The 56,250-nt window shown below is 57.2% G+C and carries 56 protein-coding genes and 3 tRNA genes (2 of these 59 running past the window's edge); 33 read left to right on the forward strand and 26 right to left on the reverse strand.

Translation table 11 applies throughout. The features are described 5' to 3' along the window. Both ACZ5WQ_RS04030 and ada read right to left on the reverse strand, forming a co-directional pair. Positions 1–498, reverse strand: the 5' portion of a protein-coding gene (locus ACZ5WQ_RS04030) for a DNA-3-methyladenine glycosylase 2 (protein ID WP_464383181.1). It extends 414 nt beyond the left edge of the window; the window shows 498 of its 912 coding nt (coding positions 1–498); the start codon lies at positions 496–498; its stop codon lies off the left edge, out of view. Further along, a complete protein-coding gene (ada, locus tag ACZ5WQ_RS04035; RefSeq protein ID WP_464383182.1) occupies positions 491–1,558 on the reverse strand; it encodes a bifunctional DNA-binding transcriptional regulator/O6-methylguanine-DNA methyltransferase Ada in 1,068 nt (355 codons plus the stop codon). The genes ACZ5WQ_RS04030 and ada overlap by 8 nt, the downstream gene beginning before the upstream one ends. A gap of 132 nt (positions 1,559–1,690) precedes the next feature. Between ada and ACZ5WQ_RS04040 the strand changes: the two genes are divergently transcribed. Beyond that, a complete protein-coding gene (locus ACZ5WQ_RS04040; protein ID WP_464383183.1) occupies positions 1,691–2,815 on the forward strand; it encodes a GNAT family N-acetyltransferase in 1,125 nt (374 codons plus the stop codon). A gap of 5 nt (positions 2,816–2,820) precedes the next feature. Here ACZ5WQ_RS04040 and ACZ5WQ_RS04045 read toward each other — a convergent pair whose 3' ends face one another. From ACZ5WQ_RS04045 to ACZ5WQ_RS04055, 3 genes are all read right to left on the reverse strand, one after another. Next, positions 2,821–3,387, reverse strand: coding sequence for a peptidylprolyl isomerase (locus ACZ5WQ_RS04045; protein ID WP_228246492.1), 567 nt, complete (start codon positions 3,385–3,387; stop codon positions 2,821–2,823). A gap of 15 nt (positions 3,388–3,402) precedes the next feature. Next, the gene (locus tag ACZ5WQ_RS04050; protein ID WP_233049533.1) at positions 3,403–4,242 is read right to left on the reverse strand and encodes an alpha/beta fold hydrolase; all 840 of its coding nucleotides are present in this window, start codon (positions 4,240–4,242) and stop codon (positions 3,403–3,405) included. 67 nt (positions 4,243–4,309) lie between these two features. After that, positions 4,310–5,200, reverse strand: coding sequence for a LysR family transcriptional regulator (locus tag ACZ5WQ_RS04055; RefSeq protein WP_088275083.1), 891 nt, complete (start codon positions 5,198–5,200; stop codon positions 4,310–4,312). A 99-nt stretch (positions 5,201–5,299) separates the two neighbouring features. Between ACZ5WQ_RS04055 and ACZ5WQ_RS04060 the strand changes: the two genes are divergently transcribed. Then, on the forward strand, positions 5,300–5,620 hold the full coding sequence (locus ACZ5WQ_RS04060; RefSeq protein ID WP_233049534.1) for a 3-phosphoglycerate kinase: 321 nt from the start codon (positions 5,300–5,302) through the stop codon (positions 5,618–5,620). A gap of 103 nt (positions 5,621–5,723) precedes the next feature. Continuing rightward, a complete protein-coding gene (locus tag ACZ5WQ_RS04065; protein WP_233049535.1) occupies positions 5,724–6,323 on the forward strand; it encodes an FMN-dependent NADH-azoreductase in 600 nt (199 codons plus the stop codon). A 48-nt stretch (positions 6,324–6,371) separates the two neighbouring features. On the opposite strand, the gene ACZ5WQ_RS04070 is transcribed toward ACZ5WQ_RS04065, so the two are convergent. Continuing rightward, positions 6,372–6,447, reverse strand: a tRNA-Asn gene (locus ACZ5WQ_RS04070). A 76-nt stretch (positions 6,448–6,523) separates the two neighbouring features. Next, on the reverse strand, positions 6,524–7,726 hold the full coding sequence (locus ACZ5WQ_RS04075; RefSeq protein ID WP_269687540.1) for an amino acid aminotransferase: 1,203 nt from the start codon (positions 7,724–7,726) through the stop codon (positions 6,524–6,526). A gap of 286 nt (positions 7,727–8,012) precedes the next feature. Between ACZ5WQ_RS04075 and uvrB the strand changes: the two genes are divergently transcribed. The 14 genes from uvrB (at position 8,013) to ACZ5WQ_RS04145 (ending at position 22,187) form a co-directional block, all read left to right on the forward strand. Next, on the forward strand, positions 8,013–10,058 hold the full coding sequence (uvrB, locus tag ACZ5WQ_RS04080; protein WP_233049866.1) for an excinuclease ABC subunit UvrB: 2,046 nt from the start codon (positions 8,013–8,015) through the stop codon (positions 10,056–10,058). Positions 10,059–10,223: 165 nt separating this feature from the next. Beyond that, positions 10,224–10,300: transfer RNA gene (locus tag ACZ5WQ_RS04085), tRNA-Val, on the forward strand. Positions 10,301–10,479: 179 nt separating this feature from the next. Next, positions 10,480–12,405 (forward strand): threonine--tRNA ligase, encoded by a 1,926-nt coding sequence (gene thrS, locus ACZ5WQ_RS04090; RefSeq protein ID WP_338213571.1) that lies wholly within the window; start codon positions 10,480–10,482, stop codon positions 12,403–12,405. Beyond that, positions 12,402–12,953, forward strand: a complete 552-nt coding sequence (gene infC / locus ACZ5WQ_RS04095; RefSeq protein ID WP_233049867.1) for a translation initiation factor IF-3 — start codon at positions 12,402–12,404, stop codon at positions 12,951–12,953. The genes thrS and infC overlap by 4 nt, the downstream gene beginning before the upstream one ends. 61 nt (positions 12,954–13,014) lie before the next feature. Further along, positions 13,015–13,209, forward strand: a complete 195-nt coding sequence (gene rpmI, locus ACZ5WQ_RS04100; protein WP_083727856.1) for a 50S ribosomal protein L35 — start codon at positions 13,015–13,017, stop codon at positions 13,207–13,209. Positions 13,210–13,241: 32 nt separating this feature from the next. Further along, entirely contained in the window at positions 13,242–13,598 is a 357-nt protein-coding gene (rplT, locus tag ACZ5WQ_RS04105) for a 50S ribosomal protein L20 (RefSeq protein ID WP_083727855.1), read from the forward strand. Positions 13,599–13,705: 107 nt separating this feature from the next. Beyond that, positions 13,706–14,710, forward strand: a complete 1,005-nt coding sequence (gene pheS / locus ACZ5WQ_RS04110) for a phenylalanine--tRNA ligase subunit alpha (protein ID WP_228246485.1) — start codon at positions 13,706–13,708, stop codon at positions 14,708–14,710. A gap of 39 nt (positions 14,711–14,749) precedes the next feature. Beyond that, entirely contained in the window at positions 14,750–17,128 is a 2,379-nt protein-coding gene (pheT, locus tag ACZ5WQ_RS04115; protein WP_464383184.1) for a phenylalanine--tRNA ligase subunit beta, read from the forward strand. A gap of 5 nt (positions 17,129–17,133) precedes the next feature. Further along, positions 17,134–17,436 carry an integration host factor subunit alpha gene (gene ihfA / locus ACZ5WQ_RS04120; protein WP_088275071.1) on the forward strand — a complete coding sequence of 101 codons (303 nt, stop codon included), beginning with the start codon at positions 17,134–17,136 and terminating at the stop codon, positions 17,434–17,436. Continuing rightward, complete coding sequence (locus tag ACZ5WQ_RS04125) at positions 17,417–17,776, forward strand: MerR family transcriptional regulator (protein ID WP_083727851.1); 360 nt, start codon at positions 17,417–17,419, stop codon at positions 17,774–17,776. Before ihfA ends, ACZ5WQ_RS04125 begins: the two co-directional genes overlap by 20 nt. Positions 17,777–17,853: 77 nt before the next feature. Beyond that, positions 17,854–17,930: transfer RNA gene (locus tag ACZ5WQ_RS04130), tRNA-Pro, on the forward strand. A 1,289-nt stretch (positions 17,931–19,219) separates the two neighbouring features. Further along, positions 19,220–20,431, forward strand: a complete 1,212-nt coding sequence (locus ACZ5WQ_RS04135) for a hypothetical protein (RefSeq protein ID WP_464383185.1) — start codon at positions 19,220–19,222, stop codon at positions 20,429–20,431. Between the two features lie 73 nt (positions 20,432–20,504). Further along, the gene (locus ACZ5WQ_RS04140; protein WP_464383186.1) at positions 20,505–20,756 is read left to right on the forward strand and encodes an AlpA family phage regulatory protein; all 252 of its coding nucleotides are present in this window, start codon (positions 20,505–20,507) and stop codon (positions 20,754–20,756) included. 468 nt (positions 20,757–21,224) lie between these two features. Beyond that, the gene (locus ACZ5WQ_RS04145; RefSeq protein ID WP_464383187.1) at positions 21,225–22,187 is read left to right on the forward strand and encodes a YagK/YfjJ domain-containing protein; all 963 of its coding nucleotides are present in this window, start codon (positions 21,225–21,227) and stop codon (positions 22,185–22,187) included. On the opposite strand, the gene umuC is transcribed toward ACZ5WQ_RS04145, so the two are convergent. The 9 genes from umuC to ACZ5WQ_RS04190 all read right to left on the reverse strand — a co-directional run bounded on the left by umuC (position 22,184) and on the right by ACZ5WQ_RS04190 (position 29,686). After that, positions 22,184–23,458, reverse strand: coding sequence for a translesion error-prone DNA polymerase V subunit UmuC (gene umuC / locus ACZ5WQ_RS04150; protein ID WP_464383188.1), 1,275 nt, complete (start codon positions 23,456–23,458; stop codon positions 22,184–22,186). The two genes, ACZ5WQ_RS04145 and umuC, sit on opposite strands and share 4 nt — an antisense overlap. Beyond that, the gene (locus ACZ5WQ_RS04155; protein WP_464383189.1) at positions 23,455–23,898 is read right to left on the reverse strand and encodes a LexA family protein; all 444 of its coding nucleotides are present in this window, start codon (positions 23,896–23,898) and stop codon (positions 23,455–23,457) included. The genes umuC and ACZ5WQ_RS04155 overlap by 4 nt, the downstream gene beginning before the upstream one ends. Positions 23,899–24,260: 362 nt before the next feature. After that, positions 24,261–26,165, reverse strand: coding sequence for a DUF389 domain-containing protein (locus tag ACZ5WQ_RS04160; RefSeq protein WP_335599948.1), 1,905 nt, complete (start codon positions 26,163–26,165; stop codon positions 24,261–24,263). A 163-nt stretch (positions 26,166–26,328) separates the two neighbouring features. Continuing rightward, positions 26,329–27,378, reverse strand: coding sequence for a sensor domain-containing diguanylate cyclase (locus tag ACZ5WQ_RS04165; protein WP_285677208.1), 1,050 nt, complete (start codon positions 27,376–27,378; stop codon positions 26,329–26,331). 189 nt (positions 27,379–27,567) lie between these two features. Further along, the gene (locus ACZ5WQ_RS04170; RefSeq protein ID WP_285677207.1) at positions 27,568–27,696 is read right to left on the reverse strand and encodes a hypothetical protein; all 129 of its coding nucleotides are present in this window, start codon (positions 27,694–27,696) and stop codon (positions 27,568–27,570) included. Between the two features lie 79 nt (positions 27,697–27,775). Next, complete coding sequence (locus ACZ5WQ_RS04175) at positions 27,776–28,180, reverse strand: ISL3 family transposase (protein WP_464383190.1); 405 nt, start codon at positions 28,178–28,180, stop codon at positions 27,776–27,778. A gap of 348 nt (positions 28,181–28,528) precedes the next feature. After that, positions 28,529–28,792: a hypothetical protein gene (locus ACZ5WQ_RS04180; RefSeq protein ID WP_285677205.1), complete on the reverse strand. Its 264-nt coding sequence runs from the start codon at positions 28,790–28,792 to the stop codon at positions 28,529–28,531. A gap of 11 nt (positions 28,793–28,803) precedes the next feature. Then, positions 28,804–29,196, reverse strand: a complete 393-nt coding sequence (locus ACZ5WQ_RS04185) for a hypothetical protein (protein ID WP_285677204.1) — start codon at positions 29,194–29,196, stop codon at positions 28,804–28,806. Between the two features lie 43 nt (positions 29,197–29,239). Next, a complete protein-coding gene (locus ACZ5WQ_RS04190; protein ID WP_285677203.1) occupies positions 29,240–29,686 on the reverse strand; it encodes a hypothetical protein in 447 nt (148 codons plus the stop codon). Between the two features lie 140 nt (positions 29,687–29,826). Here ACZ5WQ_RS04190 and ACZ5WQ_RS04195 point away from each other — a divergent pair, with 140 nt between their 5' ends. Beyond that, on the forward strand, positions 29,827–30,171 hold the full coding sequence (locus ACZ5WQ_RS04195; RefSeq protein ID WP_335601000.1) for a helix-turn-helix domain-containing protein: 345 nt from the start codon (positions 29,827–29,829) through the stop codon (positions 30,169–30,171). A gap of 7 nt (positions 30,172–30,178) precedes the next feature. On the opposite strand, the gene ACZ5WQ_RS04200 is transcribed toward ACZ5WQ_RS04195, so the two are convergent. From ACZ5WQ_RS04200 to ACZ5WQ_RS04225, 6 genes are all read right to left on the reverse strand, one after another. After that, positions 30,179–30,511 carry a hypothetical protein gene (locus ACZ5WQ_RS04200; RefSeq protein ID WP_464383191.1) on the reverse strand — a complete coding sequence of 111 codons (333 nt, stop codon included), beginning with the start codon at positions 30,509–30,511 and terminating at the stop codon, positions 30,179–30,181. Between the two features lie 25 nt (positions 30,512–30,536). Beyond that, complete coding sequence (gene radC / locus ACZ5WQ_RS04205; protein WP_464383192.1) at positions 30,537–31,025, reverse strand: RadC family protein; 489 nt, start codon at positions 31,023–31,025, stop codon at positions 30,537–30,539. Positions 31,026–31,056: 31 nt separating this feature from the next. After that, positions 31,057–32,010, reverse strand: a complete 954-nt coding sequence (locus ACZ5WQ_RS04210) for a recombination directionality factor (RefSeq protein WP_464383193.1) — start codon at positions 32,008–32,010, stop codon at positions 31,057–31,059. An 81-nt stretch (positions 32,011–32,091) separates the two neighbouring features. Then, positions 32,092–33,099 carry a YqaJ viral recombinase family nuclease gene (locus tag ACZ5WQ_RS04215; protein ID WP_464383194.1) on the reverse strand — a complete coding sequence of 336 codons (1,008 nt, stop codon included), beginning with the start codon at positions 33,097–33,099 and terminating at the stop codon, positions 32,092–32,094. A 108-nt stretch (positions 33,100–33,207) separates the two neighbouring features. Beyond that, entirely contained in the window at positions 33,208–34,176 is a 969-nt protein-coding gene (locus ACZ5WQ_RS04220) for a DUF932 domain-containing protein (RefSeq protein ID WP_464383195.1), read from the reverse strand. A 114-nt stretch (positions 34,177–34,290) separates the two neighbouring features. Then, positions 34,291–34,611 carry a hypothetical protein gene (locus ACZ5WQ_RS04225; RefSeq protein ID WP_335600994.1) on the reverse strand — a complete coding sequence of 107 codons (321 nt, stop codon included), beginning with the start codon at positions 34,609–34,611 and terminating at the stop codon, positions 34,291–34,293. 320 nt (positions 34,612–34,931) lie between these two features. Between ACZ5WQ_RS04225 and ACZ5WQ_RS04230 the strand changes: the two genes are divergently transcribed. Both ACZ5WQ_RS04230 and ACZ5WQ_RS04235 read left to right on the forward strand, forming a co-directional pair. Continuing rightward, positions 34,932–36,149, forward strand: a complete 1,218-nt coding sequence (locus tag ACZ5WQ_RS04230) for a hypothetical protein (RefSeq protein ID WP_464383196.1) — start codon at positions 34,932–34,934, stop codon at positions 36,147–36,149. After that, the gene (locus ACZ5WQ_RS04235) at positions 36,142–36,684 is read left to right on the forward strand and encodes a hypothetical protein (protein ID WP_464383197.1); all 543 of its coding nucleotides are present in this window, start codon (positions 36,142–36,144) and stop codon (positions 36,682–36,684) included. Before ACZ5WQ_RS04230 ends, ACZ5WQ_RS04235 begins: the two co-directional genes overlap by 8 nt. A 126-nt stretch (positions 36,685–36,810) precedes the next feature. Here the strand turns inward: ACZ5WQ_RS04235 and ACZ5WQ_RS04240 are convergent, their stop codons facing one another. Next, positions 36,811–37,461, reverse strand: a complete 651-nt coding sequence (locus tag ACZ5WQ_RS04240; protein WP_464383198.1) for a hypothetical protein — start codon at positions 37,459–37,461, stop codon at positions 36,811–36,813. Continuing rightward, positions 37,458–38,498 (reverse strand): helix-turn-helix transcriptional regulator, encoded by a 1,041-nt coding sequence (locus ACZ5WQ_RS04245; protein WP_464383199.1) that lies wholly within the window; start codon positions 38,496–38,498, stop codon positions 37,458–37,460. The genes ACZ5WQ_RS04240 and ACZ5WQ_RS04245 overlap by 4 nt, the downstream gene beginning before the upstream one ends. Before the next feature lie 87 nt (positions 38,499–38,585). Between ACZ5WQ_RS04245 and ACZ5WQ_RS04250 the strand changes: the two genes are divergently transcribed. The 6 genes from ACZ5WQ_RS04250 to ACZ5WQ_RS04275 all read left to right on the forward strand — a co-directional run bounded on the left by ACZ5WQ_RS04250 (position 38,586) and on the right by ACZ5WQ_RS04275 (position 42,135). Then, positions 38,586–39,821 (forward strand): ADP-ribosylglycohydrolase family protein, encoded by a 1,236-nt coding sequence (locus ACZ5WQ_RS04250; RefSeq protein WP_464383200.1) that lies wholly within the window; start codon positions 38,586–38,588, stop codon positions 39,819–39,821. Between the two features lie 65 nt (positions 39,822–39,886). Further along, positions 39,887–40,465: a hypothetical protein gene (locus ACZ5WQ_RS04255; protein ID WP_464383201.1), complete on the forward strand. Its 579-nt coding sequence runs from the start codon at positions 39,887–39,889 to the stop codon at positions 40,463–40,465. Positions 40,466–40,542: 77 nt separating this feature from the next. Continuing rightward, complete coding sequence (locus tag ACZ5WQ_RS04260) at positions 40,543–40,905, forward strand: hypothetical protein (RefSeq protein WP_464383202.1); 363 nt, start codon at positions 40,543–40,545, stop codon at positions 40,903–40,905. 4 nt (positions 40,906–40,909) lie between these two features. Then, positions 40,910–41,101 (forward strand): hypothetical protein, encoded by a 192-nt coding sequence (locus ACZ5WQ_RS04265; protein WP_464383203.1) that lies wholly within the window; start codon positions 40,910–40,912, stop codon positions 41,099–41,101. Continuing rightward, positions 41,101–41,442 carry an acylphosphatase gene (locus tag ACZ5WQ_RS04270; RefSeq protein ID WP_464383204.1) on the forward strand — a complete coding sequence of 114 codons (342 nt, stop codon included), beginning with the start codon at positions 41,101–41,103 and terminating at the stop codon, positions 41,440–41,442. The genes ACZ5WQ_RS04265 and ACZ5WQ_RS04270 overlap by 1 nt, the downstream gene beginning before the upstream one ends. Before the next feature lie 153 nt (positions 41,443–41,595). Then, positions 41,596–42,135: a hypothetical protein gene (locus tag ACZ5WQ_RS04275; protein WP_464383205.1), complete on the forward strand. Its 540-nt coding sequence runs from the start codon at positions 41,596–41,598 to the stop codon at positions 42,133–42,135. 16 nt (positions 42,136–42,151) lie between these two features. On the opposite strand, the gene ACZ5WQ_RS04280 is transcribed toward ACZ5WQ_RS04275, so the two are convergent. Both ACZ5WQ_RS04280 and ACZ5WQ_RS04285 read right to left on the reverse strand, forming a co-directional pair. After that, positions 42,152–42,733, reverse strand: a complete 582-nt coding sequence (locus ACZ5WQ_RS04280; RefSeq protein WP_464383206.1) for a plasmid pRiA4b ORF-3 family protein — start codon at positions 42,731–42,733, stop codon at positions 42,152–42,154. A gap of 14 nt (positions 42,734–42,747) precedes the next feature. Then, positions 42,748–43,623: a helix-turn-helix transcriptional regulator gene (locus tag ACZ5WQ_RS04285; RefSeq protein WP_464383207.1), complete on the reverse strand. Its 876-nt coding sequence runs from the start codon at positions 43,621–43,623 to the stop codon at positions 42,748–42,750. Positions 43,624–44,065: 442 nt separating this feature from the next. Here ACZ5WQ_RS04285 and ACZ5WQ_RS04290 point away from each other — a divergent pair, with 442 nt between their 5' ends. The 7 genes from ACZ5WQ_RS04290 to ACZ5WQ_RS04320 all read left to right on the forward strand — a co-directional run. After that, positions 44,066–44,368, forward strand: coding sequence for a hypothetical protein (locus ACZ5WQ_RS04290; RefSeq protein ID WP_464383208.1), 303 nt, complete (start codon positions 44,066–44,068; stop codon positions 44,366–44,368). 115 nt (positions 44,369–44,483) lie between these two features. Then, positions 44,484–48,038, forward strand: coding sequence for a helicase-related protein (locus tag ACZ5WQ_RS04295; RefSeq protein ID WP_464383209.1), 3,555 nt, complete (start codon positions 44,484–44,486; stop codon positions 48,036–48,038). Between the two features lie 11 nt (positions 48,039–48,049). Further along, positions 48,050–49,417 (forward strand): AAA family ATPase, encoded by a 1,368-nt coding sequence (locus ACZ5WQ_RS04300; protein ID WP_464383210.1) that lies wholly within the window; start codon positions 48,050–48,052, stop codon positions 49,415–49,417. 77 nt (positions 49,418–49,494) lie between these two features. Continuing rightward, positions 49,495–50,217, forward strand: coding sequence for a retron system putative HNH endonuclease (locus ACZ5WQ_RS04305; protein ID WP_464383211.1), 723 nt, complete (start codon positions 49,495–49,497; stop codon positions 50,215–50,217). 2 nt (positions 50,218–50,219) lie between these two features. Then, positions 50,220–53,117, forward strand: coding sequence for a DUF1156 domain-containing protein (locus tag ACZ5WQ_RS04310; RefSeq protein WP_464383212.1), 2,898 nt, complete (start codon positions 50,220–50,222; stop codon positions 53,115–53,117). A gap of 9 nt (positions 53,118–53,126) precedes the next feature. Beyond that, the gene (locus ACZ5WQ_RS04315; protein ID WP_464383213.1) at positions 53,127–55,370 is read left to right on the forward strand and encodes a GmrSD restriction endonuclease domain-containing protein; all 2,244 of its coding nucleotides are present in this window, start codon (positions 53,127–53,129) and stop codon (positions 55,368–55,370) included. Next, positions 55,367–56,250, forward strand: the start of a protein-coding gene (locus ACZ5WQ_RS04320) for an ATP-binding protein (RefSeq protein ID WP_464383214.1). 1,930 nt of this gene lie beyond the right edge of the window; the window shows 884 of its 2,814 coding nt (coding positions 1–884); its start codon is at positions 55,367–55,369; the stop codon falls past the right edge of the window. The genes ACZ5WQ_RS04315 and ACZ5WQ_RS04320 overlap by 4 nt, the downstream gene beginning before the upstream one ends.

The following is a 56,250-nucleotide window of genomic DNA, read 5'->3' on the forward strand; positions in this document are numbered from 1 at the left end:
GGGTTGGGGGTGGCAATGCATGCCGTTGGCCAGTGGCGTACCCAGTGCGCGAATAACGCGGCGGCGTACGGAGATGGCGGCATCGACGCTGATCATCTGGCCGATGACCGCCCAGCAGGCGGCTTCAAACGGGCTGGCGCTCTGCGGCATGCGCAGGCCGGGTGTTTGCCTGAGCAGTCGGGCGATCTCGGGGTGCGCGCCGTGGGCAATGCGCAGGCCGTCGATATCCTGATTCAGGCCGAGCAGGTTGCGCAGGTAATGCAGGAGCGCAGTGGTGTCGGGTTCTGCAATCGACAGCTGGGCCAGCACGCTGCCGGGTTCGCTGAAATCCAGTTGCAGCAGGGTGGGGTGGCCTTGCCAGTGCAGGGCCTTTTCGATGCGCTGGCCTGTTGTGCGTTCCGAGACCTGCTCGCGGTCACGGGCGTAGAAGCGCTGCACATCGGCATGACGATAGCCGGCGGGCAGGGTGAGGCGCAGTGCGGTACCGGGTTCAGTCATCCTTTGGGCCCTGCGCCTCGCGTTGCAGGAGCGCACGTTTGCGTTCTACGCCCCAGCGATAACCAGACAGGCTGCCGTCGCTGCGGACAATACGGTGGCAGGGCACGACGATAGCCAGCGGGTTGGCAGCGCAGGCGCCGGCTACCGCCCTTGCGGCGCTGGGCGAGCCCATGGCCTCGGCCAGCTCGGAGTAGCTTCGGGTCTGGCCGGGCGGGATGGCTTGCAGCGCCTGCCAGACGCGACGTTGAAAGGCGGTGCCGCGAATGTCCAGCGGCAGCTGCTGCGCCTGGTGTGGTGACTCGATCAGCGCGACCACGGCGCCCAGCTGGTCGCCAAGGCCCTTATCGGGCGTGCACTGGGCTTTCGGAAAGCGTGCTCGCAGATCGGCTTCCAGCAGGGTGTCATCATCGCCCAGCAGGATCGAGCAGATGCCCTGTGCGCTGCGGGCGACCAGCACGCGGCCGAGCGGGCAGGGGCCGATGGCAAAACCGATCTGCTGCTTGCAGCCGCCCCGACGATAATCCGCCGCAGGCATACCGAGTTCACCGGGGGCTTCAGTGTAGAAGTGGCTGGTCGAGCCAAACCCCGCAGCGAAAGCGGCATCTGTCGCTGTTGGGGCGTCGGCAAGCCGTTGCAGCAGACGTTTTTGCCGCACGGCGCGGGCATACTCTTTGGGCGTCACGCCGGTTTCTCTGCGGAATTCACGTTGCAGGTGCCAGCGACTCAGCCCGGCTGCTTCGGCCAGGTGCTGCAAGGTTGGCGCCTGCTCGGCCTGCTCAATCAGGCGGCAGAGGCGGGTAATGCGCGCCTGCCGTTCGGCATGTGGGTCGTCATCCGGTTTGCAGCGCAGGCAGGGGCGAAAGCCTGCGGCACGGGCCTCGGTTGTGTTGTCGAAGAAACGCAGGTTTTCGGCGCGTGCGTGACGGGATGGACAGCTTGGGCGGCAATACACGCCCGTGGTGATCACAGCGTAGATAAAGCTGCCATCTGCGGCGGCATCTCGGGCCTGGATTTGCTGCAGGCGCTGCCGGGTCAGACTGTCTGGAGGTGTATGGATCATTGCCGTGTCTCGCCGAGGTGTCTGCTATCGATGTTGCCTGCGGCAGATCGGGGCTGCATCCGGTATCTTGCTACCGAATCGGCAGCCGGTCATCATCGGCTGCTGTGTCATTTGCCGGATGGGTTTTGCTCCATGGTGCCGAAACGCTTACGTTCGATCAATGATGTTGATGCTGCCAGCTGGGACGCTCTGCTCGCGGCGGACTACCCGTTTCTGTGCCACGGCTTTCTGCGCGCGCTGGAAGACAGCGGAGCGGTATGCGCGGCCTCTGGCTGGGAGCCTGCACACCGGGTGGTCGAGCAGGACGGTGAGCTGCTGGCACTGATGCCGCTGTATCGCAAAAGCCACTCCTGGGGTGAGTACGTGTTCGACTGGCAGTGGGCCGAAGCCTGGGAACGGGCGGGGCAGCGCTATTACCCGAAATACCTCAGTGCGGCGCCGTTTTCACCGGTGCAGGGGCCGCGTTTGATTGCGCGGGATCCGGCGGCGGCCGGTGCGCTGCTTGGCGGGCTGGATGCCGAGTTGCAGGCCGGTGAGGTGTCCAGCCTGCATCTGCTGTTCAATCTTGGCAGCGAGAACGATCTGTTGCAGGAGCATGGCTGGCTGCAGCGCCTGGGGTGCCAGTTTCACTGGTACAACCGCGACTACCAGTGCTTCGACGACTTTCTGGCTGCCTGCAACTCGCGCAAGCGCAAGAACTTTCGCAAGGAGCGGCAGGCGATTCGCGATCAGGGTATCGAGTTCCGCTGGCTGGCCGGCGAACAATTGGATGAGGCGGTCTGGCGGCAGTTCTACCCGTTTTACGCGGCGACCTATTACAAGCGCGGACAGGAGCCCTATCTGCCGGCTGAGTTTTTTATCTTGTTGAACCGTTACTGCCAGGCCAGCGTTCGCCTGCTGTTTGCCATGCAGGGTGAGCGGCCAGTCGCCGGCGCGTTGTTTCTCGTCGGTGGCGACACCCTGTATGGGCGTTACTGGGGCTGCCTTGAGGAGTTTGACCGCCTGCACTTTGAGACCTGTTTCTATCAGGGTATGGAGCGCTGTATTGCTGAAGGGCTAAAGCGGTTTGATGCCGGGGCGCAGGGTGAGCACAAGCTGGTGCGCGGCTTTGAGCCGGTGTTGACACAGTCATGGCACAAGCTGCAGCCGGGCCTGCATGGGGCGGTAGCGGATTTTTTGCTGCGCGAGCGCGCGGGAGTGAAAGCCTATCAGCAGGAGGCAATCAGCTACCTGCCATTCCGGCAGGCAGCTGAGTAGCGAGCTTACTCGGCGCCGTCTTCCAGGCGGGTGGCGCTGATGATGGTGACCGGGTTGACCGGGACGTTCTGGTGCCCGCTGCGGCTGGTGGTGGGTACCTTGCCGATGGTTTCAACAACCTGTTCACCGCTGACGACCTTGCCGAACACGGCATAGCCGAAGTCGCGTGAGCCGTGGTCGAGGAAATCGTTGTTATCCAGATTGATGAAGAACTGGCTGGTGGCGCTGTCGACTACGCCGGTGCGGGCCATGGCTAGGGTGTAGCGCAGATTGCGCAGGCCGTTGTCGGCTTCGTTCTTGATCGGGTTGCCGGTTTCACGCTGACGCATGTTGCTGTCGAAGCCGCCGGTCTGAATCATGAAGCCCGGGATCACTCGGTGGAAAATCACGCCGTCGTAGTGGCCTGCTTCGACATAACGCAGGAAGTTGGCGGCGCTGATGGGTGCCTGCTCCTCGTTCAGCTCGACAACGATGTCGCCGAGGTTGGTGGTCAGTTGCACACGCGGGTTTTCGGCCAGCGCGGTGCTGCTGAGCAGCAGCAGGGTAGTGGCACCAATCAGGTGTTTGAGCATGGTTTGACTCCGTGGTCAGAGGGTGGAAAGGCCTGCCTGGGCAGGCTCTGTCGTTGTTGTTACGCGGCTGCTGTCGACCTGGCTCAGGAAATTCAGCAACAGCGTGTTGAAAGCGTCGGGTTGGTCAACCGGGGTAGCGTGCCGTGAATCGGCAATCACCTCAAGCCTGGCGTCGCCCATGCGACTGACGTATTCGCGCTTGAGTTCAACCGGGGTGTAATCCTGATCGGCGCTGACGACCAGCACCGGGCAACTGATACGGTCCAGCTGGTTACTGACGCCCCAGCCGACAATCGCCCGCAGTGACGCCAGATAGCTGCGTCGATGGTTGGCGGTCCAGCGCTGGATGAATGTTTGCCGATGGTTCACCTGCTCAGGCTTGGGGAACAGCAGGCGAGAGAGCCCCTTGGCGATGGTCGACATCGGTAATACGTGGGCGAAAAACAGGCGCTTGCCGGCCATCCAGAGTTCCGCCGGGCGACGGGGGATGACCTCGGGTGCGCTATTGACGATGGTCAGACTGGCCGGCACCTCAGGAGCGTCCGTGGCGAGTTGAAAGGCGATCATGCCGCCCATCGACAGGCCGACGATGTGCGGCTTTTCCAGCCCCATTGCCTCGATGAAGGCCAGACAGTCCCGGGCGAACTGGGCTATCGAGTAGCCCTTGCCGGTTTTGTCGGTGCCGCCGTGGCCACGCATATCCAGGCATAGCACGCGGTAATGGGCGCTGAGCGCGGGTATCTGGTATTCCCAGTCCTGCTCGCTGGAACCAAGACCGTGCAGCAAGAGTACCGGCTGGCCCGAGCCCTGGTCGGTGTAATGGAATTCACAGTCGTTCAGTCGGATCTGTGGCATGGACGGCGTCCCTGACGAATAGAGATGGCATTCTATGCATGGACGTCCTGCCAATTGAAGTGCTGCATCAGTCTGTCATCGAATGTTCAATGATCAGGTCGGCAAGAATGCGCGTGGCCGGGCCGACCGGGCGGTCCTTGTTGGCGTACAGGAACAGTGGTACCGAGCGGTTGGCGCCTTTCTCCAGCGGCAAGGCTTTCAGTTTGCCGTCGTTGATCAGGTGGCGTATCTCGTGGCAGGGCAGCCAGGCAAAGCCCAGGCCGCTGGCGACCATACGGGCGGCGGTGCCCAGACTGGCTACCGTCCAGCGTTGCTCGGCGCCAAGCCAGCCGGAATCCCTGGGCTTGTGCTGCCCCGAGTCGCGGATAACGATCTGCAGGTGGCCTTGCAGATCGTCATGGGTCAGGCTGCGCTGCAATTGGTGCAGCGGATGCTCGGGGTGGGCAACCGCGACGAAGTCGACCGAGTTGAGCTGTTGCGGCAGGAAGCCGGCGATGCTGAGCCCGGAAATGGCCAGGTCGGCGGAGCCATCAAGCAGGCAATCTTCCACGCCGGAGAGCACCTCCTCGCGCAGTTGCACCCGGCAGCCACGGCTTTGGGGCATGAACGCGCGCAGGGCACTGGCCAGCCGCTCGGTAGGGTAGGCGGCATCGACTACCAGACGCACTTCCGGCTCCCAGCCCAGCTCCATCTCGGTGGCCAGCATTTCCAGCTGACTGGCCTGTGACAGCAACTGGCGGGAGCGCCTGAGCAGCACCGTGCCGGCCTCGGTCAGCACCGCCTTGCGGCCCTCAATGGTCAGCAGCGGCACGCCCAGTTGTTCCTGCATGCGCGCTACCGTGTAGCTGACCGAGGACTGTGAGCGGTGCAGCGCCTCTGCTGCCTGGGCAAAGCCGCCGTGGTCGATGACCGCCTGCAGGGTGCGCCATTGTTCGAGGGTTACACGTGGTGCTTTCATCTTGCCATCCTCTGCCGTATCGTATTCGAGCGTGTCCGTTTCGGGGCACGCCCGACGCTTGCACGCGTCGTGCATCTGTATTGCCGCAAGGAGTTTTCGATGCGTTCTCTCGTCTCCGCCAGCGCACTGACCTGCCTGTTACTGCCCGCAGCTGCCCAGGCCTTTCCAATCGATCTGGAAGCGCATCTCGATGGGGTAACCATCGAAACCCGGACCACGGACATCAGTAATATCGCAACAGTGACGCTGCGTAATGCCGGGGCTAACACGGCTCTGTGCGAGGCGACGTTCGTCAACGGCCCGGAACGGCCCGCGCCGCGCCGGGTGCGACTGGCCGCAGGGGAGAGCACGGTGGTCAGTCAGTCTTTCCAGCGGGCTATCACTCGCGTCAGGGTCGATGTGCGCTGCAGTGTAAACTGAATATATCAATTTAGCCGATTGGTATTAGCGCATTTTTGCGCTTTTTTATCTTTTTATTGGTTCTATCATGGCGCCATCCTTTACCGAAAGATGGAGTCGAGCCATGAAAAAGATCCTTGTAGTGCAATCCAGTGCCCGTCAGGAAGGGTCGCTGACCCGCGAATACACTGCGCAGCTGGTGCGCCAGATTGAAGCGGCCAACCCCGGTTCCTGGGTGGTGACCCGTGACTTGGGCGCTGAGCCGATCCCCCACCTTGACGGCACCCTGCTTGGCGGCTGGATGAAGCCAGCCGAGGAACAGACTGAGGAGGAGCGGGCGGCCGCTGCCCGGTCGGGACAGTTGATCGATGAGTTGCTTGCCAGCGATATCGTCGTGATTGGCTCTTCCATGTACAACTTCGGCATTACCTCTACCTTGAAAAGCTGGTTCGACCACGTTTTGCTGGCCGGGCGCACCTTCAAGTACACCGAAAATGGACCTGTAGGTCTGGCAGGTGATCGCAAGGTCTATGTGGTGACCGCCCGTGGTGGCCGCTATGCCGGTACGCCGATCGACTTCCAGGAGCCCTACATTCGTCAGTTGCTGGGCTTTATCGGCATTCAGGATGTGGAATTCGTCAACGTTGAAGGTCAGGCGTTGGGCGAGGAAGAGGCTGCCAAGGGCCGCGCTGAAGCGGATCAGGCTTTGGCTGCCATCGCCTGATAAAACGCAGGCAATAAAAAACCCGGCAATCAGCCGGGTTTTTTAATTTGGCTCCGCGACCTGGACTCGAACCAGGGACCCAATGATTAACAGTCATTTGCTCTACCGACTGAGCTATCGCGGAATGGACGCTGCGCACTTTACCAAAAAAATGATGGAAGTCAACGCCTTGAAGCCAATTGATCAATCAGGCGTGAAACTCACGCCTTCATGACCGCAGCCATTGCCTGGGCAACGGCGTCGATGTTGCTGTTATTCAGCGCCGCGACACAGATGCGGCCGCTGCCAACAGCGTAGATGCCGAACTCGTCTGCCAGGCGTGCCACCTGCTCCTTGCTCAGGCCGGAGAAGGAGAACATGCCACGCTGGCGCTGAATGAAGCTGACGTCCTGTTCGACGCCGGCTTCCTGCAGCTTCTGAACCAGGGCTGCGCGCATGTCGCGGATACGGTCACGCATCTCGGCCAGTTCTTCTTCCCACAGGGCATACAGCTCAGGGTTGGTGAGCACTGCTGCAACTACCTTGGCACCGTGGGTCGGCGGGTTGGAGTAGTTGGTGCGGATAACGCGCTTGAGCTGCGACAGCACCGGTGCAGTTTCTTCCTTGCTGGCGGTGACCATGGTCAGGGCGCCAACGCGCTCGCCATACAGCGAGAAGGATTTGGAGAAGGAGCTGGCAACCAGGAATGGCAGACCGGACTCGGCAAACAGGCGCACGGCAACCGCGTCGTCTTCGAGATTCTCGCCGAATCCCTGGTAGGCGATGTCGAGGAAGGGGACAAGTTGGCGGCGGCCAACAACGTCGATGACCTTGGCCCAGTCAGCCAGGCTCAGATCGACACCGGTCGGGTTGTGGCAGCAGGCGTGCAGAATAACCACGGTGCCTTCGGCCAGCGCTTCCAGATCCGCCAGCATGCCGCTCAGGTTCAGACCGTTGGTTGCCGGGTCGAAGTAGGTGTAGTCGACGACATCGTAACCAGCGGCTTCGAACAGCGCGCGATGGTTTTCCCAGCTCGGATTGCTGATGGCGACGGTTCGCTTGCCGGTCAGGCGATAAAGGAAGTCAGCACCCAGTTTCAGGGCGCCGGTGCCGCCGAGCGCCTGTGCAGTAATGATGCGGCCGGAGGAGAGCAGGGCGGAGTCAGCGCCGAACAGCAGCTTTTGCACCGCCTGATCGTAGGGTGCCAGGCCGTCAATCGGCAGGTAGGCGCGGGCGGCATGTTCGGCAACGCGGGCTTCTTCGGCGGCCTGTACTGCGCGCAGCAGCGGTACCTTGCCTGACTCGTCACTGTATACCCCAACACCCAGATTGACTTTGTTCGCACGGGTATCGGCGTTGAACGCTTCGTTCAAGCCAAGGATAGGATCACGCGGGGCCAGTTCTACCGGGGAAAACAAACTCATGATATGGGCAAACTCGATACAGGTGAATGTAGGGTGTCGGGCTATGCCAGGGGACTGCACTGAAGTTGCGGATTGACGAGGGTGGGTTGCTTTGCCCCGCCATCAGGGTTCTGTCAGTGCCATCTTAGCGGCCGTTCATTATAAGGAACTGATCAGATAACTCCAATCGGGTTCCCTTCGCGTTGCGCGTCTTTTTGCCGCGAATGCGCTCTCAAGGCAGACGACAGCTTTGCTGATAGCGTCACTGCGAGGCAGTGACGGACGCGTTGGGGTTGTGTCGGGTATGATGTGCGATTGTCGTAATAGTGGGAGATCGTCGACCGTGTCTGAGTTCAATCTGCAAACCCGCTTTCAGCCCGCCGGCGATCAGCCGACAGCGATCGCTCAGCTGGTCGAGGGCCTCGAGGCAGGGCTGTCGCACCAGACCCTGTTGGGTGTGACCGGCTCCGGCAAGACCTTTACCATTGCCAATGTCATTCAGCAGATGCAGCGGCCGGCTATCATCATGGCTCCGAACAAGACCCTCGCTGCGCAGTTGTATGGCGAGTTCAAGGAGTTCTTTCCGCACAACGCGGTCGAGTACTTCGTTTCCTATTACGATTACTACCAGCCTGAAGCCTATGTGCCGTCCTCCGATACCTATATCGAGAAGGATGCCTCGATCAATGATCACATAGAGCAGATGCGGCTGTCGGCGACCAAGGCGCTGATGGAGCGCCCGGATGCCATCATCGTGGCGACGGTGTCGGCTATTTACGGCCTGGGTGATCCCGAATCCTACCTGCGGATGGTGCTGCATGTTGATCGCGGCGATCAGGTGGATCAGCGGACCTTGCTGCGCAGGCTGGCCGAGCTGCAGTACACCCGCAACGACATGGAGCTGGCCCGGGCGACTTACCGTGTGCGCGGTGATGTGATCGACATCTTTCCGGCGGAATCTGACCTCGAGGCCATTCGTATCGAACTGTTCGATGATGAGGTCGAGACGATCAGTTTCTTCGACCCGCTAACAGGTGAGGTTTTGCGTAAGGTTCCGCGCGTAACTGTTTATCCTAAAAGCCATTATGTAACGCCTCGTGAGACATTGCTTGAGGCTGTGGAACATATCAAGGTGGAGCTGGATGCGCGTCTCGCGGTACTGAAGGAGCAGAACAAACTGGTTGAAATGCAGCGGCTGGAGCAGCGTACCCGCTTTGATCTGGAGATGATTCTGGAGCTGGGTTACTGCAATGGCATCGAGAACTACTCGCGCTACCTGTCCGGTCGCGAGCCGGGTGCGCCGCCGCCAACGCTGTTTGATTATCTGCCGCAGAACGCGCTGCTGATCATCGACGAATCCCATGTGTCGGTACCGCAGGTCGGTGCGATGTACAAGGGTGACCGTTCGCGCAAGGAGACCCTGGTCGAGTATGGCTTCCGTCTGCCGTCGGCATTGGATAACCGCCCGATGCGCTTTGATGAGTGGGAGGCGATATCGCCGCAAACGATCTTTGTTTCGGCTACACCCGGCCCCTATGAAGAGGCCCATGCCGGGCGGGTGGTCGAGCAGGTGGTGCGGCCAACCGGTCTGGTTGACCCGCTGATTGAAGTACGCTCGGCGACCACACAGGTCGACGATTTATTGTCCGAGATACGCTTGCGGGTGGATAAAGAGGAGCGGGTGCTGGTCACCACGCTGACCAAGCGCATGGCCGAGGATCTGACGGACTATCTGGGCGATCACGGTGTGCGGGTGCGCTATCTGCATTCGGACATTGATACGGTGGAGCGGGTCGAGATTATCCGTGACCTGCGTACCGGGGCCTTCGATGTGCTGGTGGGCATCAACCTGCTGCGTGAGGGGTTGGACATGCCGGAGGTGTCACTGGTTGCCATTCTGGATGCAGATAAAGAGGGCTTTCTGCGTTCCGAGCGATCGCTGATCCAGACCATCGGCCGCGCGGCGCGCAACCTGAACGGCAAGGCGATACTCTACGCCGACCGTATTACCGGGTCGATGGAGCGCGCAATCGGTGAAACTGAACGCCGCCGCGAGAAGCAGATCAACTTCAACAAGGAGCATGGCATCACCCCGCGGGGCGTTACCAAGAGCGTGGCGGATATTCTTGAGGGTGCAGTGGTGCCTGGCAGTCGCAGTGGCCGTCGTCGTCAGCAGAAGGTGGCAGAAGAGGGGGCGGGATATTCTGCGCCGCGCACACCGGGCGAAATCACCAAGCGTATCGGCGAGCTGGAAGAAAAAATGTTCCAGCACGCGCGTGATCTGGAATTCGAGTCGGCTGCCCAGTTGCGTGACCAGATCCAGAAATTGCGCGATCAACTGATGCAGATCTGAATCGGATTCAGGGGTTTTGCTCGTTATTTGAGCGTTTTGGATAAAGAATAATCAGGTGCTGGTTGTTTGTTGATCGCCCTGCTGGCGATTCAAGCTTTTTTCAGGTTTTCAGTAACTTAGTGGTTGACAGGGTTAAGGGAGGTGCGTAAAGTTCGCCTCCATCGCAGGCACGTAGCTCAGTTGGTTAGAGCACCACCTTGACATGGTGGGGGTCGTTGGTTCGAATCCAATCGTGCCTACCAAATTAGAAACCCGGTCCCTGTGGCCGGGTTTTTTTCTTTCTGCACCGCTTCAGGTGCTTCTGCAGTAGCCCGCAAGGGCTGCCGGCAATCGTGATGCCGGTCTGACTGCGGCGAGTCGCTGGGGCGGTTCATCCATCACGTGGCCTTGCGTAGGGGTCACCACTGAGAAGGAGAGGCACATGCCCGTAATTACTCTTCCTGACGGCAGTCAGCGCGTTTTTGAAAATCCCGTTTCCGTTGCAGACGTTGCGCAGTCCATTGGTGCCGGCCTTGCCAAGGCAACCATTGCCGGCAAAGTCGATGGGCGTCTGGTCGACGCCTGTGATCTGATCGAGCAGGACGCGACCCTGCAGATCATTACCGCCAAGGACGAGGAAGGGGTCGAAATCATTCGTCACTCCTGTGCTCACCTGGTGGGTCATGCAGTCAAGCAGCTGTATCCGAGCGCCAAGATGGTTATTGGTCCGGTTATCGATGACGGCTTCTATTACGACATCTCCTTTGAGCGCCCCTTTACGCCGGAAGACATGGCCGCCATCGAAAAGCGTATGGCCGAGCTGATCGACACCAATTACGACGTGATTAAAAAGGTGACCCCGCGTGATGAGGTCATCAAGGTGTTCGAGTCCCGTGGTGAGGAGTACAAGCTGCGTCTGGTTGAGGATATGCCGGACGAAAAGGCCATGGGCCTCTACTACCACGAAGAATATGTCGACATGTGCCGCGGCCCGCACGTGCCGAACACGCGCTTTCTGAAAGCGTTCAAGCTGACCCGTATCTCCGGTGCCTACTGGCGCGGCGATGCCAAGAATGAGCAGCTGCAGCGTATCTATGGCACTGCCTGGGCGGACAAGAAGCAGCTGGCAGCCTACATCCAGCGTATGGAAGAGGCCGAGAAGCGCGATCACCGCAAGATCGGCAAGCGTCTGGACCTGTTCCACACCCAGGAAGAAGCGCCGGGCATGGTGTTCTGGCACCCCAATGGCTGGTCTATCTACCAGGTGCTTGAACAGTACATGCGCAAGGTCCAGCTGGACGCCGGTTATAAAGAGATCAAGACGCCTCAGGTGGTTGATCGCGTGCTGTGGGAGCGTTCCGGTCACTGGGAGCACTACGCGGCGAACATGTTTACCACCGAGTCGGAAAGCCGTGACTACGCGGTCAAGCCGATGAACTGCCCGTGTCACATTCAGGTCTTTAACCAGGGGTTGAAGAGCTACCGCGAGCTGCCGCTGCGTCTGGCCGAGTTCGGCTCCTGTCATCGCAATGAGCCCTCCGGTTCGCTGCACGGTCTGATGCGCGTGCGTGGCTTTACCCAGGACGATGCGCATATCTTCTGTACCGATGAGCAGGTCAAGAAGGAAGCCAGCGACTTTATCGCGCTGACGCTGCAGGTCTACCGGGATTTCGGCTTTGACGACGTTGAGCTGAAGCTGTCCACTCGTCCGGAAAGCCGGGTTGGTGATGACGCATTGTGGGATCGCGCCGAAAAAGGTCTAGAGGATGCACTTAATGAAGCGGGCCTGAAGTGGGATTTGCAGCCGGGTGAGGGCGCTTTCTACGGTCCGAAGATCGAATTCTCCCTGCGTGACTGTATCGGTCGGGTCTGGCAGTGCGGTACTCTGCAGCTGGACTTCATGTTGCCGGGCCGTCTGGGCGCCCAGTACGTCGCCGAAGATGGTGCGCGCAAGACCCCGGTCATGCTGCACCGTGCGATCCTCGGTTCGTTCGAGCGTTTTATCGGTATTCTGATCGAACATTACGCCGGCGACTTCCCGGCATGGCTCGCGCCGACGCAGGCAGCGGTACTGAATATCACCGATAATCAGGCCCAATTCTGCAGTGAAGTCGAGAAATCCCTGAAGGATATGGGGTATAGAGTGGTTGCGGACTTGAGAAACGAGAAGATCGGCTTTAAAATCCGCGAGCATACTTTGCACAAGACTCCCTACCTGCTGGTTGTAGGTGATCGGGAAGTCGAGTCGCACACCGTGGCCGTGCGCACGCGAGAGGGTAAAGATCTGGGTTCAATGACTGTAACCGAGTTCGCTGATTTCCTATCTCGCGCTGTGGCACAACGAGGCCGCCCGAATTCGGAGCAATAAAGATTAAACGCGAGATGAGACAAGACAAAAGAGCCGCACAACGCCCGCCGATTAACGAAAACATCACGGCGCGCGAAGTGCGCCTGATTGGAGCAGATGGCGAGCAGATCGGCATCGTATCCATTCAGGAAGCGCTGGCCGCAGCTGAAGAAGTCAAGCTGGACCTGGTTGAAATCTCTCCCGATGCGGCACCGCCCGTGTGCCGCATCATGGACTACGGCAAGCACATCTTCGAAAAGAAGAAGCAGCAAGCCGCAGCGCGCAAGAATCAGAAGCAGATTCAGATCAAGGAAATCAAGTTTCGTCCAGGGACGGAAGAGGGTGACTATCAGGTCAAGCTTCGCAACCTGATTCGTTTCCTCTCTGACGGGGACAAGGCCAAGGTATCCCTGCGATTCCGTGGTCGCGAAATGGCCCATCAGGAGCTGGGCATGGAGTTGTTGAAGCGGGTCGAAACCGACCTTGCTGAATACGGCACCGTGGAACAGCACCCGAAGATGGAAGGTCGTCAGCTGATGATGGTCATCGCCCCCAAAAAGAAAAAGTAATCTCCAGGGCAACGCCAGGCCTTGCGATTATTTGATGCACTTCAATTTGGAGTAACTGAACATGGCAAAGATGAAGACCAAAAGTGGCGCTGCCAAGCGCTTCAAGAAAACCGGGAACGGCATCAAGCACAAGCATGCTTTCAAGAGCCACATCCTGACCAAGATGAGCACCAAGCGTAAGCGTCAACTTCGCGGCACTTCGCAGCTGAACGCTGCTGACGTCCAAAAAGTCGAGCGCATGCTGCGTCTGCGTTAATCATCAAGGTTACAGGTTAGAGGAAGAAAGCAATGGCTCGTGTAAAACGTGGTGTCATGGCGCGCAAGCGTCACAAGAAAGTTCTCAAGCTGGCTAAAGGTTACTACGGCGCGCGTTCACGCGTGTTCCGCGTTGCCAAGCAAGCGGTTATCAAAGCTGGTCAGTACGCATATCGTGACCGCAAGCAGCGCAAGCGTCAGTTCCGCGCGCTGTGGATTGCCCGTATCAACGCTGGTGCTCGTCAGAACGGTCTGTCCTACAGCCGCCTGATCGCTGGCCTGAAAAAGGCGTCCGTCGAGATCGATCGTAAGGTTCTGGCCGATCTGGCCGTGAACGAAAAAGCGGCGTTTACCGCGATTGTCGAAAAAGCAAAGGCTAGCCTGGCTTAAGCCCTCGTTACGACAATCACCGCGCCTTCGGGCGCGGCTGGCAACGTCAATGATAGGGGAAGAGCCTCAAAGCTCTTCCCCTATTTTTGTTTCTGGAGTACGTGTTGATGGAAAACCTCGACGCCCTGGTCGCACAAGCACTTGAGGCAATCAAACAGGCAGCTGATGTGGCTGCGCTGGAGAATATCCGCGTTCAGTATCTTGGCAAGAAGGGCGAGCTGACCCAGGTGATGAAGACCCTGGGCAACATTCCGGCCGAGGAGCGTCCCAAGGTTGGCGCGCTGGTCAACCAGGCCAAAGAGCAGGTTCAGAGCGTGCTCAATGGACGTAAGTCCGAGATGGAAAGCGCTGCGATGAATGCCCGTCTGGCTGCCGAGCGCGTGGATGTCACGTTGCCTGGCCGTGGTCAGACTACCGGTGGTTTGCACCCGGTTACCCGCACCATGGAGCGGATTGAACAGATTTTTGCCCACGTCGGTTATACCGTCGCGGAAGGCCCGGAAGTGGAAGACGACTACCACAACTTCGAGGCGCTGAATATTCCGGGTCACCACCCGGCGCGTGCCATGCACGATACCTTCTACTTCAATGCCAACACCCTGCTGCGTACTCACACCTCGCCGGTTCAGGTACGTACCATGGAGAGCCAGCAGCCGCCGATTCGCATCATCTGTCCGGGTCGCGTGTACCGCTGCGACTCCGACCAGACCCACTCGCCGATGTTCCATCAGGTTGAAGGTCTGCTGATTGACGAGGGTGTGAGCTTTGCCGATCTGAAGGGCACCATTGAGCAGTTCCTGCGCGAGTTCTTCGAGGCTGATCTCGAAGTCCGTTTCCGCCCGTCGTTCTTCCCCTTCACCGAACCTTCCGCCGAGGTGGATATTCGCCGCCGCGTAGTCAAGAACGGTGAAGAAAAGGCCGACTGGCTGGAAGTCCTGGGTTGCGGCATGGTGCACCCGGAGGTGCTGCGCATGTCCGGTATCGACCCGGAGAAATACCAGGGGTTTGCTTTCGGGATGGGCGTCGAGCGCCTGACCATGCTGCGTTATGGCGTGGGCGATCTGCGCATTTTCTTCGACAACGATCTGCGTTTCCTTGAGCAGTTCCGTTGAGCGCCGCATCCGCAACCCTTTTGACAGCAGGAATCGATAATGAAATTCAGTGAACAGTGGCTGCGCACCTGGGTAAACCCTGACGTTTCCCGTGACGAACTGGTAGCGCGCCTGTCCATGACCGGACTCGAAGTAGACAGCGTTACCCCGGCAGCCGGTGAGTTCTCCGGCGTTGTGGTGGGCGAGATTCTCAGTGCCGAGCAGCATCCCGATGCCGACAAGCTGCGCGTATGCCGCGTCAGCAATGGTAGCGAAGAGTTCCAGGTGGTGTGCGGCGCACCCAACGCGCGCGCCGGCATTAAGATCCCGTTTGCCATGGTGGGCGCGGTACTGGGCGAAGATTTCAAGATCAAGAAGGCCAAGCTGCGCGGTGTCGAATCCTTCGGCATGCTGTGCTCGGCTGCCGAGCTGCAGATTTCAGAAGACCACGACGGCCTCTATGAGCTGCCGCTTGATGCCCCTGTCGGTCAGAGCGTACGCGAGTACCTTGGCCTCGACGACGCTATCATCGAAGTCGACCTGACGCCGAACCGTGGCGATTGCTTGTCTATCGCCGGTCTGGCCCGTGAAGTAGGCGCCAACTATGGCGCCGAGGTTTGCCGTGTCAAGGTTGAGTCGATCGCAGCCGTCCATGACGAGGTGCGCCCGGTTGAGCTGGTCGCTGCTCAAGCCTGCCCGCGTTATGTGGGGCGGGTTATCCGCAACGTTGATCTGTCACGCCCAACGCCGCTGTGGATGGTTGAGCGTCTGCGTCGCAGCGATATTCGCAGTATTGATGCAGTGGTCGACATCACCAACTACGTGATGCTTGAGCTGGGACAGCCGATGCATGCCTTCGATCTGGCCGAGATCAAGGGCGGCATTCGCGTGCGCATGGCGGAAGAGGGTGAGAAGCTGGTACTGCTGGACGGCCAGGAAATCAGCCTGCGTGCAGATACCCTGGTGATTGCAGACCACGAACGCCCGCTGGCTATGGCCGGCATCATGGGTGGTGAGCACAGTGGCGTCAGCGAAAACACCCGGGACCTGTTCCTGGAAAGCGCCTTCTTCGACACCATCGCCATCGCCGGCAAGGCGCGTGGCTACAGCCTGCACACCGACTCTTCGCATCGCTTTGAGCGAGGCGTTGACTGGCAACTGCAGCGTGAGGCCATCGAGCGTGCGACGGCCCTGATCCTGGAGATCGTCGGTGGTGAGCCGGGTCCGGTCATCGAGGCGGTCGAGCAGGGCGCATTGCCCTCACTCAAGCAAATCACCTTGCGCAATGACCGCATCACCCAGATGCTCGGCATGCAGATGGGTGAGGCCGACGTGGTCGGTTATCTCTCCGGTCTTGGGCTGGGCGTTACCGCGATTGGTAATGGCCAGTGGCAGATCGATGTACCCAGTCACCGCTTCGATATCAGTATCGAAGTGGATCTGATCGAAGAGCTGGCTCGCCTGTATGGTTACAACCGCCTGCCGGTCAGCGCGCCAACCGCAGCCCTCAGTCTGGCTGGCAAGCCGGAGGCCCGCGGCGAGCTGACCGTGCTGCGTCGCCTGCTGGTCGCCCGTGGCTACCATGAAGCCATTACTTACAGCTTCATCGAGCCGGGCCTGAGCAAGCAGTTCGAGCCGGAGATCGAACCCCTGGCGCTGGCCAACCCGATTTCCAGTGACATGGCAGTCATGCGTCCCTCCCTGTGGCCGGGCCTGTGCAAGGCGGTGCAGTACAACCAGAATCGGCAGCAAGGCCGGGTGCGGCTGTTCGAGAGCGGCCAGCGCTTCATTCCGTGCGCAGATGGTCTGCGTCAGGAAGTCATGCTTTCCGGTATTGTTACTGGCAGCCGTCAACCTGAGGGCTGGGCGAACGGGGCAGAGAAGGTCGACTTCTTCGACGTCAAGGCTGATGTTGAAGCCATCCTGGCGCAGAGTGCCGCCGGCGTCAGCTTCCGCTTCGCACCGGTGGCCCACCCTGCGCTGCATCCTGGCCAGTCTGCCGGGATCCTCAATGGTGAAGAGCAGGTAGGCCTGATCGGTGCGCTGCACCCGCAGCTGGTTGAGGATCTTGACCTCAATGGGCCGGTATTTGTGTTCGAGTTGGCATTGGCGAAGATCTGTCAGGGCGAGCTGCCGCGCTTTGGTGAATTGTCCCGCTTCCCTGAGGTCAGACGGGATATCGCACTGGTTGTGGACCGCGAGGTATTGGCCCAGGATCTGCTCGGTGCCATTCGCCAAGCGGCCGGCGAACATCTCAAAAACCTCAGGTTGTTTGACGTGTATGAGGGCAAAGGTATTGATCCTCATAGAAAAAGCATGGCAATCGGCTTGACGTTACAGGATTCGTCACGCACTCTTACCGATGATGAGGTGAATGCTGTCATGGACAGAGTGCTGCAGTCCTTGGAGCAAGGGTTTAACGCCACGCTAAGGAAATAGGTGAAATGGGGGCTCTGACAAAAGCGGAAATGGCTGAGCGGCTGTACGAAGAGTTAGGGTTCAACAAGCGCGAAGCCAAAGAGTTGGTCGAGTTGTTTTTCGAAGAAATTCGTAACGCACTGGAAGCCAATGAACAGGTCAAGTTGTCCGGATTCGGCAACTTCGATTTGCGCGATAAACGTCAGCGCCCCGGCCGAAATCCGAAAACAGGCGAAGAGATCCCCATTACCGCCAGGCGGGTGGTGACCTTTCGCCCGGGACAAAAACTCAAGGCACGAGTAGAAGCGTATGCTGGAACCCAGCCATAACGACGAGCTGCCGGCGATCCCCGGTAAACGCTACTTCACCATTGGTGAGGTGAGCGAGTTGTGTGCAGTAAAGCCCCATGTTCTGCGATACTGGGAACAGGAGTTTCCCCAGTTGTCGCCGGTCAAGCGTCGGGGTAACCGTCGCTACTATCAGCGTCAGGATGTGCTCATGATCCGTCAGATTCGTGCTCTGCTGTACGATCAGGGATTCACCATCGGCGGCGCACGCCAGCGCCTGTCCGGTGAAGAAGCCCGTGAAGATCTCACCCAGTACAAGCAACTGATCCGCCAGACCATTGCCGAGCTGGAGGAAGTGCTCAACGTTCTTCGGGTTCGCTGATACTGAAAAAAAACTTTCTCATTTCAGGGAGTTAATGTATTATGCGACCCGCTTCGGCAGACAAACCGAAGCATCGTCGGGGCGTAGCGCAGCCTGGTAGCGCACTTGCATGGGGTGCAAGGGGTCGAGTGTTCGAATCACTCCGTCCCGACCAATAAAATCAAGGGGTTAGATCGATACGGTCTAGCCCCTTTTTATTTGTCTGGAATTTTTGCCCCACTTTTTGCCCCACCGAATTTTGTATTATTTTTCGTTGTCTTTCCTGCCGTCCTTTTGCCTGTGTTTTCTTGGCTTTGATTCCTGGTTTACTTTCGCTTTCGGCCACGCTTTCGGCCGCGCTTGCGGTTAGAGGCGGCTCCTTGCCTGCGTGGGGTAGTTCGATGGTCTTTCGTCTTTGCTTTGATTGCTTGCCCGGGCGATCGGTCCTGTTCGCATGTGGTGTTGGCCTCAAGGTTACTTCCAGTGGCTGGCGGTGGTGTTGGGGCTCCTATTGGGTTGAAAGTGGCTTGGGGTTGCCTGTCTCCTTCTACGGTCAAGTGTGAGTCGTTTAGCTCAAGTGGGGTGTCTTCTGACCTTATTTCGTATGCGTCGTCGCTGTGGGGGGCTTGTGTCACCCGTGCGATGAGTCTGGCCCGTGTGATTAGTCTATAGAGTGCGGGAGTATTATCGTTCGTGATCCAGGCAGCGTTATCGCGATCCATACCTCTTGCATTCTCTGGATGAGTTCTGCGCACGTAGCTGCTCGCACGCGGTGGACGCTGTTGGTTTGTCTGTAGTGGTATCTGCTGTTGAGGCTGGGCAGGATGCGTTGCTTCAAGGGCGGCTTCGATTTCTTGCGTTGGCGGGACTTCCTGTAGGCGTGGCTCGGTTCGTGCCTTGCGCACAAAAGCTTGCTGGATCAGCTTTTCGAGTATGGCGCTCTCGCTTGCCCCTGCGACGCTAGCTAAGCCTGCTAGTTGGTCGCCGGCCTCTTTGCTGATTGTGACTTTTCTGGCTCCTTGCTCTCTTTGTTTTTTGCGTGTCTTGGCGGCTCGAGCAGCTGCCTTCATGTCTTGAAAAAACTTCTCAAGCACAGCCGCGTGCGGTCCGCGCCTGTCTATTACTCGCTCAAAGTCCTCTCCAATGATCTCCAAGTCACGGTATCCGTGTTTGCTGTATTCGAGGTGGCGTGAGTACCGCTGGAGGCTTCTTCTCCGCTCTTTGACGTACTGAATTGCCCAGGTGAATTGATCCATATCTTCGAGATCTAGCCAGGAGAACCCTGGGGCCCGCTTCCTCGCCATGTATTCCTCCTCGTTACGTTCGCTGATGCCCATGAGTTGTTATGGGTTGCATTTAGAATCATTACGATATCATGCCGTTATGATGTCGTAATGATTACGTTAATTGTGATATAAAAATAAACAGGTGTTATTTAGGCGAATATTCTAGATACTGCATGGCATGCTTGAAGATTTCTTTGCTCTCATAGAAAAGCGTGGCTTAACATGCAACGAGCGATTCTTGTTGCTTGCTGCTGCGCTGTGCCATGCGCCTGATGACGGCTTTACCGTAGAACAGCTGTCCAAAAGGTTATCTGTCTCGCCTTACTTGGTTTCCTCTGGTCTTGTCAGGCTGGAAGGTGCGGGGCTTGTCTCGGCTCTAGGTAAAACTCATCCAGAAGATGCCAAGCCTGTGAGGATATATAGGGTTGAGTCAGAGGTCGGTGACTCAATTGGAGGGGAGTGTTGGGATGGGCAGAGCGAGTTGATCCAACTGTTGTTGTTAGGTGGACTGGCCCCAGGCGGGTTTGTCCGGCAAGATCTATCCGTTATCCGGGCGGCGGCTCATAAGTGCCCGCCGAGGCGGACGAAGTCTGAAAGTATGCTTCCTTCGATGCGCTTGGTATTAGTGATCCTCGTTGCCTTCAGCGACTCGCTTGGGAGGGTGCGCGGAGAAGAGTTTGTTTCATTGCGAACACTTTGCGCACTTTCTGTATCTCGGCTTCGGAGCCATATTCGGGATGCGTCGGCTGAGGGGGTATTGAGTGTCGTTCCAGGGGTTAGCAGTCGGTGGTTCAGGCCAGCAAAACGACATTCTGTTTTTTTTCTTGATTTGGACGCTCTGGGAGCTCCGAAACACCCAAGCAGGTTGAGCCTGTATTTCGAGGCAACCTGCGACAGGTTCAGCGCGATCTTGAGCGAGAAAGAGCTTTTGCTGGCATGCCGGTTCATCTCCGAGCTGCGGGCCTCTGAAGTTCCTGCTTTGATGCGTAGCTTGCTAGACAGTGCATCTATATTGCTTTCCTCACGCTGGAACGAGCTTGATTCCCCAGAGGCGTTTTATGCCAGTTTCGCCTGCGATCATGAGATCGCTGATATGGTAAACACGTTTCTGGTGTCCTCTGACTGTACTGACGGCATGGCGGGCTGGACTCCTGCAATGTTGGACGTACTTCATGATGAGCTAGCGCGTTTCGTTCTTGAGGTCGCGTGCATGGCCAAGCACTGGCTGAGTGTGCCTGGTCTAAGCGACCTGAAGTTTAATCGCTTGCAGATAACTCCATTCGTGTTTGAGCAGGAAGCGTATTGGGTTTGCATCCGCGCATTGGTGCCAAATCATGGTGTGGTTTCAGCGCTTTTGCTTACAGCTCCCCCGCGAGGCAGAGGCGTTTGAGTCAAGGCAGATGGACGGGCGGTTATTTAATACTGCTTCGCCACATCCTCTGAGCTAACAGAGGAGATTGCTCATGAAGATCATGCGACTTAAAGACGTAATCGACACCACGGGTCTTGCACGCTCCACCATCTATAAGTACATCGGGGAGGGGATATTCCCGAAGCCGGTGAATTTGGCACCCAATGGGCATGAAGGGCTCAACACCAGAGGTGTCGGATGGGTTGATTCCGAGGTCTTTGATTGGGTCTTGGCCAGAATTGAGGAGCGAGATGTCAGCTTGGATGGTGCGCTCAAGCCTCAACGCTTAAGCGTAGCAGGGTAGTGCCGTCATAAAAGCCACGACGGGCCAGTGTCCGTCGTGGCTTTTATGACGTCGTGTTGGGGCATTACTGGGCTGAACTGCGCCCGCTCGAATGACCGTGTGTTTCGGCGGGGCGGCGTAACACCAAGTTATCCTCAAGCGCTGCCCTAGCCTCAGGTGGTGGCGCTGCTGTACGTGTCACATCAGCTAACTTGTCAGTGAGTGTTCGTCAGGTTTTGCTCCGCCCCATCGTGACTTTTTCCTCCAGAGTGCTTGCTACGCTGGGCATCGGCTGTCGGTCGGGATCGGGATCTATTTATATACTCTATAAGCAGTATTCGCCTGATAGTGCTGGCAAGGCTATCCCATACACCTACAGAGCCATAGACAGGACATCGATACCCTACAGATCAACCAGGTATCAGAACTGCATTCAGGTAAAAAAATACTCTTCTCACCAGTGGTATGTACCTCAACAGGAGACATACCATGCACTACACATTCAACGACTACACACCCACCATTTCCCAAGCAGAAGTCAGCTTCAAGATCGATCAGCTCGTAGACGATGCTCTACGCAGAGGTGAATCGGCCTACATCCCACAATCACGTCCAGACAGGCCATACCGCAAGACGATGCTAGGGGCGGATCTGGACTACCTCAGTCAAATGCTCGCTCTGTTCGATGGTCGAGTGGATTACGACCACAGCGAGAACCTGGAACTGTTCTACGACGCTTGCCAGGACATCAGGCTGGAGTACGACGAGGATAGATACACCTGTCCTGATCCAGAGGTTGGCGGTAGCTACCTGTCAGAACCTGAGACGATGAACCTGCTGCTAGACCGTATCCGTGAGTTGAGTAAGCGTGAACGGTACAAGCGCAGGTGTGCAGACCGTCGATACCAGGCCAAGCGGCAGAGTGAGGAGGTGCGAGAGCTAGTCAACAAGGTGATGGCTCGTTACGCCAGGACGTTGGTGCTGAGGCTGAACTTCTACTACCGGGAGTCCGCCAGACTGCGACTCACCGTCGAGCAGGTGTTTGCTGACATGAACGAGCTGGTCAGGGCTCGCAGGACCAATCCCGCCTTTGACCATCTGGTGGGCTACATCTTTCGGGTAGAGCAGGGCGAGGATCGGGGGTTTCACATCCATGCAGCATTCTTCTTCAATGGGTCAGAGCGTTTTCGTCAGTTTCACGTAGCGGAGCGTATCGGTGAGCTATGGGAAGCGATTACCAAGGGTCGAGGGTACTGGCATGACAGCGGCATGGAATGGGTAAAAAGGGGCGGTAGCGATGAGGATAGAGGCACTGGCATGTTTCAGCGCAGTGATGAGAAAGGACGCTACGCAGTCATGGAGCTGATGACCTACCTGGTGAAGGACAAAGGGCAGCACCTCAGGATCAAGCCTGCTGGTGCCAGAACGTATCGGACGGGATGCATACGCTAGCTGCCAGCCCGTACCGTCCATAGTTGATCAAGCCTGGTGGTGAATGCAGGGCTCAGGAGCTGGCGTTGCATTTGCCATTCTGACTGGGTGGGAACACGTCCAGGGCGGATAGTCCCTTTGCCCCAGCGTTGATTGATCTGATCCATCGTCTGCATCAACTGGTCGGTACCTGCTGGCTGAGTTGGTGCGAAGAGGTCAGGGGTGTATTCATTGCGTTGGCACAGGTCCATGAGCATGACGGATGCCTTGGCGTAGGCTGGGCCTGCCTTGTAGATCTGATCCAGGCCGGCGATGGCTGATTTAACCAGCAGGCGGGTATCATCTGTTGGGTAGGGCAGATGGCAAGTCACGCTCAGAGATACGCGCTCCTCATTGGTGTTGAATAGGCCGGTTCGGATGCCCACGTGCAGCAAGCTGCAGAGGGACTGCTGCTGACGGAGTTTCTCTCCAGCTCGGGTGGCGTAAGTGGCTACGGCCTCCCGCAGTTCATCCAGCGCGTGGACACGATGACCGAAGGAACGGCTGCAGCAGATTTCTCGTTTGGCTGGCGCTTGAGGCTCCATTTCTAGACAGGCGACACCGAAAAGCTCGCGAGCTGTCTTCTCCACTACCACGCTGAAGCGCTTGCGCAGCAGACGGGGATCAGCTTTGGCGAGATCCCACGCTGACTTGATGCCCATATCCGCCAGATGCGCCTGCAGTCGGCGACCGATTCCCCAGACCTCACCAACAGCCATGACCTGCAGCAAGCGATCACGCCTATGCGGCTCCCGTATATCTACCACCCCACCAGTCTGTCTTTGCCAGCGTTTTGCTGCAGCATTGGCGAGTTTGGCGAGCGTCTTAGTGGGGGCGATACCTACACCGACCGGGATACCAGTCTTCTGCAGTACTTCGGCGCGGATATCGTGTCCAAGTTGGAGCAACGGTTCCGGCAGGCCGGTCAGGTCAGCAAACGCCTCATCAATGGAGTACACCTCAACTGCCGGCAGCCGCGACTCCAGCAGGCTCATGACACGCTCGCTCATGTCACCATAGAGGGCGTAGTTGCTGCTGAAGGCCAGGATGCCGTATTGCTTCAATGTATCCTTTATCTTGAAAAACGGCTCACCCATGGCAACGTAGGGCTTTGCATCGGCGCTGCGAGCGATCACGCAGCCATCGTTGTTGCTCAGCACCACAATAGGCGTTCGGGCCAGGTCAGGGCGAAATACCCGTTCACAGCTGGCATAGAAGGAGTTGCAGTCGATCAGTGCGTAGCTCTTATTCATGCCTTGTCACTGGTGCTGTACCAGCGAATGCTGTTGCGCACCACGCCCCAGATCAGCAGTTCATCGCCCTCGAGAATGTAGCGGGGGGCGTAATCGGGGTTTTCCGATAGCAGGATGACTTGATGGCGTTGGCGATGCAGGCGTTTGACGAACACTTCTCCATTCACTGCCGCAACCACAATGTCGCCATGACCTGCATTAAGGGCCCGGCTCACCACCAGCACATCGCCGTCATGAATACCCACTCCCGTCATGCTGTTGCCTGACACTCTGACCAGATAGGTGTGCGGTGCATGCACATCCAGTAGGGTGTCCAGTGACAGTTTCTGTTCCATGTGATCGAGTGCAGGGCTGGGAAAGCCAGCGGGCACCGACGCGTCGAACTGACTGATCAGGTGGGTTGATGGTGTGAGCATGGCGATGAAGGTGGCGTTTGACATTCTGAAATCTGGTAGCTGTATATAAATACAGTATTACGGCTTTGGACGTCTGCTCAAGCGCTAATTTGTTTCAGCGCGGCGGTTGGCTTCCTGCTCGCGTCTTCTGCGCTAAATAGCACTCAGAGTCGGGCGTTGAGAGGGCAGGTTTTGTTTGTGCGGGCTCACGCCGTACTGAATTTGGATGCCGAACTGCTGAATGCAGATTGGCAGCGGGATACGTGGATCGGCTTGAGGCTACATTCTCGGCCGCGGCTAGAGCAAGCGAGCAACATCCTGCGCGTGAGTGAGCCGGGGCTGGCTGCTAATTAGTCAATCAGCACGTATCTCAGCCCACTTTGTTCGCTGTGGTGGTGCTTACGTGCTCATTGACTACTCGATTTGTCTCCTACACTCAGGCGAGCGCCCAATTCCAGTGAGACCGGCAACCCCCATTTATCTTCCAGTTGAATACGCAGTCGTTCAAGATCGCTGCGATGGAGCCACTCCTCAGAGATAAGGTCGCCGCGGACCAGCAAGCTACCGCCCTGACGGTTGATCTGCAAATTACCAAAATTGATGGGCTTGTTGTTGATCAGCAGGCCATTGCGACTCAAGTCTCGCTCGAATTGCCAATGGCGGTTCATGTCGATAAAGGCCAATGTCAGAGGAATCGATACCACGAGTAACAGCGCCGTCGAAATTACCAGCCCACGCTTTGCGCGTATCAGTGGTGCATAGCCCAGTACCAGAAAGGTCAATGCGGCACTTAGGGCAATGCCGACCAGGTTCGTTATAAACAACAGCAGTGCGCCGCTAAAAACTTCCCACTGCCACCAGCCGATACCGATGCCTGCGACCGACAGTGGTGGGACCAGCGCAACGGCAATTGCCACCCCGGGCAGGCTTTTCATGACGTTTTCGCGCGCATGCGCATAGCCGCCGGCAATGCCGGACGCGATTGCCACTCCCAGATCCAGAAGGTTAGGGTGCAATCGCCCAGCCATTTCGGGAGTGATGCGATCAATGGGGATGAGAAGCGCAATTAGCGATGCTGTGCCGAGAGCGAGTAACACCCCAATCCCAATGGTCAGCAGTGAACGATCGAGCAGGGTGCGGTCGCCACGTAGTAGGCCCATCGCCAGTGAGATAATCGGTGCCATCAAAGGTGCCAGTACCATGGCCCCGATGATCACCGCTGCACTGGATAAGAACAGGCCGAAGCTAGCCACCACCACGCTAAGAATCATCAGCGCGATGTAATGTGCGCGAGCTTGGGCGTTTTCCCGCAGTAGCAAGAACAGGTCCTTGAAATCCTCCTCCAGGGCTCGGGTGAACAATGGCAGGTGGCGTTCGATCATCTGCAAGCGACTCTCATTGGTCGGCAGGTTATCGACCCTCATCGTGTCTTTGCTTTCCTGTCTGCTTGGCTGGTTAGCTTGAAGGATCTGGCCTGTATTGATGCGTACAGCTTCTGGATACAGCTCCAGTTCCACTGAGTCTGCATGCCGCTTACGGCCGTCAATGTAGTATGTGAAAGGCCGTGGCGATTCCAGTTTGAGGTATTGGCTCTTTATGTAGCTGACTGCCGCTGGCAGGCGTTTTACTCCTTTCTCGCCTTTGATGACGGCCATCAACAGGAAGGCGACATACTCGACCACCGACTTTGGCGCGATAACGATGGTCGAGATTTTGCGATCTTGCGCTGAGATACTGGTATTGATCAGCTTGGCTGCTGCGCTGTTGAATTCATTCTCGATTGAGACCAGTCCTGTGATGGCTGTCTTCAGGACGACGTCCTTGCCTGTCGTCAGGGTAATCGGGAACGGCTTGATTTCCAGCAGGTTGCGCAGGCTGCTCCAGATCAGAGCCAGCCAGTACAGCAGATGTTGCCAGTGAGAGATCCTCCGGTTCTGGTATCTCTTGCTGCGCTGGTCCAGAAATGGGGTTGCACCCAGCATCATCATGCCCAGCACGATTTCGTTATTGCAGCGCACCACATCCAACGCACTAGAACTGATGGAAAAAGCCAGCGCCAGAGCCTCATCGCGCTTCGAGGGTAGGCCGAACCAGCGGTGCAGGCGGCTTCCAGGGTTGGCCGGTATGATGCCTAACGAGAAACTCAGGCGTTTAGCCAGATTGACGTACTCGCTGATGTCCTCATCTTCAACAACGACAACAACATGCTCGGCGTTTTGCAGGCTTCGTTCCGGCTCAGTCAGAAAGCGCTCCTTGTTAAATTCGTGGAGCAAAATCCCGCGCTCTGCCGCAAAGGCGCGAATATCCGGCATCCGCGCTTCGTGGGAAGCGGGGTAAACAAGCAGAACCTGTTGATGAAGTGTCACGTGGGTAGGTCCAAATGGCTTTTTGGGGGGAGCGAGTAATTATGCGTGATGGCCAAGCGCGAGTGAATGGGGTGGCGCTGTTCCAGGCCCTGATCGCTGCAGGTATCTGCTACGGGTTTGCAGTGCTACCCGTGAGCAGATCTCTACGAGCGTGTTTTACTCGGTACATCTCCCTATCTGCCTGCTCCAGCGCTTCGGTAACGGATGTACTGTCCGGCGTAAGTGCTACAACGCCAACGCTCGCTCCGGGATAGGGGATACGCTCCCCGTCCTCCAGTGTAAAGGGGCCTTGCGTTGCCGATGTGAGCCGGTTCTGCAGGGCCTCGCATGCCGAACGGACTTCGTTGTCCACGTCGTTCTGGTTCATTGCTGGCCCCAATGCCATGACGATGAACTCGTCTCCTCCGGCACGCCCTACGATATCGCTGCTCCTGAGACTGTTTTGAAGGTTCTCCGCGACCGTTTTCAGTAGGTGATCTCCGGCGAGATGTCCGTAGGTGTCATTCACCTGCTTGAAGTCGTCCAGATCGATAACGCTCAAAAGCGCATATTTGTGTTCTCTGGCCGCCAATGCCAGCAGATGCTCCAGGTCGCTTTGGAGGGCTCGGTGATTTGGCAGGCCAGTCAATGAGTCGGTCAACGCCAAATTCGCTAGCGCGGCGTTTCTTTCTCTCAATTCATCGATCAGGCGCTCTCGTTCCAGTGCGTAGGTCAGCAGCTCGGATAGTAAGGGCAGCAATATTTCTACGTCAGGTTGAGCAGGGACTTGCCTGCTGCTGGCAGCGCATACCGTGCCGAGTAGCCTGCCTGTTTTTGAGCGGATGGGGGTGCTTAAGTAGGTCTTGATTCCCAGCGCTGCGGCAGCGTCTGAGTCACCCCAACACTCAGAGACGTCGTCGGAGTAGAGACGATTCTCTTCGATAGCCCGTTTGCACAACGTATCTTCCCAGGGCACGCTCAGCCCTTCAGGAATGACCATCGATCCCTCATTCAGCGCATATTGGACATACTGACGACCACGATCAATATCGATGATCGTGAGATAGGTGGATTCCATCCCGGTCACCTGGCTTAGCAACCTCAGCATTGGGCGGGTAAGCTGCTCCAGTCCTTGGGCGTTTGACGAGATTTTTAGTTGAAGTGTCGATGTCTGGTTCATTACAGCTCATCCTCTCGTTAGACGATAGAGCCCCACAGTCAAATTAGATTATGAGCTGATTTGACTGCCAGCAAATATGGCGTTCGGCCGTTGTACTTGGATTTCTAGCTTGGAGCGGAGGAACCTTTGGATCTTAGGCGGTTGATAGCAGTATAGTATTATTCGCCCCTAGTATCGTAGTTGCTCGTCCTAGGCTTGGGCAAACCTGATCGATACCGTCTTTGTGCATACCTTTGCCTTCTTGATCTTCAGGAAAAAGTAGTCGCTATCGCGACAGCCGTGGGCCATGCGTTTGGTGACGTTGATACGGTTGTTCACTCCTTCGGGTACGCTGGCGTTGAGTCGATAAAAGCGCGCTGCTAATTATGCCTCGGAGGTAGGCGCTTGGCGAAGGCGATCAGCGGTTTGATGCGCTTTCGATGGCCGTGCGGCAATACTTCTTCCAGCGCCGGGTCGCTTCATTCTCATCCGGCGCGTACCAGAGCCCTCTTAGCTGAGTCTTGAGCAAATACGCCGTGCCCAGAGGGGCGCCGGCCGTAAGTAACTCGTCGAGTTTGATCGCGTGCTCGTCACTCAGATTGTCGCGGTTTCGCAATAGCAGCCAACGACTGCGTTTGATCACTCGTCGCACAGCGCGATCCTCACGCAACTGATTGGCTTGATCGACCCGGACACGGTCGATCACCTCTCGACCAAACTTGGCCTCGACGTGGAAGAGATCGTAGACGACCGTATCGCTCGGGCAGCGGCGCTGGACTTCCAGGTCCCTCGCCGACCCAATGCACGTGCTGTGTGTTAGCACATATAACCTCAATGGCGCAGCGATGACCCTTGTAGAGGGCAAACTCGTCCATGATCAGACGACGTACCCTGCTCAGATCCGGCGCCCGCACCTCTCGGGCACTATGTTGGTGGTCGATCGCCTTGATCGTTTTCCAGTGCAGCTATAGGAGCTCTGCGACTTGGTTGAGAGGCAGCAGTCGAGCAGGGGCTTTGACCTGACTCGCCGCCGTTATCTTCAGTTCCCGATAATCCGCGAAGAACCGTTTTTTCTTGTTCTCAGTGAATGACTAAGTTTCTTGCTTTGACGCACTTTCATAAATAAAAAAAACACCCCAGTCTGGCCCGAAGGCCTCTGAGGTGCTTATGCTCAGTAGACCCCGCTGCACTGCAGCGTGGCTTGCACGTTGAACCTTATGAACTCCTCGCTCGGAGCGCCAGTGCGTTTTACGCGTTCCAGGTAGGACAGGTCATATTCCTGAATCACCTTGTCAAACACGCAGCTACATACCTCTTTACCTGCACCACCTTGAGCGCAGCCTGAGAGAAACTCCCCGCGCATCTTGTCTTCCGGGCTAGAACAGCCCGATGCCAGTACGCTCAGTGCCAATACCGCCAATAGTTTATTTTTCACATCCTTGCTCCTTATATGCGGGACAGGACCTGGGACATGCCTAGCATCACGCCAATACCCATGCCGATCAGCTGAGGACCCGCGATCCAAAACAGCTTGGTGAACACCAGGCTGAAGAACCCGCCGGTAGTGAACACGGCAGACGGCCGCGCAAAGCGGCAGATGGCATCACCCAGCAGCGCACCGCCCCAGCCGAGTAAGGTGCCCACCAATACCGCGAAGGCTTTGGCGAAAAAGCCAGCACGCAGCACCATGCCGGAGTTGTTGAACGTTACAGCGAAGATGGCGAAGGCAAAGGCTGCCAGCGCCCAGCCGAGCACTTTGACTGGGACTGGCAAGGTGTCGTCGATGTAATCGTCTTCGTCGTCCTGGGGATCTCGTCGGTCGAGATTGTTCTGTTCCATACAGCGGGCTCCTTTTGAGCGTTATTGGAATAGGTGCGCCTGGTCACCAGGCGGACTGGCAGGTGTTTTCCGGGTGGTTGAGCGGCTTAAGTACGTCTATGCCGGTCGTGGGCAGCGTGACGGTTTGCCCGTCCTGGCTGATCTGCAGGGTTTGGGCTGTTCGCAGGTGCTCCCAGAAGCTCGGGAAAGATTGACCGCAGATGCGGCACATGGTGTCGAACGGGTTGCCGTACTCGGTGCCATCGAGGATGACGTTGAAACCGGGATCGTTCTTCGAGCTGTAGGACTGCCCGTGGATCTTGGCGTAGGCATGGACATATTCACCGTCGCTGCCAGGGCAGGCGATGTACAGCTCGTTCCCGGATTCATCGGTGACCGTGTACTCGGTCGTGCCCATGCCGTAGCCGCTGGTCCACTCGGCTGCCGTGGCGGGAATACTGCTGAAAGCCAATACGCTGAGCAGCGCGCTGGCGCGGAGAGAGTGCTTCATGGCGTCCTTTCCTTTTCTAATTAGTGGAGTCAAAGCGTAGAAATTGGCGTCAAATCTACCTTTGGAGTTGATTTTCATCGTTTCAAGTCCTTCATGTCAATCGGTCGATGCCCAACCATTCAGGTCGGATAGGAGGGGGTATGGCCAAACCAAAAAACGCCCTGACCGCGAGCATCGGTCGGGCGATTGCGCAAAAGCGCAGTGATGCGGGGATGACGCAGGACGGTGTTGCCGGCAAGTTGGGTATCGGCATTGAGGCGGTCTCGCGGATGGAGCGGGGCATTGCTATGCCATCGGTTGCCCGCCTTTATGAGTTGGCTGCGCTATTTGGTTGTGAAGCGGTGGATCTGCTGACAGAGGGGAGCCCGCACGTCGACGATCAGGTGCGTAACCTGCGCAGCATGCTGGAGCCACTGGACACCGCAGATCGGGAGCTGGTCATGCGTCTGGTAGCGCAACTGACCGAGCGCCTGAAAACTAAATAACCGAGCATTACCCCGGCGTTGGGTCGTCGGGCTCATCCATCAGTAAAAAGCCGCAGTTCAGGCACAGGCTGTCGAAGGTGCCGAGCCAGTGCTTTGCCACGTTGTCGGCCAGTGCCTCGCCTTGAGCCGTACCTTCTGTCAGCAAGGGCGTTGGCTCTGCCAGTAATGCCACCAGCTTTCCTAGCGGCTCCCACGGTGAGTTGTTGGTCGGCGCGTCTTGCTGGCGCTCAACATGAATACGCAACAGCACATCCAGCACCCCGGCCATCACGGCCAGGGTGCGTAGGTTCTGCCGATGAACCAGTGTGGCGCTGTTGCAGATGGTGCAGGTCTTTATCATTGCTGGATCTCCTTTACGGCTGCGTTCAGATCAACCCGCGCTCGGCAAAACTCACCGCTGTCGTGCCACCAATCACCAGGTGATCGAGCAGACGTACGTCGATGGTTTGCAGGGCGGTTTGTAGGCGGGTGGTCAGTGTGCGGTCGGCCTGGCTGGGCTCAGGCACACCGCTTGGGTGGTTGTGGGCGAGAATGACGGCTGCGGCATTGGCATTGAGTACCGCTTTGACGACTTCTCGGGGATAGACGCTGGCGCTGTCGATAGTGCCGTAGAACAACCGTTCAAAGCGCAGCACTCCATGCTGGCTATCGAGCAGGATGATGCCGAACACCTCTCGCTCCTCGTGGGCCAGTTGAGACACAAGGTAGTCGCGGACCAGGTTCGGGCTAGTCAGGTAGTTACTGCGATGAAAGCGGGCTTCCAGAATCGACTGGGCCCAGCTCAGGACTTCGGTTTCGGACAGTTCAATGCCTGCTGTCGGCATCAGGGCCGATGGCGCTGGTGAGTTGGTCATGGTGATCTCCGGATATAGAAAAACCACCCGCTCAGGCGCTGGCGGGTGGATTGGCTTGTTGCAGGTTGTGAGTACGTTCGAGAATCAGGTCGTGCAGGGTCGGCTTACCGTTGCGGCTTCGACGGCTGCTGTACTGCGGCGCGGGCTTCTGAGACGTAGCTGCTGGCGCTGACTCAACGACCGATTGCTCTGGATAGAACTCCTCCAGTACCAGATGCGAGTCTTCTTCACTGTCTTCAAAGGCCCCATTGACCAGACCCATGCGTGCGGCGGCATCGAGTGCTTGTTGATCAAAGCCGGCATCGCGCCTTGATTGATCTAGCTGGTGTGCCTGAGAGAGGGCTTCTTCCAGGCTCAGGCCACTACGCAGGGTCAGATCCACGTAGTAGATCGGTGCACCGTGACTCTGCCGGGTCGACTTGCCTCGCAGACGAAGCTCCAGCGGCAGGCACGCCAGCCGATCTCCAGACAAGGCCTGCAGGTAACTCAGTCGCGCCGACAGAGTACGGATGCTGTTATAGCCAGTGGTGCGAAACACAAAACTGCCCAGCGGATCGTCATCGCCAATGGCGACGTTCAAACGACCGTAAGGCTTGCAGTTGCCACCAGGTGCCAGCGGGCAACCATCCGGCGAGGGGCAGGGCAGGCTTTGAATGCCTTCGGCGGTCGAGCGCTTGCACGACTCCCCGTTACCGACACAGAGTGGCCGGCCACTGTTGCGGTCAAACAGGCTGTATTCAGCGCGGAAGTTCAGCTCCGGATCGTTGAACAGCAAGCGCACCGGGATGCTGCGAATCTTGCCGCCTTGTTCCTTGCGCAACAGTTCATCGAGTGGATGGGGCAGCCAGCCATCGCGGGTCTGCACCTGTGAGGTGATGGTGAACTGGTCGTCTTTCTCCGGCAGGCGTTTGCCGTTCTTCTCGACCACTTTGCCGATGGAGATACGCCCGAGCACGGGCGGGGTGATTGCCAGGCCTTTGATCATGGGAATGCTCCTGTCAGAAACAAAAAGGCCGACGCCATAGCGGCAGTCGGCCTGAAGGGGTGTGATGGGAGATAAAACAAATCAACTGACCAGAAAGCGCCGGCTGCCGGGCTTGTTGATCTGGTACTGCGTCTTGAGTGCAGGGTGGTCCTTGAACAGGGCGTCGAGGTCGATGCCCGTCCCATCCTTGGACTTCTTCCAACTGATGCTGCCGCTGGCGAAGAGCGCCTTGCTGGCACTGCCCATGGCCTGCTGCAGTGACTGTTTGAGCTCGGCTTCGCGCTTGCCCAAATCACTCAGGGATAAGCGCACCTGCTTGAGCTCATCGAACGCTTCCGACAGGGCTGTATCAGCGGAAAGATCCAGCTGCTCGCCATCGTCAGCGGGGTAGAGCAGACGCAGCGCCGCTTCTGCCGAATCCGACCCATCCGCTGGTGGTGGAGTGTCGGTCTCAACGTAATGCCAGAACTGGCGTTCTAACGCGATCAACTGCTCAATCAACGCCTCGTCACGTTCGATGCGATAGACCTCCAGTTGCTGACCGCCGAGCAACACGGCTACATCCGCCGCTTGCTTACCAGTGACAGCCAACTGATGCATGACCTGCACCTCAACGTACTTCGGCACACCGTCGCGCCACAGGCGAGCTCCGTTCAGACCGGCGGTTTTGCATTCGAGGATCTGGACCTCGTTGCTGCCAACCACCTCTCGGTCGATGTTAGCCAGCATCCAGGGCACGTCCGGGTGCTGCAGTACGGCATTGACCTTGCGCACCTTGTTGCCGGTGCGGCGCTGGTACTGGGAAGCGACAACCGGCTCCAGCACCACACCCCAGAACACCGGGGTGGTGTCGTCATCCGGGTTGGGTTTGGCCAGGCCTACGTCACGGTTGGTTTTCTCCAGCCAGAGTTCCAGCTGGGATTTGTAAGGGTTGAGACCGATAGCGGCTGCTGCATCCGAACTGCCGATACCGCGTTTGCGCACGTCCAGCCAGTCGTTGCGAGAGAGGTCTTTGGTGCTAACCAGGCGCAGGACGCCACGGCCTGCTTTGTTGGTGCCAGTGGCCGGTGTGGTTTGATGCGTGTTCATAAGCAAACTCCAGACGCACAAAAGCCCGACCAGCAGACACTGATCGGGCTCAGGCGAGTAAGTAGATGAAGGGATTGAAGAGAGAAGCAGACAAATGAGGCGAGAAGCTCAGGCGATCAGCTCCAGGGCATGATCCAGGGCTTTCTGCTTCAGGGTGGCACCTTGACCAAACCAGGCTGAGTCCAGCCGGTGATCAATGCTGCGAGCACGTTTCTCGTGGTCGACGTACTCGGTCACCGCATTGAGCAAGCCCCATGCGGTGTCTTGTGCCGACGCCAACTGCGAGCCGCGCCCTTTGCCGGCGTACAGATCCTGCACTTTCTGTAGGGCGCGGTGCTGGGTGAGCTCGCGACGATCCTCTACGTCCTGCTCGGTGTCGCAGATTACCCGCAGGAAGTAGCCAAGCGCTTCACCGGTGTTCACCTTGCGCTGGGACAAATGCTTCATGCGGTACATGAAGTCATCCCACTGAGCGACCGAGATCCCGAGCTGGCGTTTGACCGCCTTGGCGTTGAACTCAGTGTTGTGCGGCACCTTGATTGACTCGGCAGCACCGTCCACGGCAATCGCCAGGGTGTTGTTGCAGACCACCCGTACTGTCGTCGGTGTGGCGACGGTCGACAGCGTGCCATCGCAGGACGTGGCCAACAGCAGGTAGCCGTTGACCAGGTCATTGCCTTTGAGCACTGAGGCTTGCCCCGTCCGGGCCAGCGCCCAGAACTTGCGACCACCTTTGAGCACCCCGGCGGTCTCCAACTCAAAGCCAGCGTACTCGGTCAGATCCCGGTAGAACTCCAGCACGTCGAACGGCTGTACCACCTTGTAGCGCTGCGAGACCACTGAAAGCGGGGCCTTGGTGTCAGAGCGGTAGAGCACCTTTTGCTCAGGGAAGGTATGGATGCTGCCTAGGTGCGCTGCCGAGTCCGACAGAAAGCGAACCGGCGACTCTTCGATGTGCCAGTTCATCCCGGCTTCATGCTGCCAGACCTCCAGCGGTTGATGACGGGACAGCTTGCTACCCAGGCCATGCCAGGGTGTGGTGCCAACGTAGGCCATGTTTTCAACTTGATGTGCCATGGATACCTCCAAAACGGCATAGACCGCCCGAGCAGCAGAGCCCAGGCGGTAAAAGACAATGAGAAAGGGGCAAAGCGAGACGGGGAAGTACAAAGAAAGCGAGAAGGGCGGGGATCAGAAGTGCGCGTTGCAGTCGAGGCAGCGGAAACGGCAGAGCAGTTGCTCATCGAGCACTTGGCCTAAGCGCAGCCCGGCGATGCAACCAGCAAATGCACCAGTGATGGCACCAAGCACTGCGCCGGCACCAATCCCAGCAGGGCCGCCAGACGCACCGACCTGCATGCCGATGCGCAGACCGGCTGCGGCACCTGAAGCAGAACTGGCTGCTGCACCACTGAACGCACCAGCCACGGTGCCTACGGTGCCACCGATACGCTTGCCGTAATGGCAGTACACCACGCGCTGCGAGCGACAGCGCGGACAGGATTTGGACATAGAGAATTCCTCACGAGGCAGGCCAGTTGAGCGGACTGGCTGGGGTAGGCTCGTGGGAGTTATGTAGGGTTGAAGAAAATTCGAATGGAAACGGGACCACGAAGGGACGCAATGCTTGTGCTCACTGCAACGGTTCTAGCTGCTAGTGCGTGCGACGCTATCTGTCGCAACTAGCCGTTAGGATGCGCGGGGCAAGTGGAGCGCGTGGGCATATCCGGTTGCCTTGATGGCCCATTGCTTTTAGTCTCGCTTCCAGAGCATGGAAGCTGGATCGATGAGGCACGTGCTTTGCCCGATCAAAATGTAATCAAGGAGTGAATATGGAACCGACGTTACAGCGGTCAGGCCTGCTGAAGGGCCGTGGTCGAGTTGTCGTGATGGCTGTGGTTCTTCTGCTTATGCTGGTTTCTTGGTTGGGGGTGATTGACCGAGCTTCAACCGCCTACATTGACAGCTCTCTGGTGCAGGCTTCAGTAGCATTTGGTATCGCCAGGTTGCTGAATGGAACTATCTCCGTACTACAGAGTGCGCAAGTCGAAGGTAGTTTGCTGTTTTTTTCCGGCTCTATCGGCATTGGTGAGGTGCTTGATCCCTTCAATGATTTGGTTGAAGACTATTCATCGTTGATGAAGCTTTCGATTGGGTCGCTGCTTATCCAAAAAGTCTTGCTCGGCATCATCTCTGATCTGTTCTTCAAGGTGTTGCTCACGATGTCCGGTTTGTTCGTTCTGCTCAGCCTTATGCGCCCGTCATTGACAGGGTTCAACCACCTGATGCGCACCTTCATTTTTCTCGTGTTTTTGCGATTTGCGTTGGTTTTGGTGGTTGCTTTGAACGGTGTGGTTGACCATTTCTTTTTGGAAGATCAGTCCCGTGAGAGTATTGCTGTTCTTGAGGGGCTTCCGGGTAAGGTCGAGGCGCTGGAGCTACAGGCGGCGGATGATTCTGAGCAGGCGTCGGTGTCTATGGATCTCCAGAAGGCACAGGCAGAGCGCGCGGCTATCTTAACTGAACGGTTGACGGAGCTCTCGGAAGCACGGGAGCAACTGCTGTCAAAACACGTTGATGCGAAAGCACATCTGACGCAGCTGGAGTCTGAAGTCGACACTGTGCAGCGTTATATCCCCATATCACGTACGCCTGAGCATGAGCAGGCCGTAGCAGAGGTAGACGCTCTAGAAGGGCAGTTGAACCTACTTGAAGATGAGCAAGAAAAAGCAAGCGACGCTTTGGAGGCTATTCAGCGAGTGCAAAACTCTGCAGCAGAGTCCGGTGTGTCTGGTGGTTTTATGAGTGGGTTTGGCAGTACCTTTGCGAGCCTGGCTAAGCCGGATACATGGAGCACACTGCTGGATACGCTCGGCGATGCGACTAACAACATCATGCAATTGATGGCGGTTTTTGTCCTGCGAACGCTGATCCTTCCTCTGCTTTTTCTCTATTGCCTCAGCATTGGATTCAAGGCGATTTGGCGTGTTGACGCGCGCGACCTGATGAGCCGCTACATTCGTGATGGCAAGGGGGTACAGCGTGCCTGACACCGCTCCTGAGTCACTGCTTAGTTCGATCCCTTTGACGTGGTGGGTGGTCGGAGTTGCACTGCTGCTCATTTTACCGTTTGCCGTGGGCATCTGGATGGGCATGCGTCAGCAGGTCGTTGTTTATCGCAACTACTTCGATGTCATGCTCGTGGGAGGTTTGTATCTCATTCCTGCTGCGATCACGGGGTTGGCTATCACGCTTGGTGGGGGCAGTGACAATGGTGACGGTCCTAACGAATTGGGCTTTGCGTTCATTGTTTTGGCGCTAGTGCTCGACCTGTTGCTGCTGATCTTTATCCTCGTGCGGACCTGGCTGGACAATCCCAACCCACTGAAGATGCTGCTTGCTCTGTACGTAAAAATTCCTTTGGGTGTGCTGTTCTTCACACAATTCAGGAATATTTTCGGGGGCCAGCAGCCGCGGAGCAGACGCAACTCGATGTTCTGGACATTGATGATGGCGCCGCTCATTCATGGGCTTGTGCGGGACAAAAAGGGTAAGTTGCCGGGGCTGCCGAGTAGGCCCCGTTAAGACTGCGTACTGAGTTGTGAATGTATTCAGCGGCGGCGGGGCGATTGGTACTCTGTTGTGAGTCAGGGCCTATTTAGGGGGGGCAGGATTAGAACATCCTTTTAAGTGGCCCCAGGGACTGGTTCTTCACGCCTTCACTACTGGATAACATGCATCGCCCCACAAGGTATTCGGGTTATCCAGCATGATCTCGATCACCAGCGGCACCAGTTGGCCGAGTATCGCAACGCAGTCGCGCAGCTGTTCGCGGTTGACCTTCCCGTTCCAGGTGGCACCGCCGTGGATCAACTGGTTGCGTAGCGTGTAGAGCCGACTGAACACCACAGCCAGGACTGTGGCAGTGTCGCGGGAGCCGAGGGCGGTTTTGGCGCGTTGCTTGCCTGCGATGAAGCGCTGTTGCCATTCTTCGTGGCTGAGTTTGCCGTTCTGGTAATCCCAGAAGCTTTGAAACACAAACGGGTTGTCGAGCAGCACCCGGATGTTGCCGGGGAATGCTTGCCATACCAGCTTCTCCAGCGTGTTCTGCTGGTCCAGTTCGCACAGTTTGTTGAGGAATGCCTTGAAGGTTTCTTGTTCGCTCAGGCGCAGGCGCTCATCGATTTCTGTGGCGTAGGCAGCGTTGAAAGCGATCCACAGGAAAATGAATTGGCCGTCGAGATCCTCGGCCTGTTCGGCGCGGTTGAGCCAGCTGAGTGAGCGGTGAGTGCGCAGGGCAAGGTTCTCGTTGTGGGTGTGGCGTTCGGCGCGTTGGCGCTGCTTCAGGCGTTCGTAATTCATGACGTTACCTCCTGCTGTAGAGGCTGGTAACCGTTTTTTCTGGCCTGGGACAAGATCTTCTCCGCCTGTTCCGCCTGATGATCTCGCCACTCAGCCGGTTGCACTACGTGAAAGCCGGCACCGAAGCCGTGAATCCACCAGAGGGTTTGCTGGTCGTTCGGTACTGTTGCGCGTAACTCAATCCAGCCATCTGCGTCGGGCTCAGATAGCGATTGATCAACGCTCACAGGTGTTTCCCTCAGCTTCCAGGCAACGTGGTTGTTCAGCTGGGCAACAAGCACTACCGGGTCTGTTGTGACTGGCAAGCCAAAGCTGCCTTCGGTGATGTAATCCTGTACGTTGAAGTCCGGTTGGGGCCGGTACGCTTTGCTGCTGTGTTCTACCGCCTGAAAGCGATGCAGCGCCAACTGACGGATGTCATCGTGCTGGTTGATCGTGGCAAGGACATAGCTGATTTGTCCGCGTGTCACCAGTCCTTGCGGGTGGACTGTGAAGTGCTGGAGATCCTGCTTGTAGCGGCTGAGGTAGTCGACCTCAATGGCTTGCTGATTGAGCAATGCATCCGACACAGCGTCCCAAATGCCAGCTTTCACTTCTGGTGCAATCAGCGACTTGCCTTCAGGAATGCTGGAAACGCGCTTGCTCCAATGGGAGAGACCATTTGCATGCAGATTCTCAAGGTGCTGGCGTGCGCGCTCAAAGCGGTAGCTAATGTGACTGAGTGCGGAGGGCGGCAGCTTGTCTGCTAATCCTTGCTCTGCCATGACCAGCACCAGAGCCTCGACCGTATCCATCGCTGGCAGGTCACTGGCGTAGCTGGCAACGTAAGACCAGCGATAGGGCTTTTCGGATTTGTCGCAGGTAAGCGGAAACCAGGTCGAGAGCCGTTCCAAGTCGCGCTGCAAGGAGCGTGGCGTCAGGGTGAACCCTTCTTCGCTGAGCTTTTCGTGCAGGGTAGTGGTCGCGCGCTTGGCGGGGTGCCGGGGGATCATGCGCAGCAGGGCGAGGTGGCGCATCAACGTATCGTGCTGGCTCATGGCAAGTCCTTGTGTCTAGTGGCAGCGACATGAATCGTCGCATGTCGAATCTAGGATGTCACTCAGCAATGACTACGGAGTGACTGAATGAACGCAACCCTGACCAGCCATCGCACGTTTTCTACCGCACAACGCCAGGAACTGCTACTGCGCTATTTGCAGCGCGATGTATGCGGCCATCCGCGTATTGCTCTTGAAGGCGGTGACGAAGGCGAAGTCAGCGTGACACAAGCTTCTGTGTGTGGGCGTGAACGGCGATGGTCGATGCCTGCGCCAATGTCGCCTCAGGCAGAGCGCGTGCTCGGCTGCCTGCTGGCAGGTGCCGCTGGTGACGCGCTAGGAGCGCGTGTCGAGTTCCTGTCCTGGGACGAGATTCGTCGCGGTTTCGGCAACTGGGGCATTCGCTCGCTGGCGCCGATCTATGGTCGACGCGGTGCGGTAACTGACGATACTCAGATGATGCTGTTCACCGCTGAGGGGCTGCTGCGGGCTTTCGTACGTCAGCGTGAAACCGGTAGCTGCCACGTGCCCGCGGTTGTGCACCATGCGCTGCAGCGTTGGCTGCTCACCCAAGGAGTCAAACCTGCATTGAGCCCGTGCCGTGATGGCTGGCTGATCGAACAGCCGGAATTGTGGTCCCGGCGTGCACCGGGTAATACCTGTCTGTCTGCACTGATGGAAAGCCGGGTGTTCGGTGAGCCCGTGGTTAATGACAGCAAGGGCTGCGGCGGTGTTATGCGCGTGGCGCCCTGTGCTTTTTTCCCCAATCCTTTCGAGATTGCCAGTGAGACTGCGCGGCTGACCCATGGGCATCCGACAGGTTATCTGGCTGCGGGTCTGTTTGCCGATATCCTGAATCGGCTCTGGCGCCAGTCGCTGCCATTGGCCGAGGTGGTGGTGATTGCCCTGCAGGCCCACGGCGGCAAAGCAGGAATGCAGGAAACCCGCAGGCTTCTTGAATACGTGCTGCGCTTGCACCAGCAGGGCGTGCGGCCCAACCCGGAACGTATCGCCGAACTGGGCGGAGGTTGGGTTGCAGACGAAGCACTCGCCATCGGTCTCTGGTGCGCGCTGGCGGCGGAAAGCCTGGAGGACGGCATCATCATGGCCGTAAACCACAGTGGTGACAGTGACAGCACTGGCATGATTGCCGGTAATCTGCTCGGTTTGATCTATGGCCCGCAAGCCATTCCGGAACGCTGGCTGGAAGAGTTGGAGTTGCGTGATGTGATTACGCAGGTGGCTCTGGACCTGGTCGACATTCCGGCGACGTATGAGACAGGTGGCGAGGCGGAGCTGCGTCGGCGTTATCCGGGCTGGTGATCACTGTTAATGGGGGACGGACTAGAGCGACTTAAGCCAAACGCCAATCTGAAGGGAGTGAATCAATGCGTGACATCTTTGAGCTGGAGAAGCATACCGAGATCGACCGGAATCAATCCTACATCCGGTCTTACCCGCACCTGGTTGCGTGGCTGGGTGGGCGAGAACGTCTGAATGGTGGAGATGTTACCTGCGCAGCACACATGGTTTATGGCTGGATGCCAACGGTCCTGGAGTTACACGTTAGCGATGGGTTTGGTATCGATGATGCGGCGGTGCTGCTCAACATGGCTCGACGTGAGGGCAAGTTGGCTGACCCGGCAGTCGCACAGTTAGCCGGACTGGTCAATCACTCGGTTGTCGGTGCATCAAAACTGCTGCACTTCCTGAGTCCTGAGGCATTTGCCATCTGGGACTCACGGATTTATCGGTTCATCTACCAGAAAGCGCCGCATCAGTATCGAGTGAATAGCGTGAGTGAGTATCAAGGCTACCTTGAGTTGCTCAGAGACCTGCAGCGGGATGCTCGCTTCCCGTCTTTCCACGCTTCGGTTAACGAGAAAATGGGCTATCCCGTCTCTGCGCTCAGGGCGCTTGAGGTCGTGATGTTTCTTAATGGGGCAGTAAGCGAGATTTCTTCATAGCAGATCGCCCCTGCCAATCTGAAGCAGCAAATTGGTTAGATTAGCCATGCAACTGGTTACAGGAGGGAACGCAGGCGATGGGCGCAGGTGAAACCGAGTTTGATCCAGACTTCGAATCCTTGCGTCTTGGGATGCTGCTCCGGCAGTTCCCCGAGCATGCGGATGGCCGCTGCGAGGTTCGCTTTGCTGCCGATGATGAGGCTCGCCTGAGCCATGCGTCCTGGTCCACCAATATCCTCTGGTACGTACTAGCCAGCGATTCAGGCTGCAAGACGTATCTGATGGAGCTGGTGGACAGTTTGATCCGGTATCGCGCCCAGTGCGGTCATGTGCCCTGGAAAAACGGTATTGTGTACATCGACGCCGGGAGTCTGCGCATCGAGTGGTTTGTTGACGATGGTGAGGGCGCGCAGGCAGCGGATGCTTCAGGGGAGGAGTGATGGCATGAGCATTCTGGTCAAGTACATCTTCAACGCCAGCATCCTGATGCTGCAGCTGGCGACCATGGGCTACGGACTCTGGCTGGGTTTGACGGAGTCCTGGGGTATGGGGTTGTTCATGTTTGGGGTTGCGTTGTTGCTCGGTGCTGCGGCCTTTTCTGTGCCTGAACTACCTGATCCACCATCGGAGGCCTGATGACTGCTCAGATCGGTGATCTGCTTTTCTATCAGGGTGAACGGCTCACCATGTGTGATGCTCCGCTCGGCACCTACTTTCGTTTGGGCGGCGCCTATCCTGAGTTTGAACCTAGCTCCACGGCGCTCATGCGTGGTTATGTTGCCACTTGGGAGCTATTGGACGACAGGCTGTACTTGATCGCGATCCAGGGCTGGCTAAGTGATGGAGCGGACGCGTCGTTGGAGTCGGTCTTCCCGGGCTATCCGGAACGGGTGTTCGCACTGGTACTCCGGTCGCATCAGGGTCCCGCGTGGCAAGCTGCTGAAGTACGTTCACGCCGGCTACGCAAGTGTCTATGAGCGCGATCTGCTGCTCGATTTTGAACGGGGTGTGCTTGTCGCATCAACGGAGAAGCACAACGGCGTATCGGACAACCCGGATGCTCCTGAGGGATATGGTGTAGGTGCGCTGACGGTGTTTTCGAGGCCGGGCACGCAGCAGGAGACGGACGATTGACCTATCTCTACCTGTATCTCGGCATTGGTCTGCTGGTCGGTATTGGCTTCAGCATCAATGGCGCGCGAGCCTACGCTAAGGCCCCACCAATAACCGAGGTGGTAGCACAGGCCCTTGATCCGGACTGGCAGCCGCCCAAGCGGCGCTGGTTGCCTCTGATTCTGATCAGTAGTCTGATTTGGCCGGTGCTGCTTCTGCTTCCTCTGCTGGAGCGGCCGTTTGAACCAGAAACGCCCAGCCCCGAGTTCGCTGTAAACGGGGATCATCTGCTGGAGTTGCTTACAGTGGATGAAATCGAAGCCCGAGAGCGGGTTGCAGACCCGCTTGGTGCGGTGCCTGACCTGCCATTCGGGCACCTCAACACAGCCTGGCAGGATTTTCTCGCGCAGTGCGAGGAGGGGGCTGAGTTCAGACGGTTTGCGGCTGATTGGGATGCAGGCTGGTGCAAGGAGCGGCGCGAAGGCTACGTCGAGATGGTTGACGGCCAGCCGGGGCGTTTCTTTATGACGCTGTGCAGGACGCTGCCGGAGGAGTAGCCGGCAGCCACCCGCGTTAGCCCCAGAGGTTGTTGCAAATGCGTTGAACCGCAGCGTTTGCGGCTCTGCAATCAAATAGTCGCGGATCGAAGTGCCCCCCGGCCCAAGCCAGCGCCTCTTTGGCTTCTTCACTGCCCTGTTGGGAAATCACCTGCAGAAAGTCCTGATACCCCGGCACGCCACCCACGTCCTCCGGTGGACAAGCGCCTGCACCATCCAGTACCTCGCACCAAGTGCCGGACACATTGCTAGGCTCCTGTGTTTCCAGTGCAATCACGTGTTGCCAGCTGTCGCCAAAGTCATAGGTGTAGCGTACACGATCAACATGCTTGAACGCCTTTGTCAGTTTGATGCGTCGGTCATCCTGGGCATCGTCCTGCAGGTCGGCAAATTCCGGGTCCAGCGGCGTGTAACGATTGAGTCCAACCTGAAATTCATGCAGGTGGCAGCTGTGCCAGCCGAATGCCGCCTGGATGAAATGGTGAAGCTTGCGTAGCGTGCAGTCACTGTTTACCAGAATTCGACGCCATACGGGCGGCTCGATCTGCAGAGGCTCCAATTGAATAAACAGGGTGTACAGCGAGGGTTGGGTTGCCATGGGTGATCCTAGGGTTACTTGTAAAACCACTGCTGAAGTTGCTCAAGGTTGCCGACCACAATCTGCTGTGCAGTGGGTTTGGCGTGAACCTTGGTCGGGTCGATCTGGTAGCGTTGCAACACGTATTGCACCAATGCGCCTCGGGTCTGGATTTCCAGCTGTCCGTCGATCATGCCGTAGTCCGCTTCCACGATTGCCCGCTGTTCAGGCTTCAAGCGTGAGTCCGGCTCAATGATCACGGCAACTTGGGTGTTCCAGGCAGTATCTGCTTCGCGGGTGTTGTCTGACAGATCATCCATCAACTCAGGCACGCCACGGAAGCGACTTAGCACGAAGTCGCGATAGTCTCCGTTCTTCTCGCAGTAGGCCCTTACATGCCAGCGCATGCCGGTAAACACCAGCGTGTGCGGCGCGATCAATCGCGTCTCGCCATCGGGCGTGGTGAAGGACACGTATTCACATTCAAGGCGCTGACCTTCACGACAGGCCTTCAGCAACGGCCGCAGCACTTGCGGGCGCACAGACCTGTCAGGCACATCCAGCACCTCGGTATGGGCATAGGCCAATGCCAGCCCCTCGATGTGCGGTGCCCGGTCGTGGCTTTGGTTCAGCAGATGCAGGTAGGCGCTGGCGCTGTCGTCGATAAAGCGTGGTTGAAATCGCTTGCTTGGTACATAGCCCTTCAGATGCTTGTCGTACTCAAGGTTCTTCGGGGCATGCTCGGCGATGTAGGTGTTGATGTCCTTGGAGGCCTGCTGGCGGCTGATACCAAAACTCTGCATCAGGTGCTGAGTGGTCAGTCGACCCTCCCACCAGGCAACCGTTTCGATCAGGCGGTAGCGAAGGGCGAGATCCCAGCGGACGGATTCAGGGGTGTTGCTGCGTTTCATGGTGTCCTTACCTGCTTGAAAAGCTGACACATACGAGTCGCTTGTGAAGACGTGTAAATCAAGATGGCATGTTGGTTTGACTTGGCGCAAGTTTCAATGCGCTGGCAAACGGCCCTCGCGAGCATGTGACGGCCTAGGACCCGCAAAATCGCTGCTCAACGCAAACAGCGACCAAGTAACCGACTAAGTAAACGACCAAGTAGCGCGCGTTCAAAAAAGCTATGCGCAGGTTCCGGCATCCGCCTGAAAACTTGACCTGTATGCATGACCATTATTGGTCTGTCAGCTAACGCGACATATCATCCAACTGTGCTCGCTGGGAGCGGGCAGGGACGGATCCCTTGGTCATGGATGACCAGCCCAGGCGGCTCTGGTAAATGAGCCGCAGATGAGTGCGATGAACGCTTGACCGGTTGATGCGCAGCACTAACAATTCGCCGCTATGAAGCTTCTTAATACATACGACGACAAAGATGACGCCGAGGACGCGCTGGCTAAGCTCCAGGGTCGAAAGCGTCTGGCTAGTGAGCGTGACGCGACGGTGGTCATCTACAACTTATTTGGTGCTCCGACCTGGGGCAATTTTCATCGTTTGGGAATGTATCGCCTGGCTGAGCTTGGCAACCTACTAGCCAAGCGCGAGAGCTGGAATGAGGCGGATCTGGCACGGCATCAAGAGATCTTGGCTAGCCTCCAGTTAGTCGCGAAGAATTACGGCACAGAGGTCCCTGCACACTGGCTGTAATGCTGGACTGCTTTGAGTGTGCCGGGTTTGTTGCTGCTTTGTCGCATGCTGGTAAGCTAGTTTCATTTTGCCAGTCACAAGGATGTAGTCTGGCTCAGACACTCGGAGGCAACGGATGCTAAAGCTGGAAGATCTAGTCAAGGACGCTCAGGTAAGAGGCGTGGTGCCTGAGCAGATTGTTCGCATTGCGCAAGTCGAGCGCATAGGTGACGATGCCGTTACCATTATCTATCGCGATAGCCAGGGCAAGCTGGGTGAGCAAATGCTGTTTCGCTCGGATGAGATGCGCCTCGAGCTTGCCCAAGCCGGCCGGCCATGGGGGTTTGATGCTGCCGGCGATGACTTCAAGCTGGGGCTAGAAGCCTATCGGATCAGCCAGGCCGCATTGTTCGACCCGATGATGGCCGTACACACGTCCAACGTCGACCCGCTACCTCACCAAATCTCTGCCGTATACGAGTGCATGTTGCCGCGCCAGCCGCTGCGCTATGTGCTGGCGGATGATCCGGGGGCAGGTAAGACGATCATGGCGGGTCTTCTCATTCGTGAGCTTCTGATGCGAGCAGACGCACGACGCATTTTGATCGTCTCGCCAGGCTCGCTTACCGAGCAGTGGCAGGATGAGCTGCTCGAAAAGTTTAGCGTGCAGTTCGAGATTTTCAGTCGCGAGAAGCAGGAGCAGTCCGCCACCGGCAACTACTTCGATGAGCAGGATCGCCTCATCTGTCGGCTGGACCAACTGTCGCGCAACGAGGACTACCAGCAAAAGCTGCAGAACACCCACTGGGACCTGATTATTGTCGACGAGGCGCACAAGCTGTCGGCGAACTATTACGGTAACAAGGTCAATAAGACCCGACGCTTTGCGTTGGGTGAGCTCCTCAGTTCGATTACCCGACATTTCCTGTTGATGACAGCCACACCGCACAACGGCAAGGAAGAGGAGTTCCAGATTTGGCTGTCGCTGCTTGATGGTGATCGGTTCTACGGTAAATTCCGTGAGGGCGCTCACAAGGTCGATGTGTCGGACATGATGCGGCGCATGGTCAAGGAAGAGCTGCTCAAATTCGACGGTACGCCGCTGTTCCCTGAGCGGCGTGCTTACACCGCCAGCTACGAACTCTCGTCGCTTGAAGCGTCCCTTTACGAGCAGGTAACGACCTATGTTCGTGAAGAGATGAACCGTGCGGACAAGCTGGATGGTAGCAAGCGCAGTACGGTTGGCTTTGCGTTAACCCAGCTCCAACGGCGCCTGGCGTCCAGCCCTGAGGCGATTTACCAGTCACTGAAACGGCGCCGCAAGCGCCTGGAGTTGCGACTGGAAGAAACTCGCCTGCAGGCACGCGGTCAGGCCCTAAGCAAAGGCAACCACGTTGCAGAGACCTTGGGCGAATATGTCATCAAGAAGAAGCTCGATTTGCCGGACAGCCTTGACGACATTGACGACGAGCTCAGCGCAGAAGAATACGAGCTGTATACCGAGCAGGTGGTAGATCAAGCGTCAGCAGCAGAGACCATTCCAGAGCTGGAAGCAGAAATCCTGATTCTCAAGGATCTTGAGCACCAGGCACTGCAATTGGTGGAGTCGGGCAGCGATCGAAAGTGGGAGCAGCTCTCCAGCCTCTTGCAGGACAAGCCGGAGATGTTCAATGCCTCTGGATCTCGACGTAAGCTGATCATCTTCACGGAGCACAAAGACACGCTCAACTACCTGGTCATCCGCATTCAAAACATGCTGGGTAATCCGGATGCGGTCAGGGTGATTTACGGTGGTACCAACCGGGACGAGCGTCGCAAGGTACAGGAAGAGTTTCGCAATGATCCTGAGGTAACGGTGCTGATCGCGACCGATGCCGCGGGTGAAGGCGTCAACCTGCAGAATGCCAATCTCATGGTCAACTACGACCTGCCATGGAACCCGAATCGACTTGAGCAGCGTTTTGGCCGTATTCACCGTATTGGTCAAACTGAGGTCTGCCACCTATGGAACATCATTGCCAAGGGCACCCGTGAGGGCGAAGTGTTCCAAAAGCTGTTTGAGAAAATCGAGATCGAACGGGCAGCACTCGGTGGCAAGGTATTCGATGTCCTGGGCGAAGCCTTTGAAGAAGTGTCCCTTAAAGACTTGCTAGTAGAGGCAATTCGTTACGGAGAGGACCCTGAGGTACGTGCGCGCATGACTCAGGTCATTGAAGGGGCGCTGGACGCCGAGCACCTGAAGAACATCCTGCGCCGTAACGCATTGGTCGAGCAGCATATGGGTCTGGAGGACCTTTACGCCGTCAAGGAAGAGATGGAAAAGGCCGAAGCCCGAAAGTTGCAGCCCTATTTTATTCGCGCGTTTTTCACCGAAGCCTTTACTGGCATTGGCGGTGAGCTGCGCCCGCGTGAAAGTGGTCGCTATGAGGTCAAGCACGTTCCCGCAGTTATTCGTGAGCGTGATCGCGTCATTGGTGAGAGCCGCTCGCCCGTGCTGCGTAAGTACGAACGCATTTGCTTTGAAAAACAGCACGTACGCTTGGTTGGCAAACCGATGGCCGACCTGATCCACCCCGCACACCCGCTGATGCATGCAACCACTGATTTGGTCCTGCAGCGTACCCGGCCGTTGCTCAAGCAAGGCGCTGTGCTGGTTGATCCGGCAGACGACAGTCTTGAGCCAAAGGTTCTGTTTATGGTCGAGCACAGCGTGCGAGAAGGCGCAGCCGATGAAAACGGCAGCCACGCCGTCGCGTCGCGGCGCCTGCAGTTTGTGCAGATTGATCAACATGGTGCAGCGGTTAACGCTGGCTGGGCTCCACACCTGGATTTGCAGCCGATTGACGCCTACGACCTCAAGCTGGTCGACGACGTGTTACAGGCATCCTGGCTTGCTCAGAATCTCGAGGTTTTGGCCTTGCAGCAGGCCTCCCGGCAGCTGGTGCCGGAGCATTATGCGGAAGTGAAGTCACGCCGCGAGCGCCAGGCCGATAAAACCCTGGGTGCGGTGCGTGAGCGCTTGGTCAAGGAAATCAGCTACTGGTCAGATCGCTACATGAAGCTGACTGATGACGTGGATGCCGGCAAGCAGCCTCGCATGCAGCCACAGAACGCCAAACGCACGGTAGACGAGTTGACTGCCCGTCTGGAGCAGCGCACAGCAGAGTTAACTGCGATGAAAAATGTGGTCTCCAGCACGCCTGTCGTGATGGGCGGCGCATTGGTTATCCCTCAGGGTCTGCTTGCCGCACGTAAGGGAGAGAGCCAGTTTGCTGTGGATGCTCAGGCTCGTGCTCGAGTTGAGCGCATTGCCATGCAAGCAGTGACTCAAGCCGAGTTGTCACTTGGTCATGAGGTCAAAGATGTAAGTGCTGAAAAGTGTGGCTGGGACATCACTGCTCGTCCCCCGGTAGGTGCCGACGGAGCCTTACCTGCTGATCGACATATTGAAGTCAAAGGGCGTGCCAAAGGCCAAAGTACGATCACTGTAAGCCGTAACGAGATCATCTACGGGCTTAACCAGGCTGACAAGTTCATACTGGCCATCGTGATCGTCGACGGCGAAAGCCATGAAGGTCCGTACTACATTCGAAACCCGTTCAGCAGCGAGCCCGACTTTGGAGTTGCCAGCGTCAACTACGCACTGGATGAGTTGCTCTCACGTTCAAGTAAGCCGGAGACGTCGAAGTGAGACTAGATTGCTTGCAGTTGGAGAATTTTCGCTGCTTTCCATCTTTGCAGTTGCCATTGCATCCAGAACTTACAGTCCTGGTTGCGGAGAACGGCCAGGGCAAGTCTGCGCTTTTGGATGCGATCAGGATTACGCTATGGCCTTACGTCAGCAGTTTTGAGCTGGCTCGCCCGGTCATCGGGGATCCAGCTAATTCAATATCCATTGCTGATGTTCGCCTGGTGCGAATGCCTGACGGTGATATGGCTCGGCAGTTACCCTCCAGCATCTCTATGACAGGTGATTTTGGTGTCGGCTCAGTCAAGACATGGGTGCGATATCGGGACAGCGAAGCTAAGGCCACTAAAACCAAGGATGATGGCGACACGGGGTTCATGAAGCAGTGGGCAGCAGCCATCCAGAGCCAAATCCGAGACCCTGAGAAGCCGACATTGGACCTGAACGTATTCGGCTACTACGGCACTGGTCGGTTGTGGGCTCAGAAGAGGTTAATGGAGCCGCAGCGTGGCAAGGACGATACCAAAAGTGCTGATTTCTACATTCGCACATTTGGGTATCTGAACTGCCTGGATCCAGCCTCATCCTACAAGCATTTCAAAGAGTGGTTCATCTGGGCTTTTGAGAGCTTGAGGGAGCAACAGATCAAGGCTTTGGAAGGCAAGGCCAATCGTGACGAACTGGCAACCGCAACCGACCGAGTTGGGGTGGTGCAGGCAGCGATTGACGGCTTTTTGCAGCCCATGACGGGCTGGCATCGTCTTGAGTACAGCGTGACCCGCGAAAAATCGCTGATTCTGAATCACGACGAACTGGGTTATCTGGATGTAGACCGGCTTAGTGACGGCATCCGCAGTGTGCTGGCGATGGTGGGCGATATTGCTTATCGCTGCATTAAACTCAACCCGCATCTGGGGGCTCAGGCCGCCCTTGAAACGCGTGGTGTGGTGATGATTGACGAAATTGATATGCACCTTCATCCGCGTTGGCAGCAGGTGATCGTTTCGCAGCTGCGCCAGGCTTTTCCAAAAGTGCAGTTTATCGTCACCACCCATAGCCCGCAGGTGCTTACAACCGTTCCAGCAGAGTGCGTTCGTATTTTGCGAGATGGTGGGGTATATGCTGCTCCGCCCGGTACTGAGGGCTCTGAGCCAGAACGCATGCTCAAGCAGGTGCTGGGTTTGGAGGAGGTACGTCCTGCCTCATTACTGGCGACTCGAGAGCTGAAGGAGTATCTGGCGTTAGTGGACTCTGACCAGTGGGATAGTGCTCGGGCGAAGGAGTTAAGGGATCGACTCGATGCGCTGTACCAGGGGCAGGAACCCGCGCTCCTCGACGCTGACTTGCAAATCGAAAATCGAAAATGGGAACTTGGCCGGTGAAGCGGGTAGGGAAAAGCGTCGAGCCTCAAAAGTTAACAGCACATAGGGACGCTCACCCACGTCAGACATGGGAGCAGATGCGTGCAGACGCTGCCGGCGAGCAGGTTTATAAAGCGGTCAAAGGGTTGGCTGAAACGGACCAAGGTGGCTTATGTGCTTATTGTGAGATTAGCCTTGGGTACGGGCTAGATCCACGCCGTTGTCGTGTCGAGCATTTTCACCCCAAGGCGGACACCTCTTCAGCGCATAATTGGGCACTGGACTGGCACAACATGCTGGCTGTCTGCATGGGTGGATCGTTGAAGCACGATGTTGCTCCTCACACACTAGAGCCTCTGAATGAAAACCTCAGTTGCGATGCATCAAAAGACAAGGCTATTCAGTTAGGGAAGCTGGATGAAGCGTGTGAGGGCTGGATACTGAACCCTCTGCTGCTTCCCGCGATGCCAAACCTGTTCTCTGTCGCTCGAAGCACTGGAGAGCTATCGCCGGCTTCTGACTGCAACCAGGTTGTTATCGAAGGAAACCAGCACGCTGATACGCGCTTGCTGGTGCAGCACACCATTGACATGCTGAACTTGAATTGTGATCGCCTGTGTAGTGCAAGGTTAAAGGTCATTTGGGACATAGAGCGCAACAAAAAAAGGTTGCGCGACAAAGGCCTACCCCCAGCGCAGGGGCTCTATGAGCTTGCCGAACGTTATTTTCGCCAAAACTGGCCGGTCTTTTTTACCACTATCCGTTTTTGCCTTGATGGCGCCGCTGAGCGTTATTTGGCTAATAAGAATTTTCAAGGTTGATCATGCACCCCATCAAATCCCCCAAAAAGCTCATCGAAGTCGCGTTGCCGCTGGACGACATCAACGCCGCGGCTGCCCGTGAGAAATCCATTCGCCATGGTCACCCGAGCACTTTGCATTTGTGGTGGGCGCGGCGGCCGTTGGCGGCGGCGCGGGCGGTTATTTTTGCCCAGATGGTGAATGACCCTGGCTATCAGCGCGAGCTGGGCTACGGCGTCAATAAAAAGGAAGCGGAGCTCAAGCGCGAGAAGCTGTTTGAGATTATCCGTGAACTAGTTAAGTGGGAGAACACCAACAACGAAGAGGTGCTCCAGCGCGCGCGAGACGCCATCTGGGAAAGCTGGCGTGAGACGTGTCACCTCAATCGTAACCACCCGCAGGCTGCTGAGCTGTTTAACCCGGAGAAGCTGCCGGCCTTCCATGATCCCTTCGCTGGCGGTGGCGCGATTCCACTAGAGGCGCAGCGCCTGGGGCTTGAGAGCTACGCTTCGGATTTGAATCCGGTCGCGGTGATGATCAACAAGGCGATGATCGAGATTCCGCCCAGGTTTGCCGGGCAGAAGCCCGTTGGGCCACTGCCTGCAGGTGAAAAACAGCAGAGCATGATCGACGACTGGAGCGGCGCGAAGGGGCTGGCTGAAGACGTGCGTCGTTATGGTCACTGGATGCGTGAGGAAGCATTTAAGCGCATTGGCCATTTGTACCCCAAGGTGACCATTACGCCGGAGATGGTCGCGCAGCGGCCTGATCTGAAGGCGTATCAGGGAGAAGAGTTGACGGTAATTGCCTGGTTATGGGCAAGGACGGTGAAAAGTCCCAACCCGGCCTATGGGCATGTGGATGTGCCGCTGGTATCGAGCTTTGTGTTGTCCAGCAAAAAAGGTAAGGGAGCCTATGTTGAGCCGGTTGTTGAGGGTGACCAATATCGGTTTGAAATTAAGGTCGGAAATCCACCCGTCGAGGCAAAGGACGGCACCAAGCTTGGCCGGGGAGCTAACTTTAATTGTCTTTTTTCGAATACGCCAATTCAGCCTAAATACATTTATGAGCAAGCTCAGGCGGGTAATCTTGGACAGAGACTTATGGCAATTGTTGCCGAAGGAAAGTCTGGTCGGGTGTACCTTTCCGGCAATGAGCTAAATGAAGAGGTGGCGTTGTCAGCACGCCCGGAATGGAAGCCTGAAGCGCTCATGCCAGAGAATCCTCGGTGGTTCTCCCCGCCGATGTACGGAATGAAGACCTATGGCGATCTCTTCACACCCCGCCAACTGGTAGCACTGACCACGTTCTCTGATCTGGTGCAAGAAGCCCGTGAAAAAGCCATCACCGACGCCCGCACTGCAGGCTTGACGGATGATGGTGAGGGCTTGGCGCAAGGTGGAACTGGGGCAACTGCGTATGGGGAGGCTGTAGCAGCTTATCTTCTGTTCGCTGTTAATAAAGGAGCGAATCTCTGGTCAACGGTCACATCTTGGATGAGTGATCGTGGAGCTTTCCGTGAAACATTTGCCCGTCAGGCGATTCCGATGGTTTGGGACTTTGCTGAAGCCAATCCGTTCTCCAATTCTGGCGGCAACCTGCTCACAGCAATAGATAAAGGGCGGATGGCTATTGAGTTTCTTCCCAGTCAGTTGGCAGGTGTGGTACGTCAGCAGGATGCGGCCACGCAATCTATCAGTCGGGATAAGGTGGTATCTACTGACCCGCCGTATTACGACAATATTGGTTACGCAGACCTGTCCGACTTTTTCTATGTCTGGATGCGCCGTTCGCTGCGCACTATCTTCCCGCAGCTATTCGGGACCATGGCGGTGCCCAAGGCTGAGGAGCTGGTCGCGACACCTTACCGGCACGGCAGTAAGGAAAAGGCTGAAGCTTTTTTCATGGAAGGCATGACCCGAGCCATCCACAATCTGGCAGAGCAGGCACATCCTGCGTTCCCGGTGACTATTTATTACGCTTTCAAGCAGTCAGAAACCAAGGAAGGCAGCACTACCAGCACTGGTTGGGTGACTTTTCTCGAGGCAGTGATTCAGGCAGGTTTTTCTATTGATGGTACTTGGCCTGTTCGGACTGAAGGGGCAGGGCGTATCATAGCTAAAGGCGCCAATGCCCTAGCCTCATCTATCGTCTTGGTTTGCCGCAAACGAGCAGCTCACGCAGAAACGGTAGCTCGCCGCGACTTCCAACGCCAACTCCGCGAAGAAATGCCGGACGCGCTTGAAGCCATGATCGGTGGCGAAACCGGGCAGACGCCGATTGCGCCGGTGGACCTGGCCCAGTCGGCGATTGGTCCGGGCATGGCTATTTATTCGCAATACTCGGCGGTTCTGAATCAGGATGGTTCACGCATGAGCGCGCATGACGCGCTCATTCTTATTAACCGCGCTATCAGCGAGTTCCTTAACCCAGACAGCAGCAGCTTTGATGCCGACACCCTGTTTTGTGACGACTGGTTTGCCCAGTACGGCTGGAGTGCTGGTGCGTTTGGCGTTGCCGATACACTGGCCCGGGCTAAGGGCACCTCGGTGGATGGGGTGCAGCATGCCGGCGTGATCGAGTCTGGTGGCGGCAAGGTACGCTTGCTCAAATGGAGCGAATACCCTGAGGGCTGGGACCCGCGCAACGATGCCCGCACCCCGGTGTGGGAGGCCTGTCACCAGATGATACGCGCCCTCAACCAGCAAGGTGAAGCAGCCGCTGGTGCTCTGCTGGCGCGCATGCCCGAGCAGGGCGAGCCTATCCGCCAACTGGCCTACCACCTCTACACCTTGTGTGAGCGAAAAAAATGGGCGGAAGAAGCCCGCGCCTATAACGAACTGATCGGCTCCTGGCACGCTATCGTGTCGGCCTCCCATGAGACCGGTCATCGTGATGAACAAATTGGCTTTGAGCTGTAAGGACATAGCGTGAAAAACAAGAACGTCACCATCCGTAAGGTTGTGCAGTACCTGAATAACCGGGAGTACGACGGTGGGTTTTGGCTGCCGAACATCCAGCGCCCCTTTGTGTGGGGGACTGAGCAGATCGAGAAACTGTTCGACTCAATCATGCGCCAGTACCCGATCAGCACGTTGCTGGTCTGGCGCACCCGCTCACCCATCAAGCGTCGACGGTTTATTGATGCCTATCGTGATGATGTGGCGCTTTCTGCCTTTCAGGTGCCTGAGGATGAAGCTACAAAGCTCTTGGTGCTTGACGGGCAGCAACGGCTACAGAGCCTGTATATCGGGCTCTGCGGCAGCTACAACAAGGAAGAACTCTATTTCAGCGTGCTGAGTGGCGAGGCAGGCAGCGCGGATGACATGCGCTACAAGTTCCGCTTTATGAAGCCTGCAAAAGCCAGTTTTCCCTGGGTCAAGTTCAGCTCACTGGTGTTCAGTGATGCCATGCCGCATGACCTGAGTACTGCGCTTCTGCAGCAGACGCAGGGTATGACGCTGTCGCAGGAGCAGAAGGACAGGCTGATCAACAACCTCTGGCAGGTGAAGAAGGTGTTCGCCATGGACGAGGTGATTGGCTATCAGGAGCTGGACAGCGTCGACAGCCCAGATGCGTATACCGAGAACGATGTGGTTGAGATTTTTATTCGCGCCAACTCGGGTGGTACCAAACTCGGCAAATCCGATTTGCTCTTTTCGCTGCTCACAGCTTCATGGGACGATGCCGATGAAGCCATTGAGGATTTGCTGGGCGACCTGAATGCCAGCGGTTATGCCTTCACCCGTGACTTTATCCTCAAGACCTGTCTTGTGTTGCTGGGTAAAGGCGCAGCGTATGACGTGAAGAAGTTCCGTGACGATCACACCAAACAGGCGATTGTCGCGCAGTGGAAGCAAATCTCCGCTGCGATCCGTGATGTACGAGACTACTTGTACAGCAAGACGTTTATTCGTTCAGATCACGCCTTGCCGTCCTACCTGACGCTGATTCCGATCATCTACTACCGTTTTCACTACGCGGCGCAGTGGCAGCATGTGCAGGGTGTCGATACCTACTTGCTGCGCACGCTGCTGTGCGGCGCGTTCAGTGGCCGCCCTGATGGTTTGATCGATAAGTGCATCCGTCAGATTAACCAGAGCAAAAACTTTGTCGTCGGCGAGATGTTTGACGTAATTCACAACGATGGCCGCAACCTGGATGTGACCGATGACACGCTGCTGCAAGCGTCGTATGGCTCCAAGACCATTCACCTGATCTTCAACCTCTGGTACCGCCAGTTCAACTATCAGCCGGCCTACGCGGGGAACTTGCCGCAGGTGGACCATGTGTTCCCGCAGTCGGTGTTGCGCGCAGTGAAAGACCACAACCCGCAGAGCGGTCGCCAGGCATTGATGCGCTATCCGACAGCAGTGCGCGATCAACTGGCGAACTGCATGTTGCTTACCGCGGATGAGAACGGCTTCCAGGGCAAGTGTGACAAGCTGCCAGCAGAGTGGTTTGCTGACAAATCAGATAAGTACCTGCAGATGCACTTGATCCCAGCCAGGCCCAGCCTGTGGGAGCTCGATAAGTTTGATGAGTTTATTGAGGCGCGCAAGGCGCTGATAACGGAAAAGCTTCGTGAGCTGGTGGATGCGGTAGATAGCGTTACGGTAACCGCAACTCCGGATCCGGCAACGGACCAGACGCCGGTCTCTTATGCTGCTCCGAGCGTTTCTAATACCGAGGGAGAAAGCGTGGTCGCAGAGGTTGTGGCCGAGCCAGACTTAAAAGCACCGGCGCGCGCTGAGAATACCGTTGAACCAAAAGGGGATACATCGTTAAGTGTTGTACCTACGCCGGCCGTCGATGCGCAAAATGAAACTCCCGAAGGCATGCTGGCAACGTATTTTGCGCGGATTGCTGAACCCAGTAATTACATCGCAGGCTTCCGGACCGAAGACGGTAAGGAACTGGCGCTAGAGCGCAGTGCGAAGAGCATTGTCTTGTGGACTCAACCGGTGCGTCTTGAGGGGGGTGAGTGGTCGCCCCGGCGAGTCTACGCCGCTACCTCTGCGCGTAACTCTAACTTGAATCGCAAGAACTGCCCTGCATTGCGCTTGGGCAACCCGGTACTGCACTGGAAACTGACCGACCTTGAGGAGTTGTTGGACTTCATCAACTGGTACAGCAGTGTTGAAGCAGTCACAGCAGAGGAGGCTGAAGCATGAGTTTGAAGCCCTGGCGTGAGATAGCACGCCCTCATAAAGACGTGCTCGAGGGTAGTTTCAAACAGTCTGAGTTTGCGGCTGATATTTCCCAGGTCGCCGCGGGCACCGCGCCGGCTGAATACCAGGATGCAGAGAAGTTCTTTGCGCGTACCTTCATCACTGAGGGAATGCGCTTGCTATTGTTGTCTGTAGCGCAGCGCCTTGGCGGACAGGGCGGCGATCCAGTCATTCAGCTGCAGACGGCCTTTGGTGGCGGTAAAACGCATACCATGCTCGCGGTTTACCATCTGGCCTCGCGTACCGGTAGCACCAGTGCGCTCGAGGGGATTCCGCCGATCCTGGACGCTGCAGGTATTACCGAGTTGCCGCGTGCTCGCGTCGCAGTCATTGATGGTATTGCCTTGGCACCTAGCCAAGAGCTGGTCAAAAAGGACGGGCAAAAGGTAACGACCCTCTGGGGCGAGCTAGCTTGGCAGTTGCTTGGTGAAGACGGCTTGGCGATGCTACGTGAGTCTGACGAGCAGGGCACCTCTCCGGGCAAGGCTCTTCTGGTTGAGCTGCTGCAGAAAGCTGCGCCCTGTGTCGTGCTGATTGATGAGTTGGTGGCGTTTCTGCGTCAGTTCGAACCTGGCAAAAGCTACCGTGCCGGCACCTTCGATTCCAACCTCACCTTTATTCAAGCACTGACTGAGGCCATGAAGGCTGTGCCCAACGCTATTCTGTTGGCGTCGCTGCCCGAGTCTGAGCTTGAGGTGGGTGGGTCGACGGGGCAGCGGGCGCTCAATTCGTTGGAAAAGTATTTCGCTCGTGTGGAGTCCGTCTGGAAGCCAGTGGCAACCGAGGAAGCCTTTGAAATCGTGCGTCGCCGGCTTTTCGAGTC

The organism is Halopseudomonas sp. T1L2 (assembly GCF_055397385.1).

Coding starts and splice junctions, on each gene's coding strand:
- ada (WP_464383182.1), bottom strand. CDS start 1,558: ATGATCCATACACCTCCAGACAGTCTGACCCGGCAGCGCCTGCAGCAA.
- ACZ5WQ_RS04040 (WP_464383183.1), top strand. CDS start 1,691: ATGGTGCCGAAACGCTTACGTTCGATCAATGATGTTGATGCTGCCAGC.
- ACZ5WQ_RS04045 (WP_228246492.1), bottom strand. CDS start 3,387: ATGCTCAAACACCTGATTGGTGCCACTACCCTGCTGCTGCTCAGCAGC.
- ACZ5WQ_RS04050 (WP_233049533.1), bottom strand. CDS start 4,242: ATGCCACAGATCCGACTGAACGACTGTGAATTCCATTACACCGACCAG.
- ACZ5WQ_RS04055 (WP_088275083.1), bottom strand. CDS start 5,200: ATGAAAGCACCACGTGTAACCCTCGAACAATGGCGCACCCTGCAGGCG.
- ACZ5WQ_RS04060 (WP_233049534.1), top strand. CDS start 5,300: ATGCGTTCTCTCGTCTCCGCCAGCGCACTGACCTGCCTGTTACTGCCC.
- ACZ5WQ_RS04065 (WP_233049535.1), top strand. CDS start 5,724: ATGAAAAAGATCCTTGTAGTGCAATCCAGTGCCCGTCAGGAAGGGTCG.
- ACZ5WQ_RS04075 (WP_269687540.1), bottom strand. CDS start 7,726: ATGAGTTTGTTTTCCCCGGTAGAACTGGCCCCGCGTGATCCTATCCTT.
- uvrB (WP_233049866.1), top strand. CDS start 8,013: ATGTGCGATTGTCGTAATAGTGGGAGATCGTCGACCGTGTCTGAGTTC.
- thrS (WP_338213571.1), top strand. CDS start 10,480: ATGCCCGTAATTACTCTTCCTGACGGCAGTCAGCGCGTTTTTGAAAAT.
- rpmI (WP_083727856.1), top strand. CDS start 13,015: ATGGCAAAGATGAAGACCAAAAGTGGCGCTGCCAAGCGCTTCAAGAAA.
- rplT (WP_083727855.1), top strand. CDS start 13,242: ATGGCTCGTGTAAAACGTGGTGTCATGGCGCGCAAGCGTCACAAGAAA.
- pheS (WP_228246485.1), top strand. CDS start 13,706: ATGGAAAACCTCGACGCCCTGGTCGCACAAGCACTTGAGGCAATCAAA.
- pheT (WP_464383184.1), top strand. CDS start 14,750: ATGAAATTCAGTGAACAGTGGCTGCGCACCTGGGTAAACCCTGACGTT.
- ihfA (WP_088275071.1), top strand. CDS start 17,134: ATGGGGGCTCTGACAAAAGCGGAAATGGCTGAGCGGCTGTACGAAGAG.
- ACZ5WQ_RS04125 (WP_083727851.1), top strand. CDS start 17,417: ATGCTGGAACCCAGCCATAACGACGAGCTGCCGGCGATCCCCGGTAAA.
- ACZ5WQ_RS04135 (WP_464383185.1), top strand. CDS start 19,220: ATGCTTGAAGATTTCTTTGCTCTCATAGAAAAGCGTGGCTTAACATGC.
- ACZ5WQ_RS04140 (WP_464383186.1), top strand. CDS start 20,505: ATGAAGATCATGCGACTTAAAGACGTAATCGACACCACGGGTCTTGCA.
- ACZ5WQ_RS04145 (WP_464383187.1), top strand. CDS start 21,225: ATGCACTACACATTCAACGACTACACACCCACCATTTCCCAAGCAGAA.
- umuC (WP_464383188.1), bottom strand. CDS start 23,458: ATGAATAAGAGCTACGCACTGATCGACTGCAACTCCTTCTATGCCAGC.
- ACZ5WQ_RS04155 (WP_464383189.1), bottom strand. CDS start 23,898: ATGTCAAACGCCACCTTCATCGCCATGCTCACACCATCAACCCACCTG.
- ACZ5WQ_RS04160 (WP_335599948.1), bottom strand. CDS start 26,165: ATGCCGGATATTCGCGCCTTTGCGGCAGAGCGCGGGATTTTGCTCCAC.
- ACZ5WQ_RS04165 (WP_285677208.1), bottom strand. CDS start 27,378: ATGAACCAGACATCGACACTTCAACTAAAAATCTCGTCAAACGCCCAA.
- ACZ5WQ_RS04185 (WP_285677204.1), bottom strand. CDS start 29,196: ATGGAACAGAACAATCTCGACCGACGAGATCCCCAGGACGACGAAGAC.
- ACZ5WQ_RS04190 (WP_285677203.1), bottom strand. CDS start 29,686: ATGAAGCACTCTCTCCGCGCCAGCGCGCTGCTCAGCGTATTGGCTTTC.
- ACZ5WQ_RS04195 (WP_335601000.1), top strand. CDS start 29,827: ATGGCCAAACCAAAAAACGCCCTGACCGCGAGCATCGGTCGGGCGATT.
- ACZ5WQ_RS04200 (WP_464383191.1), bottom strand. CDS start 30,511: ATGATAAAGACCTGCACCATCTGCAACAGCGCCACACTGGTTCATCGG.
- radC (WP_464383192.1), bottom strand. CDS start 31,025: ATGACCAACTCACCAGCGCCATCGGCCCTGATGCCGACAGCAGGCATT.
- ACZ5WQ_RS04210 (WP_464383193.1), bottom strand. CDS start 32,010: ATGATCAAAGGCCTGGCAATCACCCCGCCCGTGCTCGGGCGTATCTCC.
- ACZ5WQ_RS04215 (WP_464383194.1), bottom strand. CDS start 33,099: ATGAACACGCATCAAACCACACCGGCCACTGGCACCAACAAAGCAGGC.
- ACZ5WQ_RS04220 (WP_464383195.1), bottom strand. CDS start 34,176: ATGGCACATCAAGTTGAAAACATGGCCTACGTTGGCACCACACCCTGG.
- ACZ5WQ_RS04225 (WP_335600994.1), bottom strand. CDS start 34,611: ATGTCCAAATCCTGTCCGCGCTGTCGCTCGCAGCGCGTGGTGTACTGC.
- ACZ5WQ_RS04230 (WP_464383196.1), top strand. CDS start 34,932: ATGGAACCGACGTTACAGCGGTCAGGCCTGCTGAAGGGCCGTGGTCGA.
- ACZ5WQ_RS04240 (WP_464383198.1), bottom strand. CDS start 37,461: ATGAATTACGAACGCCTGAAGCAGCGCCAACGCGCCGAACGCCACACC.
- ACZ5WQ_RS04245 (WP_464383199.1), bottom strand. CDS start 38,498: ATGAGCCAGCACGATACGTTGATGCGCCACCTCGCCCTGCTGCGCATG.
- ACZ5WQ_RS04250 (WP_464383200.1), top strand. CDS start 38,586: ATGAACGCAACCCTGACCAGCCATCGCACGTTTTCTACCGCACAACGC.
- ACZ5WQ_RS04255 (WP_464383201.1), top strand. CDS start 39,887: ATGCGTGACATCTTTGAGCTGGAGAAGCATACCGAGATCGACCGGAAT.
- ACZ5WQ_RS04260 (WP_464383202.1), top strand. CDS start 40,543: ATGGGCGCAGGTGAAACCGAGTTTGATCCAGACTTCGAATCCTTGCGT.
- ACZ5WQ_RS04265 (WP_464383203.1), top strand. CDS start 40,910: ATGAGCATTCTGGTCAAGTACATCTTCAACGCCAGCATCCTGATGCTG.
- ACZ5WQ_RS04270 (WP_464383204.1), top strand. CDS start 41,101: ATGACTGCTCAGATCGGTGATCTGCTTTTCTATCAGGGTGAACGGCTC.
- ACZ5WQ_RS04280 (WP_464383206.1), bottom strand. CDS start 42,733: ATGGCAACCCAACCCTCGCTGTACACCCTGTTTATTCAATTGGAGCCT.
- ACZ5WQ_RS04285 (WP_464383207.1), bottom strand. CDS start 43,623: ATGAAACGCAGCAACACCCCTGAATCCGTCCGCTGGGATCTCGCCCTT.
- ACZ5WQ_RS04290 (WP_464383208.1), top strand. CDS start 44,066: ATGAAGCTTCTTAATACATACGACGACAAAGATGACGCCGAGGACGCG.
- ACZ5WQ_RS04295 (WP_464383209.1), top strand. CDS start 44,484: ATGCTAAAGCTGGAAGATCTAGTCAAGGACGCTCAGGTAAGAGGCGTG.
- ACZ5WQ_RS04305 (WP_464383211.1), top strand. CDS start 49,495: ATGCGTGCAGACGCTGCCGGCGAGCAGGTTTATAAAGCGGTCAAAGGG.
- ACZ5WQ_RS04310 (WP_464383212.1), top strand. CDS start 50,220: ATGCACCCCATCAAATCCCCCAAAAAGCTCATCGAAGTCGCGTTGCCG.